This is a genomic window from Blastococcus haudaquaticus (genome assembly GCF_900230285.1).
In the GTDB taxonomy this organism is placed as follows: Bacteria; Actinomycetota; Actinomycetes; order Mycobacteriales; family Geodermatophilaceae; genus Blastococcus_B; species Blastococcus_B haudaquaticus.
In genome coordinates, this window is the sequence record NZ_OCNK01000006.1 from 1 (window position 1) to 56,574 (window position 56,574).

At 72.6% G+C, this 56,574-nt stretch carries 55 protein-coding genes and 4 tRNA genes (1 of these 59 only partly in view); 41 read left to right on the forward strand and 18 right to left on the reverse strand.

What is annotated here, in order from left to right:
* Positions 1-268: 268 nt before the first annotated feature.
* Genes CRP30_RS19520 through CRP30_RS19535 form a run of 4 tightly spaced genes read right to left on the reverse strand, consistent with a single transcriptional unit; the run spans position 269 to position 4,402 of the window.
* The gene (locus tag CRP30_RS19520; RefSeq protein WP_097185700.1) at positions 269-1,126 is read right to left on the reverse strand and encodes an ABC transporter ATP-binding protein; all 858 of its coding nucleotides are present in this window, start codon (positions 1,124-1,126) and stop codon (positions 269-271) included.
* Positions 1,123-2,178 carry an ABC transporter ATP-binding protein gene (locus CRP30_RS19525; RefSeq protein ID WP_097185701.1) on the reverse strand — a complete coding sequence of 352 codons (1,056 nt, stop codon included), beginning with the start codon at positions 2,176-2,178 and terminating at the stop codon, positions 1,123-1,125. The genes CRP30_RS19520 and CRP30_RS19525 overlap by 4 nt, the downstream gene beginning before the upstream one ends.
* Positions 2,168-3,166, reverse strand: coding sequence for a branched-chain amino acid ABC transporter permease (locus CRP30_RS19530; protein WP_097185702.1), 999 nt, complete (start codon positions 3,164-3,166; stop codon positions 2,168-2,170). The genes CRP30_RS19525 and CRP30_RS19530 overlap by 11 nt, the downstream gene beginning before the upstream one ends.
* 3 nt (positions 3,167-3,169) lie before the next feature.
* The gene (locus CRP30_RS19535; RefSeq protein ID WP_235003565.1) at positions 3,170-4,402 is read right to left on the reverse strand and encodes a branched-chain amino acid ABC transporter permease; all 1,233 of its coding nucleotides are present in this window, start codon (positions 4,400-4,402) and stop codon (positions 3,170-3,172) included.
* Positions 4,403-4,716: 314 nt separating this feature from the next.
* Here CRP30_RS19535 and CRP30_RS19540 point away from each other — a divergent pair, with 314 nt between their 5' ends.
* The gene (locus CRP30_RS19540; protein WP_159961815.1) at positions 4,717-5,340 is read left to right on the forward strand and encodes a GNAT family N-acetyltransferase; all 624 of its coding nucleotides are present in this window, start codon (positions 4,717-4,719) and stop codon (positions 5,338-5,340) included.
* Between the two features lie 21 nt (positions 5,341-5,361).
* Here the strand turns inward: CRP30_RS19540 and CRP30_RS19545 are convergent, their stop codons facing one another.
* Positions 5,362-5,763: a PaaI family thioesterase gene (locus CRP30_RS19545; protein ID WP_097185705.1), complete on the reverse strand. Its 402-nt coding sequence runs from the start codon at positions 5,761-5,763 to the stop codon at positions 5,362-5,364.
* Positions 5,764-5,809: 46 nt separating this feature from the next.
* Between CRP30_RS19545 and polA the strand changes: the two genes are divergently transcribed.
* Entirely contained in the window at positions 5,810-8,560 is a 2,751-nt protein-coding gene (polA, locus tag CRP30_RS19550) for a DNA polymerase I (protein ID WP_097185706.1), read from the forward strand.
* Positions 8,561-8,640: 80 nt separating this feature from the next.
* Here polA and CRP30_RS19555 read toward each other — a convergent pair whose 3' ends face one another.
* Entirely contained in the window at positions 8,641-8,895 is a 255-nt protein-coding gene (locus CRP30_RS19555; protein WP_143278507.1) for a hypothetical protein, read from the reverse strand.
* Between the two features lie 102 nt (positions 8,896-8,997).
* On the opposite strand from CRP30_RS19555, the gene CRP30_RS22360 reads away from it, so the two are divergent.
* Positions 8,998-10,503, forward strand: coding sequence for a toll/interleukin-1 receptor domain-containing protein (locus tag CRP30_RS22360; RefSeq protein ID WP_097185855.1), 1,506 nt, complete (start codon positions 8,998-9,000; stop codon positions 10,501-10,503).
* A 55-nt stretch (positions 10,504-10,558) separates the two neighbouring features.
* On the opposite strand, the gene CRP30_RS19565 is transcribed toward CRP30_RS22360, so the two are convergent.
* Positions 10,559-11,401, reverse strand: a complete 843-nt coding sequence (locus tag CRP30_RS19565) for a class I SAM-dependent methyltransferase (protein ID WP_097185708.1) — start codon at positions 11,399-11,401, stop codon at positions 10,559-10,561.
* Between the two features lie 218 nt (positions 11,402-11,619).
* Between CRP30_RS19565 and rpsA the strand changes: the two genes are divergently transcribed.
* Entirely contained in the window at positions 11,620-13,089 is a 1,470-nt protein-coding gene (gene rpsA, locus CRP30_RS19570) for a 30S ribosomal protein S1 (protein WP_097185709.1), read from the forward strand.
* Positions 13,090-13,251: 162 nt separating this feature from the next.
* On the opposite strand, the gene CRP30_RS19575 is transcribed toward rpsA, so the two are convergent.
* Positions 13,252-13,524: a hypothetical protein gene (locus CRP30_RS19575; RefSeq protein ID WP_097185710.1), complete on the reverse strand. Its 273-nt coding sequence runs from the start codon at positions 13,522-13,524 to the stop codon at positions 13,252-13,254.
* Positions 13,525-13,685: 161 nt separating this feature from the next.
* On the opposite strand from CRP30_RS19575, the gene coaE reads away from it, so the two are divergent.
* Together coaE and CRP30_RS19585 are read left to right on the forward strand one after the other, a co-directional pair.
* Entirely contained in the window at positions 13,686-14,282 is a 597-nt protein-coding gene (gene coaE / locus CRP30_RS19580; protein WP_097185711.1) for a dephospho-CoA kinase, read from the forward strand.
* Positions 14,279-14,485 carry a hypothetical protein gene (locus tag CRP30_RS19585; RefSeq protein WP_097185712.1) on the forward strand — a complete coding sequence of 69 codons (207 nt, stop codon included), beginning with the start codon at positions 14,279-14,281 and terminating at the stop codon, positions 14,483-14,485. Before coaE ends, CRP30_RS19585 begins: the two co-directional genes overlap by 4 nt.
* Positions 14,486-14,545: 60 nt before the next feature.
* Here the strand turns inward: CRP30_RS19585 and CRP30_RS19590 are convergent.
* The 4 genes from CRP30_RS19590 to CRP30_RS19605 all read right to left on the reverse strand — a co-directional run bounded on the left by CRP30_RS19590 (position 14,546) and on the right by CRP30_RS19605 (position 15,421).
* Positions 14,546-14,620: transfer RNA gene (locus CRP30_RS19590), tRNA-Val, on the reverse strand.
* A gap of 54 nt (positions 14,621-14,674) precedes the next feature.
* Positions 14,675-14,745: transfer RNA gene (locus CRP30_RS19595), tRNA-Cys, on the reverse strand.
* A gap of 41 nt (positions 14,746-14,786) precedes the next feature.
* A tRNA-Gly gene (locus CRP30_RS19600) sits at positions 14,787-14,858 on the reverse strand.
* 95 nt (positions 14,859-14,953) lie between these two features.
* A complete protein-coding gene (locus CRP30_RS19605; RefSeq protein ID WP_097185713.1) occupies positions 14,954-15,421 on the reverse strand; it encodes an SsgA family sporulation/cell division regulator in 468 nt (155 codons plus the stop codon).
* 193 nt (positions 15,422-15,614) lie between these two features.
* Between CRP30_RS19605 and CRP30_RS19610 the strand changes: the two genes are divergently transcribed.
* From CRP30_RS19610 to CRP30_RS19625, 4 genes are all read left to right on the forward strand, one after another.
* Positions 15,615-16,256: a sigma-70 family RNA polymerase sigma factor gene (locus tag CRP30_RS19610; RefSeq protein WP_235003566.1), complete on the forward strand. Its 642-nt coding sequence runs from the start codon at positions 15,615-15,617 to the stop codon at positions 16,254-16,256.
* A complete protein-coding gene (locus tag CRP30_RS19615; RefSeq protein WP_097185715.1) occupies positions 16,253-17,029 on the forward strand; it encodes an anti-sigma factor in 777 nt (258 codons plus the stop codon). Before CRP30_RS19610 ends, CRP30_RS19615 begins: the two co-directional genes overlap by 4 nt.
* A 104-nt stretch (positions 17,030-17,133) precedes the next feature.
* Positions 17,134-17,511 (forward strand): TIGR02611 family protein, encoded by a 378-nt coding sequence (locus tag CRP30_RS19620; RefSeq protein ID WP_097185716.1) that lies wholly within the window; start codon positions 17,134-17,136, stop codon positions 17,509-17,511.
* 32 nt (positions 17,512-17,543) lie between these two features.
* A tRNA-Val gene (locus CRP30_RS19625) sits at positions 17,544-17,615 on the forward strand.
* 70 nt (positions 17,616-17,685) lie between these two features.
* Here the strand turns inward: CRP30_RS19625 and CRP30_RS19630 are convergent.
* On the reverse strand, positions 17,686-19,095 hold the full coding sequence (locus CRP30_RS19630; protein WP_097185717.1) for a multicopper oxidase family protein: 1,410 nt from the start codon (positions 19,093-19,095) through the stop codon (positions 17,686-17,688).
* A gap of 13 nt (positions 19,096-19,108) precedes the next feature.
* Positions 19,109-19,939, reverse strand: a complete 831-nt coding sequence (locus CRP30_RS19635; protein ID WP_143278508.1) for a hypothetical protein — start codon at positions 19,937-19,939, stop codon at positions 19,109-19,111.
* Positions 19,940-20,142: 203 nt separating this feature from the next.
* Here CRP30_RS19635 and CRP30_RS19640 point away from each other — a divergent pair, with 203 nt between their 5' ends.
* The 19 genes from CRP30_RS19640 to CRP30_RS19730 all read left to right on the forward strand — a co-directional run bounded on the left by CRP30_RS19640 (position 20,143) and on the right by CRP30_RS19730 (position 39,245).
* Positions 20,143-20,706 carry an MOSC N-terminal beta barrel domain-containing protein gene (locus CRP30_RS19640; RefSeq protein WP_235003567.1) on the forward strand — a complete coding sequence of 188 codons (564 nt, stop codon included), beginning with the start codon at positions 20,143-20,145 and terminating at the stop codon, positions 20,704-20,706.
* 40 nt (positions 20,707-20,746) lie between these two features.
* Positions 20,747-22,792, forward strand: a complete 2,046-nt coding sequence (gene thrS, locus CRP30_RS19645) for a threonine--tRNA ligase (RefSeq protein ID WP_097185720.1) — start codon at positions 20,747-20,749, stop codon at positions 22,790-22,792.
* Positions 22,789-23,382 carry an HIT family protein gene (locus CRP30_RS19650; RefSeq protein ID WP_304528908.1) on the forward strand — a complete coding sequence of 198 codons (594 nt, stop codon included), beginning with the start codon at positions 22,789-22,791 and terminating at the stop codon, positions 23,380-23,382. Before thrS ends, CRP30_RS19650 begins: the two co-directional genes overlap by 4 nt.
* Positions 23,383-24,021 carry a phosphatidylinositol phosphate synthase gene (gene pgsA / locus CRP30_RS19655; protein ID WP_097185721.1) on the forward strand — a complete coding sequence of 213 codons (639 nt, stop codon included), beginning with the start codon at positions 23,383-23,385 and terminating at the stop codon, positions 24,019-24,021. It abuts the gene before it with no gap.
* Complete coding sequence (locus tag CRP30_RS19660) at positions 24,018-24,983, forward strand: phosphatidylinositol mannoside acyltransferase (protein WP_097185722.1); 966 nt, start codon at positions 24,018-24,020, stop codon at positions 24,981-24,983. Before pgsA ends, CRP30_RS19660 begins: the two co-directional genes overlap by 4 nt.
* On the forward strand, positions 24,983-26,191 hold the full coding sequence (locus CRP30_RS19665; RefSeq protein ID WP_097185723.1) for a glycosyltransferase family 4 protein: 1,209 nt from the start codon (positions 24,983-24,985) through the stop codon (positions 26,189-26,191). Before CRP30_RS19660 ends, CRP30_RS19665 begins: the two co-directional genes overlap by 1 nt.
* An 11-nt stretch (positions 26,192-26,202) precedes the next feature.
* On the forward strand, positions 26,203-26,739 hold the full coding sequence (locus CRP30_RS19670) for a LemA family protein (protein WP_097185724.1): 537 nt from the start codon (positions 26,203-26,205) through the stop codon (positions 26,737-26,739).
* A 54-nt stretch (positions 26,740-26,793) separates the two neighbouring features.
* Positions 26,794-27,690 carry a pyridoxal 5'-phosphate synthase lyase subunit PdxS gene (gene pdxS, locus CRP30_RS19675; RefSeq protein WP_097185725.1) on the forward strand — a complete coding sequence of 299 codons (897 nt, stop codon included), beginning with the start codon at positions 26,794-26,796 and terminating at the stop codon, positions 27,688-27,690.
* On the forward strand, positions 27,687-28,787 hold the full coding sequence (locus CRP30_RS19680) for a heparan-alpha-glucosaminide N-acetyltransferase domain-containing protein (protein WP_097185726.1): 1,101 nt from the start codon (positions 27,687-27,689) through the stop codon (positions 28,785-28,787). The genes pdxS and CRP30_RS19680 overlap by 4 nt, the downstream gene beginning before the upstream one ends.
* 11 nt (positions 28,788-28,798) lie before the next feature.
* Positions 28,799-29,458 (forward strand): pyridoxal 5'-phosphate synthase glutaminase subunit PdxT, encoded by a 660-nt coding sequence (gene pdxT / locus CRP30_RS19685; protein ID WP_097185727.1) that lies wholly within the window; start codon positions 28,799-28,801, stop codon positions 29,456-29,458.
* Positions 29,455-30,204 carry a YebC/PmpR family DNA-binding transcriptional regulator gene (locus tag CRP30_RS19690; RefSeq protein ID WP_097185728.1) on the forward strand — a complete coding sequence of 250 codons (750 nt, stop codon included), beginning with the start codon at positions 29,455-29,457 and terminating at the stop codon, positions 30,202-30,204. The genes pdxT and CRP30_RS19690 overlap by 4 nt, the downstream gene beginning before the upstream one ends.
* Before the next feature lie 78 nt (positions 30,205-30,282).
* Positions 30,283-30,849 carry a crossover junction endodeoxyribonuclease RuvC gene (gene ruvC, locus CRP30_RS19695; protein WP_097185729.1) on the forward strand — a complete coding sequence of 189 codons (567 nt, stop codon included), beginning with the start codon at positions 30,283-30,285 and terminating at the stop codon, positions 30,847-30,849.
* The gene (gene ruvA / locus CRP30_RS19700) at positions 30,846-31,478 is read left to right on the forward strand and encodes a Holliday junction branch migration protein RuvA (RefSeq protein ID WP_097185730.1); all 633 of its coding nucleotides are present in this window, start codon (positions 30,846-30,848) and stop codon (positions 31,476-31,478) included. The genes ruvC and ruvA overlap by 4 nt, the downstream gene beginning before the upstream one ends.
* Positions 31,475-32,620, forward strand: a complete 1,146-nt coding sequence (gene ruvB, locus CRP30_RS19705; RefSeq protein ID WP_097185731.1) for a Holliday junction branch migration DNA helicase RuvB — start codon at positions 31,475-31,477, stop codon at positions 32,618-32,620. Before ruvA ends, ruvB begins: the two co-directional genes overlap by 4 nt.
* Before the next feature lie 155 nt (positions 32,621-32,775).
* Complete coding sequence (gene yajC, locus CRP30_RS19710) at positions 32,776-33,126, forward strand: preprotein translocase subunit YajC (protein ID WP_235003568.1); 351 nt, start codon at positions 32,776-32,778, stop codon at positions 33,124-33,126.
* 14 nt (positions 33,127-33,140) lie between these two features.
* Positions 33,141-34,781, forward strand: coding sequence for a protein translocase subunit SecD (gene secD / locus CRP30_RS19715; RefSeq protein WP_097185732.1), 1,641 nt, complete (start codon positions 33,141-33,143; stop codon positions 34,779-34,781).
* On the forward strand, positions 34,778-36,118 hold the full coding sequence (gene secF, locus CRP30_RS19720) for a protein translocase subunit SecF (protein ID WP_097185733.1): 1,341 nt from the start codon (positions 34,778-34,780) through the stop codon (positions 36,116-36,118). The genes secD and secF overlap by 4 nt, the downstream gene beginning before the upstream one ends.
* Positions 36,115-36,705: an adenine phosphoribosyltransferase gene (locus CRP30_RS19725; RefSeq protein ID WP_097185734.1), complete on the forward strand. Its 591-nt coding sequence runs from the start codon at positions 36,115-36,117 to the stop codon at positions 36,703-36,705. The genes secF and CRP30_RS19725 overlap by 4 nt, the downstream gene beginning before the upstream one ends.
* Before the next feature lie 104 nt (positions 36,706-36,809).
* A complete protein-coding gene (locus CRP30_RS19730) occupies positions 36,810-39,245 on the forward strand; it encodes a RelA/SpoT family protein (protein WP_097185735.1) in 2,436 nt (811 codons plus the stop codon).
* A 177-nt stretch (positions 39,246-39,422) separates the two neighbouring features.
* Here the strand turns inward: CRP30_RS19730 and CRP30_RS22590 are convergent, their stop codons facing one another.
* Both CRP30_RS22590 and CRP30_RS19735 read right to left on the reverse strand, forming a co-directional pair.
* A complete protein-coding gene (locus tag CRP30_RS22590) occupies positions 39,423-39,575 on the reverse strand; it encodes a hypothetical protein (protein WP_159961817.1) in 153 nt (50 codons plus the stop codon).
* A gap of 95 nt (positions 39,576-39,670) precedes the next feature.
* Entirely contained in the window at positions 39,671-40,573 is a 903-nt protein-coding gene (locus CRP30_RS19735) for a peptidylprolyl isomerase (protein ID WP_235003569.1), read from the reverse strand.
* Positions 40,574-40,666: 93 nt separating this feature from the next.
* Between CRP30_RS19735 and CRP30_RS19740 the strand changes: the two genes are divergently transcribed.
* From CRP30_RS19740 to CRP30_RS19760, 5 genes are read left to right on the forward strand one after another with little or no spacing between them, the layout of a single operon-like run.
* Complete coding sequence (locus tag CRP30_RS19740; RefSeq protein WP_097185736.1) at positions 40,667-41,350, forward strand: MBL fold metallo-hydrolase; 684 nt, start codon at positions 40,667-40,669, stop codon at positions 41,348-41,350.
* Positions 41,347-42,609 (forward strand): histidine--tRNA ligase, encoded by a 1,263-nt coding sequence (gene hisS / locus CRP30_RS19745; protein ID WP_097185737.1) that lies wholly within the window; start codon positions 41,347-41,349, stop codon positions 42,607-42,609. Before CRP30_RS19740 ends, hisS begins: the two co-directional genes overlap by 4 nt.
* Positions 42,610-42,611: 2 nt before the next feature.
* The gene (locus CRP30_RS19750; protein WP_097185738.1) at positions 42,612-43,595 is read left to right on the forward strand and encodes an aldo/keto reductase; all 984 of its coding nucleotides are present in this window, start codon (positions 42,612-42,614) and stop codon (positions 43,593-43,595) included.
* A gap of 26 nt (positions 43,596-43,621) precedes the next feature.
* Positions 43,622-45,412 carry an aspartate--tRNA ligase gene (gene aspS, locus CRP30_RS19755; protein ID WP_097185739.1) on the forward strand — a complete coding sequence of 597 codons (1,791 nt, stop codon included), beginning with the start codon at positions 43,622-43,624 and terminating at the stop codon, positions 45,410-45,412.
* A gap of 9 nt (positions 45,413-45,421) precedes the next feature.
* Positions 45,422-46,510, forward strand: a complete 1,089-nt coding sequence (locus tag CRP30_RS19760; protein WP_097185740.1) for a pyridoxal-phosphate-dependent aminotransferase family protein — start codon at positions 45,422-45,424, stop codon at positions 46,508-46,510.
* Between the two features lie 84 nt (positions 46,511-46,594).
* Here the strand turns inward: CRP30_RS19760 and CRP30_RS19765 are convergent, their stop codons facing one another.
* Both CRP30_RS19765 and CRP30_RS19770 read right to left on the reverse strand, forming a co-directional pair.
* Positions 46,595-47,464 (reverse strand): hypothetical protein, encoded by an 870-nt coding sequence (locus CRP30_RS19765; RefSeq protein WP_097185741.1) that lies wholly within the window; start codon positions 47,462-47,464, stop codon positions 46,595-46,597.
* A 171-nt stretch (positions 47,465-47,635) separates the two neighbouring features.
* Positions 47,636-48,505, reverse strand: coding sequence for an aldo/keto reductase (locus CRP30_RS19770; protein ID WP_097185742.1), 870 nt, complete (start codon positions 48,503-48,505; stop codon positions 47,636-47,638).
* 35 nt (positions 48,506-48,540) lie between these two features.
* Here CRP30_RS19770 and CRP30_RS19775 point away from each other — a divergent pair, with 35 nt between their 5' ends.
* The 7 genes from CRP30_RS19775 to CRP30_RS19805 all read left to right on the forward strand — a co-directional run.
* Complete coding sequence (locus CRP30_RS19775) at positions 48,541-49,878, forward strand: replication-associated recombination protein A (RefSeq protein WP_097185743.1); 1,338 nt, start codon at positions 48,541-48,543, stop codon at positions 49,876-49,878.
* Positions 49,879-49,990: 112 nt separating this feature from the next.
* Entirely contained in the window at positions 49,991-50,416 is a 426-nt protein-coding gene (locus CRP30_RS19780; protein WP_097185744.1) for a DUF948 domain-containing protein, read from the forward strand.
* Positions 50,416-50,703, forward strand: a complete 288-nt coding sequence (locus CRP30_RS19785) for a hypothetical protein (RefSeq protein ID WP_097185745.1) — start codon at positions 50,416-50,418, stop codon at positions 50,701-50,703. The genes CRP30_RS19780 and CRP30_RS19785 overlap by 1 nt, the downstream gene beginning before the upstream one ends.
* Positions 50,704-50,761: 58 nt before the next feature.
* The gene (gene alaS / locus CRP30_RS19790) at positions 50,762-53,440 is read left to right on the forward strand and encodes an alanine--tRNA ligase (protein ID WP_097185746.1); all 2,679 of its coding nucleotides are present in this window, start codon (positions 50,762-50,764) and stop codon (positions 53,438-53,440) included.
* Positions 53,441-53,445: 5 nt separating this feature from the next.
* On the forward strand, positions 53,446-54,117 hold the full coding sequence (ruvX, locus tag CRP30_RS19795) for a Holliday junction resolvase RuvX (RefSeq protein WP_097185858.1): 672 nt from the start codon (positions 53,446-53,448) through the stop codon (positions 54,115-54,117).
* Positions 54,114-55,940: an endolytic transglycosylase MltG gene (gene mltG, locus CRP30_RS19800; protein WP_235003570.1), complete on the forward strand. Its 1,827-nt coding sequence runs from the start codon at positions 54,114-54,116 to the stop codon at positions 55,938-55,940. The genes ruvX and mltG overlap by 4 nt, the downstream gene beginning before the upstream one ends.
* Positions 55,937-56,574 carry the 5' portion of a shikimate dehydrogenase gene (locus CRP30_RS19805; RefSeq protein ID WP_097185747.1) on the forward strand. The gene runs 166 nt beyond the window's last position, so 638 of the gene's 804 nt are visible here — the first part of the coding sequence; the start codon lies at positions 55,937-55,939; the stop codon falls past the right edge of the window. The genes mltG and CRP30_RS19805 overlap by 4 nt, the downstream gene beginning before the upstream one ends.

Here is a 56,574-nt window from a genome sequence, read left to right on the forward strand (position 1 = left end):
CTCCCCGACGGCGGCCTGCAATGGACCACCCCCACCGGCGACCGCGTCACCACCCACCCACCCCGCTACGGCACCGACGACGACCTCCCCCCACCGCCCCAACCCCGGCCCACCCGCACCAAGGTCCCCGGCCACCCCACCCCACCCCGCGAGGAACCAGCCCCCTTCTGACGGAGCCGGCGGAGATTGCTGGGCCGACCCGGAACGCCGCGACGCCGGCACCCCCTCGCGGGGATGCCGGCGTCGCGTGCGTCGGGCCGAGCAGGGACTACTGGGCCTTCGCCAGGGTTCCCAGATAGAGCTCGATGACCTTGGGGTCGTGCATGAGCGACTCACCGGTGTCGGTGTAGGCGTTCCGGCCCTGGTCGAGGACGTATCCGCGGTCGCAGATCTGCAGGCACCGGCGCGCGTTCTGCTCGACCATGATGATCGAGACGCCGGTCGCGTTGATCCGGCGACAACGGATGAAGACCTCGTCCTGGTAGGCGGGGGAGAGGCCGGCCGACGGCTCGTCCAGCAGGAGCACCGACGGGTCCATCATCAGCGCCCGGCCCATCGCGACCATCTGCCGCTCGCCACCCGAGAGGGTGCCGGCCTTGGCCTTGCGCCGCTCACCGAGCAGCGGGAACAGGTCGACGACGTAGTCGAAGCGGTCCTTGAAGATCTTCGGGCGCAGGAAGACGCCCATCTGCATGTTCTCCTCCAGCGTCAGGGAGGGGAACACGTTGTTGTTCTGGGGCACGTAACCGACCCCCAGCGACACCAGTCGGTGCGCCGGCGCGGAGGTGATGTCCTCCCCGCGCAGCGTCACGCTGCCCGACCGCACGGGGATCAGCCCGAACAGCGCCTTCAGCAGCGTCGACTTGCCGGCACCGTTCGGGCCGATGATGCCGACGAGTTCGCCGTCCTGCAGGTAGAAGTCGCACCCGCGCAGGATGTTGACGCCCGGCACGTACCCGGCCACCAGGTCGTCGGCACGGACGAGGGCACCCTCGGCGAGCCGGACGTGCTCCTCGCGCGTGGCCGCCTTCTCGGCAGGGGAGAGCTCGGCAGCCGCGGTGGCGACGGTGTCGGCGCGGGTGAGGTCCTCGCCGGACTCGTCGACCTCGAACAACGGGTCGCTCATCGGTCGGTCCTCTCCGGCCCGCGCTCGGAGCTCAGGACGTCGCCGTCCGAGCCCTCCTCGCGGGCGATCGTCTGCTCGGCCTGGGCGAGGACCTGGTCCTCCTCCTCGACCGTGAGCGGGGCGTCGTGGTGGGCACCGAGGTAGGCGTCGACCACGGCCTGGTTCTGGCTGATGGACTCCGGCGGCCCCTCGGCGATGATCCGGCCCGCAGCCATGACCACCACCCAGTCGCTGATGTCCCGGACGACGTCCATGTCGTGCTCGACGAAGATCACGGTCATGCCCTGCTCGCGCAGGTCCTTCACGTGGCCGAGCAGGCTCTGCGTCAGCGCGGGGTTCACCCCGGCCATCGGCTCGTCGAGCATGACGACCTGCGGGTCGCTCATGAGCGCCCGCGCCATCTCCAGCAGCTTGCGCTGACCACCGGACAGGGTGCCGGCGAAGTCGTCCTTCTTGGCGTCCAGCTTGAACCGCCGCAGCAGGTCCATCGCCTTCTCGGTGTTCTCCTTCTCCTGCGCCCGCCAGATGCCCGGCACGAGCGCGCGGAAGAAGCTCTCGCCCCGCTGGCCCTGGGCACCGAGCAGCATGTTCTGGAGCACCGTGAGGCGCGAGAGCGCCTTGGTGAGCTGGAACGTGCGCACGACTCCCAGACGCGCCACCTGGTGCGGCGACATCTTGCCCAGCGACTGACCGTTGAACGACCAGGTGCCCGTGTCCGGCTGGTCGAACCCGGTGAGCAGGTTGAACAGCGTGGTCTTGCCGGCACCGTTGGGCCCGATCAGGCCGGTGATGCCACCGCGCTGCACCTCGAGGTGGTCGACGGCGACCGCGGTCAGACCACCGAACGTGCGGGTGACGCCGTCGACGACCACGGCCGGGTCCGGCTTGGCGACCCCGACCTCCCAGGGGAGGTCGCGGAGCGCGACCTGAGCGAGCCGCTGGGGGGCGTCGCCGCTCGTCCAGCCACCCGTGCGCTCCGGGTGGTAACCGGACCCACCGGCGGCACCGGTCCCGGACGCGGTCGCACCGTGCGGAGTGGGGTCAGCGGGCATCGAGCATCACCTCTCGTCGATCACCGAAGATCCCCTGCGGGCGGAAGATCAGCAGCAGCATCAGTCCCACACCGACCAGGATGAACCGGATCTGCGCCACGTCGGTGGAGGACAGCAGGTCGTCGGGGATCACCCCGTTGTCGATCAGCAGGCGGAGCCCGGTGTCGGCGAACTGCAGGATGAACAGCAGGATCATGGCGCCGATCACGGGCCCCAGCACCCGCGCCGCACCACCGAGGATCAGGGCGGCGTAGGCGAGGAACGTGTTGGCGTTCTGGTACTGGTCCGGAACGGCGGACCCGGTGCCCACCGCGTAGACCATGCCGCCGAGCGCACCGAAGACACCGCCCAGGACCAGCGCCTGCATCTTGTAGACGTAGACGTTCTTGCCGAGCGAGCGGACGGCGTCCTCGTCCTCGCGGATGGACTTCAGCACCCGGCCCCAGGGGCTGCGCATGAGAGCGAAGACCAGGAGGCTGCCGAGGATGACCAGCAGCCAGCCGACGAGGGCCACCCACAGCTCGCCGCCGGACCAGCTGGTGCCGAGGATCGAGTACCGCTGCGAGGTGTTCCACGGGGCGAGCGCGATGAAGTCGCCGTTGAAGCCGGAGAGGCCGCGCGTGCCGTTCGTGACCGGCGTCGCCGACACCGACCGGAAGAGCAGTCGCAGCCCTTCCGCCGTGGCGATCGTCGCGATCGCGAGGTAGTCGGCCCGCAGCCGCAGCGTGGGCAGACCCAGCAGCAGCGCCAGCACGACCGCTGCTGCGAGGCCGACGAGGACGCCGGCCCAGAACGGAATGCCCCACTTGCTGACCGAGATCGCGATGCCGAACCCGCCGAGCATGGCGAAGGCGATCTGACCGAAGTTCAGCAGCCCCGCGTAGCCGAACTGCACGTTGATGCCGATGGCCAGCAGCGCGAAGAAGATCGCCTGGAACCCGAGGGCGGACTTGCCCGCGACGGCCAGGGCGTTGAGGAGGTCTGCCATGGCTCAGCCGACCCGGACTCGGCTGCCCAGGATTCCCTGGGGCCGGATGACGAGGATGACGATCAAGAGCAGCAGGCCTCCGACGTACTTCACGTCATTCGGGATGACGAGTGTCGACATCTGCACGAACACGCCCACGATGAGGCTTCCCACGAGCGCCCCGTACGCCGTCCCGAGGCCGCCCAGCGTGACGCCGGCGAACATCAGGAGGAGCAGCCGGAAGCCCATGTCCCACTGGACCTGGTCCGACAGGCCCAGCAGCACGCCGCCGAGAGCGGCCAGCGCGCCACCCATCATCCAGACCACGAGGATCACGCGATTGACGTCGATGCCCGACGAGGCCGCCAGGTCCCGGTTGTCCGAGACGGCGCGCATCGCCTTCCCGATCTTCGTCCGCTGGAGCATGAGCGCTACCAGGACCAGGACGATCACCGAGATGATCACCGACGCGAGGTCGGCGTTCGTCATGGTGAACACGCCGTAGTCGACGGCGCGACCGCCCTGGAAGCCCTGGTACGGGCTGGACCGGCCGCCGTAGACGACCTGGATCAGGTAGCGCAGCAGCAGCGAGAGGCCGATCGAGACGACCAGCGCCGCGATCAGGCCGGTGCCGCGCCGGCGCAGCGGACGCCACAGGGCCAGCTCGTTCAGCGCGCCCACCGCGGCGCCCACCACCATCGCCAGGACCGTGGCGACGACGAGGTTCACGCCGCCGGAGACGTTGATGTACCAGGCGGCGACGGCGCCGATGGTGACGAGCTCACCGTGGGCGAAGTTCGTCAGCCCCGTCGTCCCGAAGATCAGGGACAGGCCGACGGCGGCCATGGCGATCAGCAGACCGAACCGGATGCCGTCGACCAGCAGCTGGATGGCGCGCACGCCGCCACCACCGGCACCGCGACTGCCGTCCTCGAGACCGATGATGACCGCCTGCCGGCGTCCCTCGTCGACGGTGACGGTGCGGCTGTTCGCGCCGGCGAGCTCGACGCCGTCGGGCAGGTCGCCCTCGTCCAGGGTGACGGTGTACTCGCCCGGGCCGGGGAGGTCGACCGACCAGCGGCCCTCGTCGTCGGTCTCGACGCTCTCGATCTCGGCGCCGTCAGCCCCGGCGACCTCGATCTGCACGTCCTCGATCGGGCCGCTCCGACTGGTCTGCACCGTCCCGGTCAGCTGCTCGCCCTCCGCCTGGGCGAGGCCCGGCGTGAACGCCGCGATGCCCAGCCCGAAGGTCAGCACCAGCAGCAACCTGACGACGACGCGTCGCCTGCCCGATGGTCGACTGCGACCCCCGGGTCGCTGCAGGGACCCGTGCGGGTCCGTTCGTCGACCGTGCCGGCGGGCACGGTTTCCCGCGTGCGTCACGCGACCTCCCAGAGCGGATGAGTGAGCACGGACCCTAACCCGGTTGTGTTGCCCGGCTGTCTCTTCGGGCTGACCTGTGACCTTTCCGCGACACGCCGTTGTGGTAACGGTGTGTGTTCGTGCGGCGCGTCGTCGTGATCACGGCTGCTCAGCGGTGCACTCTTCCCCCACCTTCAGGGGAGGATTCCGTGTCAGGAACCGGTTCGCGGTCCCGCGTGGTCTCGCGTACGGCGCGTGCGGCCGACCTACCCGCCGTCCTCGCGCTCGTCCGTCAGCACCGCGCCGACGCGCATGCCGGGGACGTCCTCACCGGTCACGTCTCGCTGAACGCCGCGGCCTCCGGTTTCCGCCGGCTGCTCGAGGACCCGGGGCACCGGGTCGTGCTCGCCGTGCTGCCCGGGCCCCACGCGGCCGTGGGCGGAGCGACCGGGGAGGCCGTCGTCGGTCTGGCGGTCCTCGGGCTCGACCCGCTGTCGCTGGTGCTGGGCAACCCGCAGGTCACCGTGGACACGTTCGTCGTCCACCGCGAGCACCGCCGCCGCGGCGTGGGCGCCGTCCTGCTGGCGGCGGCCGCGGCGTACGCGCAGGAGAACGGCGCCGCCCACGTCGTCGCGGTGGCCGGGGGGCACGAGGCGGAGCGGCAGCGATTCCTCGCGCGCATGGGGTTCGCCCCGCTGGCCACCCGGCGGATCGTCTCGGTGGAGTCGCTCACCCGGTCGCTCGCCACCTGGCAGCGCGGCGGGGTCCCGATCCCGGCGCCGCGCCGGGCCGCGGCCCGCCGTCGACCGGTGACGCGCGGCCTCACCGCCTAGGCCCCCTCCAGGGGTCCGTGCTCAGTCCTTGGTGAGGCAGGTCAGCCGACCGGTCGCCGTCGGGCGGCCGTCCTCGTCGGTGATCTCGATCAGGAACGTCGACAGCGTGCGTCCGCGACGAACCGGCGTGCACACCGCGGTCACGACACCGGACGTCGCTCCGCGCAGGTAGCTCGCGTTCAGCTCGATGCCCACCACCTGCTTGTCCGGGCCGGCGTGCAGTGCACCCGCCCAGGAGCCGATCGTCTCCATCAGCGCGCAGCTCGCACCGCCGTGCAGGAGGCCGAAGGGCTGTTCGTTGCCGGCGACCGGCATCGTCGCGACCATGCGATCCGGGTCGTAGTCGGTGATCCGGATGCCCAGCTTGTCGTCCAGCGGGCTGAGCTTGTCGGCCGGGAGCCAGGACGGGGGAGGAGTGCTCACGCGGGCACGGTATCGACGTCGGTACCCGCACATAGGATCGGACCCGATGTCCGCACCGGTCTCCACCACAGCGCCCGCCGTCCCGACGACCTCCGGGGCGCGCCCGCGCCTGCTGCTCCTGGACGGGCACTCGCTCGCCTACCGCGCGTTCTTCGCGCTCCCCGTCGAGAACTTCTCCACCACGACCGGGCAGCCGACGAACGCGGTCTACGGCTTCACGTCGATGCTGATCAACATCCTCCGGGACGAGAAGCCGACCCATCTCGCGGTCGCCTTCGACGTCGGCCGGAAGACGTTCCGCAGCGAGATCTTCGCCGAGTACAAGGCGAACCGGTCGGAGAGCCCGACGGACTTCCGCGGGCAGGTGAGCCTCGTACAGGAGGTGCTCGCCGCGCTGCACGTCCCGGTCATCACCGCGGAGAACTACGAGGCCGACGACGTCATCGCCACCCTCACCGTCCAGGCGGTCGAGGAGGGCATGGACGTCCTCATCGCCACCGGTGACCGCGACGCCCTCCAGCTGGTCAACGACCACGTCACGGTCCTCTACCCGCGCAAGGGCGTCTCGGACATGACGCGCTTCACGCCGGAGGAGGTCGAGACCAAGTACGGGCTCACGCCGGCGCAGTACCCGGACTTCGCGGCGCTCCGGGGCGACCCCAGCGACAACCTGCCCAGCATCCCGAGCGTGGGGGAGAAGACCGCCGCCAAGTGGGTGCGGGAGTACGGCTCCCTCGACGCTCTGGTCGACCAGGTCGACACCGTGAAGGGCAAGGTCGGCGAGAAGCTGCGCGAGCACCTCTCCTCGGTGCTCCAGAACCGCCGGCTGACCGAGCTCGACCGTTCGGTGCCGCTCGACCTGCGCCCCGTCGACCTGGGCGTCCAGCCGTGGGACCGCAACGAGGTGCACACGCTCTTCGACAACCTCCAGTTCCGGGTGCTCCGCGACCGGCTGTTCTCCACGCTGACCAGCGCCGAGCCGGAGGTCGAGGGCGGCTTCGACGTCGCCGAGGACGAACTCGCCCCCGGCGGGCTCGGGGCCTGGCTGGACGCCAACGCGCGCACCGGCCGGACCGGGCTCATCTTCCGCGGCACCTGGGGGCGGGGTACCGGTGAGCTGACCGGTCTGGGGCTCGCCGCGGGCAACGACCGTGCCACCTTCGTCGACCTCGGACCCGACCTCGACGCCGCCGACGAACAGGCGCTGGCCGCCTGGCTCGCCGACCCGTCGGCGCCCAAGGTGGCGCACGAGGTCAAGGGCCCGCTGCTGGCGATCTGGTCCCGCGGCTGGGAGGTCGAGGGCCTCGTCAGCGACACGGCGCTCGCCGCCTACCTGGCCAATCCTGGTCAGCGGTCCTTCGACCTCGGTGACCTCGCGGTCCGGTACCTCAAGCGCGAGCTCAGGGATGCCGCCGAGCCGGAGGGGCAGCTCACGCTCGACGGTCTCGGTCCCAGCGAGGACGACGTCGCCCGGGAGGCCGCGCACGCCGACGTCCTCAAGGCGGTCGCCGTCAACGACCTGTCCGACGCGCTGGAGAGCGTGCTCGGCCAGCGGGGCGGCGACGCGCTGCTCGGTGGCATCGAGCTGCCGTTGACCCGGGTGCTGGCGGCGATGGAGTACCGCGGGATCGCCGCCGACCTCGACTTCCTGCACGAGCTGCAGAAGGAGTTCGCCGACGGCGTCGCCGCGGCGGCCGCCGAGTGCTACGCCGTCATCGGACGCGAGGTGAACCTCGGATCGCCCAAGCAGCTGCAGACGGTGCTCTTCGACGAGCTGGCCCTGCCGAAGACGAAGAAGAACAAGACCGGGTACACGACCGACGCCGAGGCGCTCACCAGCCTGCTCGCGACGACGGGCCACCCGTTCCTCGAGCACCTGCTCCGCCACCGCGACGTCACGCGCCTGCGGACCGTCATCGACGGCCTGATCCCGATGGTCGACGACGCCGGGCGCATCCACACCACGTACCAGCAGACGATCGCGGCGACCGGCCGCCTCTCCTCGACCGACCCCAACCTGCAGAACATCCCGATCCGCACCGCGGAGGGCCGCCGCATCCGGCAGGCCTTCGTGGTCGGCCAGGGCCATGGCCAAGACTTTGAGTCGCTGATGACGGCGGACTACAGCCAGATCGAGATGCGGATCATGGCGCACCTCTCCGGCGACGAAGGCCTCATCGAGGCGTTCACCTCGGGGGAGGACCTGCACTCCTTCGTCGCCTCCCGGGCGTTCGGCATCCCCATCGAGGAGGTCGACCCCGAGATGCGCCGCCGGATCAAGGCGATGAGCTACGGCCTGGCGTACGGGCTCTCCGCCTACGGCCTGGCGCAGCAGCTGCACATCACGCCCGAGGAGGCGCGAGGGCAGATGCACGCCTACTTCGAGCGCTTCGGCGGCATCCGCGACTACCTCGACGGCGTGGTCGACGAGGCGCGGATGACCGGCTACACCGAGACCACCCTGGGCCGGCGTCGCTACCTCCCCGACCTCACCAGCGACAACCGCCAGCGGCGCGAGATGGCCGAGCGGATGGCGCTCAACGCCCCGATCCAGGGGTCCGCGGCCGACGTCATCAAGGTGGCGATGCTCAACGTGGAGAAGGCGATCGCCGCGGAGGGCCTGTCCTCGCGGATGCTGCTCCAGGTGCACGACGAGCTCGTGCTCGAGGTCGCGCCGGGGGAGCGGGAGCGGCTCGAGGAGCTCGTGCGCCGCGAGATGGCCGGCGCCGCCGACCTGTCCGTGGCGCTGGAGGTGTCCGTCGGCTTCGGCCGGACCTGGGACGAGGCCGCCCACTGAGGTGCTCAAAGCGCTCCTACCCGATGTGCAGCGCGTCCTCGCCGGGTGGGTGGGGCGCGGGCGGCTCGAAGTCCGGAGCCTCAGCGCCCCGTCGGTCCATGCCCCACGTAGACCACCTTGCTCCCGGCCGAGTAGCGACCCAGGACTTCCTCCCTCCGGGTCGCAGGGCGAAGGACACCGCCGTCTCGCCCACGTACTTCGGGGCTTAGGTGGAGACCGATGATCTCGATGGCGCCGTCGGCCAGGTGCCGCGTCTCCAGCTCGCCGTTCTGCGCGCTGCTCACGTGGCGATGGCGGTCGCCGTCGGGGGTGTGAACGTCGATCACGGTGCTCATGGCCGGGGAGTGTGTCAGCCCGAGCGCTGAAGGCCGAGACCAGATGCGAGCGCCACGTGCGATGCCGGCGGCGCGTCGGAGGCCGTCTCTATCGTGGCGACCATGGCGGACGCGGACGGCAAGCACGTGTTCATCTCGTATGTGCGCGAGGACTCGGAGGGGGTCGACGCGCTGTGTGCTGTCCTGGAGGCGGCACAGATCCCGTACTGGCGGGACAGGTCGGCCCTGGGCCCGGGGGACGCCTGGAAGGTGAAGATTCGGGAGGCGATCCGGAAGGGGGCGCTGGTCTTCCTGGCGTGCTTCTCGGATAGCTCCCGGGGCAAAGACAGGTCCTACATGAACGAGGAGCTGACCCTGGCCGCCGAGGAGTTCCGAATGATGCCGCCAGGCCGCACGTGGCTCATCCCGATCCGTTTCGACGATGGCGACGTACCGCCGTGGGACCTCGGCGCGGGGCGCATGCTGAGCGACCTGAACTACTCCGACCTCTTTGGTCCTACCTACACCGCGAACGCGACCCGGCTCGTTACGACGATTCTGCGGCTGACGGGTGAGAAGCGGCCCGACTCGGCCACGGCCCTGGCCGCGGTGGAGCAGGCCACGCACGCGGGACGGGCGGACCTGCTCAAGCGGCTGACCAAGGAAATGTTGTTGGACCCCGCCCGCCGCATCGAACTGGACGACCTCGTGTCCCACGAGGTCCAACGGGTGATGGCGGCGTTGAGTGATGCTGACCGCGTGGCCGGCCCCTTCGGGGGGTCGAACGATGAGCGGGTCGTCCAGGTCGCGCAGGAGGCCCAAGACTTGTGGTCCCTTGCGCAACCGTTCTGCGCGTCCTTACAGGTTGCAGCCCGCTGGGGCACCGCCGACCTGATTGCACCCTGGGCGAACGGCTTGCGTTCCTTCGTCGCGGCCGCGAACAAGATCCAGAGCGGCGTTCAGCCGCTGCTGGAGGTACGGCACCTGCCAGGCATGGTCGGCATTGTGACGGCGACCCTGGCTGCCGCGTCCAGCCGCAAGTGGGACAACGTCAAGACCCTCGTCGTCGACCCGACTGTCCGCGACCGGTACGAACAAAAACCGCTACCCATCCTGGATGTCACCGACCCATACAAGCCGTTCGCGACAGATGAGGTCAGCAATACGCTGGCACGCGCTGCCATATCGGGGCGGGACCCCGAGGACGCGCTGAAGGACTTCACTGAACGTCGGCACGGCAAGTACCACACTCCGGTGGCCGAGTGGCTCCACCACATCGTGCGCCCGCTCTTTTTGGATCAGTGGCCGGATCAGGACACCTACGACGCCGAGTTCGACCGAGCAGAGGTCATCTTGGGCGTCCTAGCGCAGGATGTCGTCAACGTGCGCGCGGCGGCGGATCCGAGTGGTCACCATTGGGGCCGGTCCCATTGGTACGGGCGTTCGACATGGCGTTTCAGCCATCACCACGGCAATCCGGTGGAGGAACTCACGCTCGAGCTTTCCACCCACGGCAAGCAATGGGATCCGCTGCAGGCGAACCTCTTCGGGGGAGACGAGGGGCGCGCACAGAAGGCCTTGAGCATGTACGGCGAGAGTTTCCTCCAGATAGCCCGGCACCGGTGGTAGCTCTGGTGAACGGAAAGCTCGGCAGCCCGAGACAGGCAGCTGGCCGGCGGGGAGATCAGCCCGACTTCGCCGTCACCAGGATCAGCGTGCCCGGGACGAGCGCGCCGCGTTCGGGGGACCACTGACCCCAGTTCTGCTTGCGGCCCGGGGTCCACTCCGGCTCGACGAGGTCCTCCAGCACCAGCCCCACTCCGACGACCGCCCGCACCCAGTCGCCGACGGTGCGGTGGTGCTCGACGTACACCGTCCGCCCGTCGCCGTCGGTCTCCACGTAGGGCGTGCGGTCGAAGTAGGAGGAGACGACGCGCAGGTCCTCCGGGTCCGGGGAGTCGGGGAACGGCCAGCGCAGCGGGTGGTTCACCGACGCCACGAAGAGGCCACCAGGGCGGAGGACCCGGGCCACCTCGGCCAGGACCGCGCCGGGGTCGGCCACGAACGGCAGGCCGCCGAAGGCGGAGCACGCCAGATCCATGGTCGCGTCGCCGAGGGGGAGGGCCGACGCATCGGCCTGCAGCAACGGGACGCGGATCCCGGTGGACCTGTTCAGCTCGGCCGCACGGGCCAGCATCCCGCCGGACAGGTCCATGGCGACGACGTCGGCGCCCGCCGTCCGCAGCCACCGCGCGCAGGGTGCCGACCCGCAGCCGATCTCCAGCACCCGCCGCCCGGCGACGTCCCCGAGCAGGTGCGCGTCGGCCTCGCGCAGCCCCTCCGGGCACCACAGGAAGTCGGCGTCGCCGAGGTCGGAGCCGTGCTCGGCGAGGTAGGCCGGAGCGGCCGCGTCCCACCAGCGGCGGTTCGCCCTCGCCGACTCCTCGGCGCCTGCCGGCCGGCGGGCGACGCCGCCGGCCGCGGGGTACCCGTCGTCGGCGAGGGGGAGGTTCGCGGAGGAGTCCATGACCCGCCGATCGTGACACGCCGGGGGAGCGGTTCCGGGGTCCCCACCCAGGTGGACCCCAGCCTCCGCGCGTCCGTACGATGGGGAATGCGCCAGAGGTCTGTCGTGGTTTTCCTCACGGAACGCCAGAACCGGCTCTCCGCTGATCATCCCTCGTGGTCTCCCGGCCGCGGGGTCGCCCTGTCCCTACGCATAAACCGTCCGGAGCAACCAACCACATGACCTCCACTCAGGTCCGTCCTTCCAGCACCCCCCAGGTCGCCATCAACGACATCGGTAGCGCCGAGGACTTCCTCGCCGCCATCGACCAGACGATCAAGTACTTCAACGATGGCGACATCGTCGAGGGCGTCATCGTCAAGGTGGACCGGGACGAGGTGCTGCTGGACATCGGCTACAAGACCGAGGGCGTCATCCCCTCGCGCGAGCTCTCCATCAAGCACGACGTCGACCCCAACGAGGTCGTCAGCGTCGGCGACGAGGTGGAAGCCCTCGTCCTCCAGAAGGAGGACAAGGAAGGCCGGCTGATCCTCTCCAAGAAGCGCGCACAGTACGAGCGCGCCTGGGGCACGATCGAGGCCAAGAAGGAAGCCGACGAGGTCGTCACCGGCACCGTCATCGAGGTCGTCAAGGGCGGCCTCATCCTCGACATCGGCCTGCGCGGGTTCCTCCCGGCGTCGCTGGTCGAGATGCGCCGCGTCCGCGACCTGCAGCCCTACGTGGGCCGCGAGCTCGAGGCGAAGATCATCGAGCTCGACAAGAACCGCAACAACGTCGTGCTCTCCCGGCGTCAGTGGCTGGAGCAGACCCAGTCCGAGGTGCGCAGCGAGTTCCTCAACAAGCTCGCCAAGGGCCAGGTCCGCACGGGCGTCGTCTCCTCGATCGTCAACTTCGGTGCGTTCGTGGACCTCGGCGGCGTCGACGGCCTGGTGCACGTCTCCGAGCTGTCCTGGAAGCACATCGACCACCCGTCCGAGGTCGTCGAGGTGGGCCAGGAGGTCACCGTCGAGGTCCTCGACGTCGACCTCGACCGCGAGCGCGTCTCCCTGTCGCTGAAGGCGACGCAGGAGGACCCGTGGCGTCAGTTCGCCCGGACCCACCAGATCGGGCAGGTCGTCCCCGGCAAGGTCACCAAGCTCGTCCCGTTCGGTGCGTTCGTGCGCGTCGACGAGGGCATCGAGGGCCTGGTGCACATCTCCGAGCTGGCCGAGCGCCACGTCGAGATCCCGGAGCAGGTCGTCCAGGTCGGCGACGAGATCCTCGTCAAGGTCATCGACATCGATCTCGACCGTCGTCGCATCTCGCTGTCCCTCAAGCAGGCCAACGAGGGCGTCGTGGGTGACGAGGAGCAGTTCGACCCGTCCGCCTACGGCATGGCGGCGTCCTACGACGCCGAGGGCAACTACCTCTACCCCGAGGGCTTCGACGCCGACACCGGCGAATGGCGCGAGGGCTTCGACGCCCAGCGCGAGGAGTGGGAGAAGGCCTACGCCGAGGCGCAGGCCCGCTTCGAGGCGCACCGCAAGCAGATCGCGGCCGCCAAGGAGGCCGACGCGGAGGCAGCTGCGGGTGGCAGCTACTCCAGCGACGACGCTGCCGGTCCGGACGCCCCGGCCAGCACCGGCGGGACGCTGGCCAGCGACGAGGCCCTGGCCGCACTGCGGGCCAAGCTCGCCGGCGGTGAGTGAGCAGTAGTTCCGGTCCAGAGGCCCGGCATCCCTTCGGGGGTGCCGGGCCTCTGGCGTCCCCGGGCACGGAAAAGGGCCCGTGGACGCGGGTCCACGGGCCCTCGGGTCCGGTCCAGGTCCCGCCCCGAGCGTGCGGGGGCGGGGACCGGCGGGGTGCTCCCGCTACAGGCTGAGGATGATCGCGAACGCCGTGCGGGGACGACCGCCGGATCCGGCGAGGGAGCTCCAGGTGTGGCGGCCGGCCGGCGGGGCCTGGAACAGCCACTGGAGGAACGTGTTCCGGCGCGCGGGCGCCGCACGCTGGAACTGCATCCGCTCGCGCACGGCGGGGATGTCGGCGCAGCGGACACCGGTGGCCGCGCCGAGCCGGTGACGGCCGGCGCCACGGCGGGCCGCGCGCGTCGCGGCGGATGCGTCAGCGGTGGTACGGGACATGTCGGGGTCCTGCCTCTCTCGGCGGGGGAAGATCGCCGAGGCGGACGTTATGCGTGGGACGCGTGTGACTGGTGCGACGCGCCGGACGAGTCGGACGGGTGTTACCCGGCCGTGACCTGCGCCCTCAGGAGTCGGGTCCGGAGATGGCTAGTGTCCGGGACGTGCTGCGCATCGGACTGACCGGCGGGATCGGATCGGGGAAGAGCACGGTCTCCGCCCTGCTGGCCGCCCGGGGTGCGGTGATCGTCGACGCCGACCGGATCGCCCGCGAGGTGGTGGAGCCCGGTACGCCGGGCCTGGCCGCGGTCGTCGACGCCTTCGGTGCCGACGTGCTGGCCGCGGACGGCTCCCTCGACCGGGCCGCGCTCGCCGCCGTCGTCTTCGCCGACGCGGACGCCCGGCGGCGGCTGGACGGGATCGTGCACCCCCTCGTCCGTGCGCGGGCGACCGAGCTGGCCGGTGCGGCCCCGCCCGACGCCGTCGTGGTGCACGACGTACCGCTGCTGGTGGAGACCGGACAGGCGTCCTCCTACGACCTCGTGCTGGTCGTCCAGGCCGAGGAGGGGATCCGCGTCGCCCGGCTCGTCCAGCGCGGGCTCACGGCGGAGGACGCCCGTGCGCGGATGGGGGCGCAGGCTTCTGACGAGGACCGCCGGGCGGTCGCCGACGTCGTCCTGGACAACAGCGGGACGCACGAGGAGCTGGCCGCGCAGGTGGATCGGTTCTGGGCCGATCGTGTGGCCCCGGTGCTGGGATGACGCGGCCGACCGCCGCGTCCGCGGACGTCCGTCGCGGACGCGTGTGGACCTGGATCGCACTCGTCATGACCTCCGTCGGCGTGGCCGTGGGCTCCTCGCTCGACCCGGATGCCCACCCGGCCGTGCCCGGGTTCTTCGCGGCCGCGGCGGCGCTGCAGATGATGCTGGCCGGCTACTGGTGGCGGAGCCGCTACCGGCGCTGAGCCGGAACGACGAGAGCCCCGGAACGACGAGAGCCCCAGGTCATCGACCTGGGGCTCTGCTGGTGGGCGATACTGGGATCGAACCAGTGACCTCTTCCGTGTCAGGGAAGCGCGCTACCGCTGCGCCAATCGCCCGTCCCGGCCTCGCGGCCGGACCCTCCTCCGCGCTCGTGCTCCGCGGAGGAGACGAGGTGGAGACGGGATTTGAACCCGTGTAGACGGCTTTGCAGGCCGTTGCCTCGCCTCTCGGCCACTCCACCGCACGCGGGCGCCAGTCTCTCGACCAGCGCCCGAGGTTCCGAGCGGATGACGGGATTCGAACCCGCGACCCTCACCTTGGCAAGGTGATGCTCTACCACTGAGCCACATCCGCGTTGTGTTCAGAACTCTAACCGACGGGTTCAAGAGCCCCGAGCAGGGGGGTCCCCCGCGCCTCCGGAGAGCCGCAGGGGACCACGAAAGTGCAGGTCAGCGTCCTGAGGGGTCCGCTCCACCGTTCGACAGCAGCACGTGCAGCTCGTCGTCGAGGTCGAGCAGTTCGCTCTCCGCGCCGGAGGGGACGAGGGTCTCCGTCTGCCGCAGGAAGGCCGCGACCGTCGCTCGCGACAGCTCGAAGAGCGCCTCGCCCGACGGGGCGCGCAGGTGGAGGAACAGGACGTCGGTCGCCGCGTGCGCGGGCCACAACCGGACGTCGCCGTCGCCGGCCGGGCGCTCGAGCCCCGCCTGCAGCAGCTCGCGGCTCAGCAGCCAGGCGATGCCGCCCTCCTCGAGGTCGACGACGCCGTTCTCGTCGCCCACGTCGCCGAAGGCGATCCGGACGGCGAACGGGTCGGCCGCGTCGTAGCAGAGCATCGCCGGCACCTCGGTCCACGACTGCGGACCGACCAGCTGGAGCGTGATGGGGGACGAGTACCCGGGGGTCCAACCGCTGCGCATGTCAGGTCAACGACCGTCGGTGCTCGAAGTGACGTCGCATTGCACTTCCTTCACATCCGCCACACCCGTCACACGGGTACGGCAGTGGGCGTCGCTGTCGCCCTCTGCCATGCCCCCCGCGGGCGCGGGTGAACCGTCGGGACACGCAGGAATGAACCACTGGGGCAGGAGTGGACGAATGAGGCGTGTGATCATGCGATCCGTGACCTCACCCCCGCGGCGGGCCGACGACGCCGAGGGGGATGCCGACGTCATCCGCCGCATCCGGGCGGGTGACCGGGGCGCGATCGATGACCTCTACGAGCGGTTCCGCCGGCCGGCGTTCGCCCTCGCCCGCCGAATCCTGGGCGACGACGCCCTGGCCGAGGACGTGCTGCAGGAGGTGTTCCTCAGCGTCTGGCGCGATCCGGCCGCGTTCGACCGGGGGCGGGGGAGCCTCTCCTCCTGGTTGCTGGCCGTCGTCCACCACAAGGCCGTCGATGCCGTGCGGCGCGAGGAGTCGCAGCGCAGACGGCAGGCGCAGGCCGAGGACGCCCTGGTCCTCGACGCCCCGACGGCCACGCGCGACGTAGAGGACGACGCCTGGACGCGACTGGTCGGGGAACAGGTGCGGACCGCCATGGGCGTCCTCTCCCCGGCCCAGCGCGAGGCGCTGACGCTCGCCTACTACGGCGGCTACACCCAGCGGGAGGTCGCCACGCTCACCGGCGCCCCGCTCGGCACCGTCAAGACCCGCATGCTGTCCGGGATGCGCCGCCTCAAGCAGGAGCTCGGCGGCGCGGCCGGGAGCGGTGCCCTGGACAGCGCGCCGTCCACCGAGGAGTTCCCCAGATGACCGCCGACCACCAGCACTACGACGAGCTGGCCGTGGGGTGGGCGCTGCACGCCCTGGAGCCCGAGGACGAGGCGACCTTCAACCGGCACCTGCCGGGTTGCGCCCGGTGCGCGGAGACCGTCGCGCAGACGACGGACGTCATGGGCGCCCTCGCCACCGACCTGGCGCCCGCCGAGCCGTCGCCGGCGCTGCGGGCCCGGCTGCGCGCCGCGGTCGAGGCGACCGAGCAGGTCCACCGGCCCGCCGTCGTCCCACCGCCGGCGGACGCGGCCGTGCCGGCCCCCCGGACCGCCCGCAGGCGCGCGCTCCCGCTGGCGCTCGTCGCCGCGGCGGTGGCGGCAGTGCTCGGGCTCGGGTTCTGGAACATCGGTCTGCGCTCCGACCGCGCGGAGCTGAGCTCGACCGTCGCCGACCAGCGGGACGTCCTCGACGCGCTGCTGAGCCCGGAGCGGGTCGTGCTCGAGCCGCTCGGCGCGGACGGGCGGCCGGTCGCCACGGTGGTGCCGCGCGGCGACGACATCGAGGTGCTCACCCACGGCCTGTCGGTCAACGACGCCGCGACCACCACCTACGTCGTCTGGGGCGTGGGCGACGACGGGGCCGAACCGCTGGGAACCTTCGACGTGGAGCGGTCACAGATCGAGCTGAGAACCGTAGGCTCCGGGCTGACCGGCCTCGACGACTACCCGCAGTTCGCCATCAGCCTCGAGCCCGGTCAGGAGGCTCCGTCGGAACCGACGGAGGTCGTCGCGACCGGGCAGGTGACCAGCTGAGCGAACACGGAACAGCGGCTCCACCGGAGCACGCCCACCGGGAGACGTCGGACCAGCGGCGGGCCCGCTACGACGCCGACGAGGTCCACAGCCTGCGCGAGCGGGTGGCCGGGACGAAGTGGCGCCGGCGGCTCGCCGCGCGCCGCACGCTGAACCACTCCTACCGGGTCGGCGTGGGAATCGTGGGCGGCCTCATCGTGGCGTTCGGACTCGTGACCATCCCCTTCCCCGGACCGGGCTGGCTCACCGTGATCGCCGGTCTCTTCGTCCTGGCCAGCGAGTTCACCTGGGCCGAGCGGCTGCTCGAGTTCACGAAGAAGCACGTCAAGCGCTGGACCGACTGGCTGACGGCGCAGCCGGTGTGGGTGCGGTTGCTCCTCGCGGCCGCCACGGCGGCCTTCGTCTACGGCGTCCTCGTCGTCACGCTCCACGTGATGGGGGTCCCCGACTGGGTGCCGGGGTGGGTGCCGCTCTGGCGGTGAGCTTCTGGCACAATCGTCGGCGCAGGACGCGGGGGCGATTGGCTCAGCGGTAGAGCGCTTCGTTCACACCGAAGAGGTCACTGGTTCGATCCCAGTATCGCCCACTCCTGCGGAGGGCCAGGTCAGCCGGACGACGGCGACCTGGCCCTTCGTCGTGTGGCCCTTCGTCGTTCCTCAGGCCGGCGGCTCGTACTCGACCAGCCGCAGCATGCCGTCCTCCATGTGGTGGTGGTTGTGGCAGTGGAACAACCACCGTCCCGGGTTGGTGGCGAGGAAGTCGAAGGTCACCTCACCGCCGCGCGAGGGGACGGTGACGGTGTCCTTCACCGGCCCCCGCCCCGACGCCGTCAGCACCTGGAAGTGGTGCCCGTGCAGGTGCATGGGGTGCCACTTCGCGCTGGTGTTCCGCATCGTGAACCGCACCCAGTCCCCGTCGGAGACCACCAGCGGGTCGGCGTCCGGATAGCTCTGGCCCCCGATCTGCGTCCCCGAGAGCGTGAGGTCGTACGAACGGTCCGGTGCGCCCGCGGGCAGCGGCAACGGCTCCCGCGCCACCAGTTGCTCGTAGCTGACCAGGCGGCCGTCCAGCTCGGCCGGTCGCTCGGCCACCGCGGGGGCCGTCGATGCCTCGCTGCCCGTGTACCGGAGCAGTGCCCGGCCCCAGCCGCCCCGGCCCTCGGGCTGCACGCCCACCTGCCAGACGCCGCCGGGCTGCGCGGCGTCGACCAGGACGTCGTAGCGCTCGCCCATCCCCAGCCGCAGGGCATCGACTGTCACCGGCTCCACCGGCATGCCGTCGGCGTGGGTGACGGTCAGGCGGTGGCCGGCGACGGCGAAGCGGAAGCCGGTGTCGGCGGCGATGTTCATGACCCGCAGCCGCAGCCGGTCACCCGGTCGCGCCGTCAGCACCGGCGCGTCCTCCGGCGGGCGCCCGTTGACCAACAGCAGGGGGTAGGAGCGGCCGCCGAAGGAGACGGCGTCGACCGGGTCGGGGTCGTCCCCGGCCCTGTCCTCCGCCCCGTGTCCGGCCGAGCTCTCCGCCCCGTGCCCGGCGTGGTCGTCCAGTCCGTCGCGCCAGTCGTCGAGCATCAGCGTGTACTCGGAGTCGTAGGCCAGCTCCTCGGTGCGCGGCTCGACGACCAGCGGCCCGTAGAGGCCCCGGTCCAGCTGCATGCCGACGTGCGCGTGGTACATGAACGACCCGGCGACGGGCGTCTCGAACTCGTAGGAGAACCCTTCGCCGGGGGCGACCGGGTCCTGGGTGATGCCCGGTACCCCGTCCATCCCGTTCGGCGGGGTGAGTCCGTGCCAGTGCACGGTGGTGTCCTCGGGCAGCTCGTTCGCCAGCTGCACGCGCAGGGTCTCCCCGGCCCGGAGGCGGATCTCCGGGCCCGGAACGGTGCCGTAGCCCCAGGTGGGCACCGCGTGACCGGCCAGGTCGACGCGCATCGGCGCGGCCGTCAGCCGCAGGGCCCCCGCTGTAGAGGGGCCTGCGGCCGACGGCCCGCGTCCGGAGCAGCCGGTGAGGAGGGAGAGTCCGGCGGCGGCCGTCAGCCCCAGGAACTGGCGTCGCGTCGCCGGCATCCGCGTCTCCCCGTCACTCAGCGGTGAACTCGGCGAACATGCCCAGGGTGAAGTGCGGCGGCCCGGCGCCCTCGGTGTCGTGCGTGGTCCCCTGGGGGACGAAGCAGGCGGCTCCGTACCGGCCCGGCTCCATGCGCAGGAACGTCGTCTCCGACTCTCCCGGGCCGGCGAAGACGACCCCGGCGAGCTGGATCATCGAAAAGACCTGCTCCTCCGGCTGGGCCAGCACCTCCTCGACGGGCATCGTGACGTCGTCGTTGATCCGGGCGAGGCCGATCTCGTGCATCTCCTCGCCCTCGTTGGTGAAGGTCATCGCCACCACGCCGCCCGGGACGGTGTCCGGCAGGCCCTCGTACTCGTAGTCGACGCCGGTGGCCTCGACGTGCTCGTAGCCGCACTCGGCGAGCATGTACTCGTCGATGTCGTCGTCGGCCTGCTGGAACTCCGGGCTCTCCATGACGGACGGGTCCCCGGCGAGGGCTTCGCGGACGAGTCCGGTGGCCTCGGTCACCGTCTCGGAGATCTCCTCGGGCGCGGCGTCCTCGACGTCGCCCAGGAGCGGCTCGACCGTGGCGCCGAACTCCTCCATGGCGGCCTGCTGCTCCTCCGGCGGCGCGGCCTCGTCGACCGGCGGGCCCATCGCGAAGGCCGCCTCGAGGTCGACGGACGCCTCGCAGAACGCGGCGGGGTCGGCATCGCTCTCGGACGTGCTCGTCTCCGCGGCCGCGGTGTCGTCGCCGCCCGGGTCGTCGGACCCGCAGGCCACCATCGTGGCGGCGAGCGCGAGGGTGGCGCCCCCGAGGACCCAGCGGCGCACCCCCCGGATACCTGTCGTGGTCTGCATGTTCTCCAACCTCTCTGCGGGGGGCGGCGGTTGCCGGCCGTGTCGACGGTGCAGGGTTGCGAGGTGGAGGGGCGTGTGGTGCGGCCGGATACACGGGTGGCTCACCGGGGCGCCGGGCGGCCTGCGATCCGTCACCGCTCGTTGCAGGAAGGGCTCGCTGAGTAGTACGACTCCGTACCGTTCCCGCCGGTACGGTCCGAGGGGTGACGACGGGACGACCGGTGGGCCGGGTCCAGGAGATCCGGGTCTTCCCGGTGCGGTCGCTGGCGGGGACCGCCGTGCCCACCGCCGCGATCGGTCCCGACGGTCTCGCGGGTGACCGGACGTGGACGGTCGTCGACGCGGACGGGCGGCCGGTGCGGGCCAAGGAGGCGCCGGGTATCGCCGGACTGGACGGCGCCGGAGTGGACGAGGAGCAGCTGTCCGCCGCCGCCGGCCGGCCCGTGCACCTGGCCGCACTCCCGCCGCAGCCCGGGGTCGCGCCCGTCCACCTCGTCTCCGAGCAGGCGATCGACCGGGCCGCACGGGGCGAGGTGCCGGAGGGCTGCTCGGCGGACGACCCCCGCGCGAACCTGCTGGTCTCCCTCGACGAGGGCGGCGACGAACGGGCCTGGGTCGGGCAGGAGGTGCGGATCGGCGACGCCGTGCTGCGGGTCACGAGGACGCCGAAGCACTGCCTCGGCGTCTACGCCGACGTCGTCACGCCGGGGACGGCGCAGGCGGGCGACGCCGTATTGCTGATCGGGAACCCCGGACCTTCGCACTAGGCTCGGGAGGCCGAATCCCTCCGAACCACCAGGAGTTCCTGTGTCGACCCCGCCCTCGCCGACCGCCACCACCCCGATCCGGGTGCCGGCCGGGACGACGGCGCAGCAGGCGCTCAAGGACGCCGGGATCCCGCTCAAGGGGCCCGACGGCGCGGTCGTGGTCCGGGACGTCGCCACCGGTGACCTCAGGGATCTCGCCTGGACCGCGGACGCCGACACCGAGGTCGAGCCGGTCGCCGCCTCGAGCCCCGACGGTCGCGCGGTCATCCGGCACTCCGCGGCCCACGTGCTGGCCCAGGCCGTGCAGGAACTGTTCCCCGGCACGAAGCTGGGCATCGGCCCGCCGGTCGAGAACGGCTTCTACTACGACTTCGACCCCGAGCGGCCGTTCACCCCCGAGGACCTCACCGCCCTCGAGAAGAAGATGACCGAGATCGTCCGCGCCGGGCAGAACTTCTCCCGCCGGGAGATCAGCGACGCCGAGGCCCGGGCCGAGCTCGCCCACGAGCCCTACAAGCTGGAGCTCATCGGCCTCAAGGGCGGCGCCGCCGAGGCGGCGGAGGGTGCCGACGTGGAGGTCGGCGGTGCCCAGCTGACCATGTACGACAACCTGGACCCGCGCACCGGCGAGCGGATCTGGACCGACCTGTGCCGCGGCCCCCACCTGCCGCGCACCAACGCCATCCCCGCGTTCAGCCTCACCCGGAGTGCCGCGGCCTACTGGCGCGGCAGCGAGAAGAACCCGCAGCTCCAGCGCGTCTACGGCACCGCCTGGGAGAGCAAGGACGCCCACAAGGCGTACCTCGAGCACCTGGCCGAGGCCGAACGGCGTGACCACCGCCGCCTGGGGGTGGAGCTCGACCTGTTCAGCTTCCCGGACGAGATCGGGTCCGGGCTCGCGGTCTTCCACCCCAAGGGCGGGGTGATCAAGCGCGAGATGGAGGACTACGTCCGCGCGCGGCACATCGAGGAGGGCTTCGACTACGTCGGCACCCCGCACATCACCAAGCGGGGTGTCTTCGAGACCTCGGGCCACCTGCCGTACTACGCCGACACCATGTTCCCGCCCATGGAGCTGGAGAACAGCGAGTACTACCTCAAGGCGATGAACTGCCCGATGCACAACCTGATCTTCAGGTCGCGCGGGCGGTCCTACCGCGAGCTGCCGCTGCGCTTCTTCGAGTTCGGCTCGGTCTACCGCTACGAGAAGTCCGGTGTCGTGCACGGCCTGACCCGCGTGCGCGGGCTCACCCAGGACGACTCGCACAGCTACGTCACCCCGGAGCAGGCGCCCGGGGAGATCCGGCACCTGCTGGCCTTCGTGCTCGGGCTGCTGAACGACTTCGGTCTCGACGACTACTACCTCGAGCTGTCCACCCGCGGCGACGACCCGGCGAAGCAGGGGAAGTTCATCGGGACCGACGAGGAGTGGGCCGTGGCCACCCGGGTGCTGGAGGACGCGGCGACGGAGACCGGCCTGGAACTGGTCCCCGACCCCGGCGGTGCCGCCTTCTACGGCCCGAAGATCTCCGTGCAGGCGCGCGACGCCATCGGCCGCACCTGGCAGATGTCGACCATCCAGTACGACTTCAACCAGCCGGCCCGCTTCGGCCTCGAGTACAGCGCCTCCGACGGGAGCCGCCAGCAACCGGTGATGATCCACTCGGCGAAGTTCGGATCCATCGAGCGGTTCTTCGGCGTCCTCACCGAGCACTACGCCGGTGCGTTCCCGGCCTGGCTGGCGCCGGTGCAGGTCGTCGGCATCCCGGTCACCGACGAGCAGGTGCCCTACCTGACCGACGTCGCGGTGAAGCTGCGGGCCCGCGGGCTCCGGGTGGAGATCGACGACTCCGACGACCGGATGCAGAAGAAGATCCGGACCGCGAGCAAGCAGAAGGTGCCGTTCGTGCTGATCGCCGGCGCCACCGACGCCGAGGCCGGCGCGGTGTCCTTCCGCTACCGCGACGGCTCGCAGAAGAACGGCGTCCCGGTCGACGAGGCGGTGGAGCAGGTCGCCGCGTGGGTGGCGTCGCGGTCCAACGTGGACCCGGTGGCCGCAGATCCGACGGACGTGCCCGCCGGATGACCGACGACGGACCCGGCAGGGCCTTCGAGCACCTCTGGACGCCCTACCGGATGGCCTACATCCGGGGCGAGGGCAAGCCGACCGGTGCCCACGACTGCCCGTTCTGCGTCATCCCGACCATGAGCGACGAGGACGGGCTGATCGTCGCGCGCGGCACGACGGTGTTCGCCGTCCTCAACCTGTACCCCTACAACGCCGGTCACCTGATGCTGGTCCCGTACCGGCACGTGCCGGACTACACCGACCTCACGTCCGAGGAGGTGGCGGAACTGGGCGCCTTCACGCAGACGGCCATGCGCACCGTCCGGACGGTCAGCGGCGCCCACGGGTTCAACATCGGCATGAACCAGGGTTCGGTCGCGGGCGCCGGCATCGCCGACCACCTGCACCAGCACGCCGTCCCGCGCTGGGGCGGGGACACCAACTTCATGCCCGTCATCGGCCTGACCCGCGTGCTCCCTCAGGTGCTCACCGAGACTCGTGCCCTCCTCGCCACCGCGTGGACCGAGCAGGCCCTCCCGGCCGCGTCGTCCGCCCGCCCCTCCACCTCCGCGTCCTCCACCCGCCCCTCCACCCCGACGGAGGCCTGAGTGCTCGGCAGCAACGCGCGCCCGGCCGTGGCCCGTTTCTGGGCGCCGGTCGTCGCCCGGCTGGGCCGGGCGGGCGTCACGCCCGACATGGTGACGATCATCGGCACCCTCGGCGCCGTCGCCTCCGCGGTCTTCCTGATCGGCAACGGCTTCCTGTTCTGGGGGTCGGCGGCGGTCACCGTCTTCGTCCTGCTGGACATGCTCGACGGGGCGCTCGCACGCGCCCGCGGTGGGGGATCGGTGTGGGGCGCCGTCCTCGACTCCACCGGCGACCGGGCCGCCGACGCGGCGATCTTCGGGGCGCTGGTCTGGTGGTACTCCGGCGAGGGCGACAACCGCCTCCTCGTGCTGCTGGCGCTCGTCTGCCTGGTGCTGGGGATCCTGACCTCCTACATCAAGGCGCGCGCCGAGGGCGTCGGGCTGTCGGCCGACGTCGGGATCGTCGAGCGCACGGAGCGGCTGATCCTGGTGCTCGTCGGTACCGGCTTCACCGGGCTCGGCATCCCCTACGCCGTCCACGTGGCCCTGTGGGTGCTCCTCGTCGGCAGCGCCGTGACCGTCGCGCAGCGCTTCCTCGCCGTCCGCCGGGCCGCCGCCGACCGCCCGCTGCCCGTGCCGCCGTCCCCGCCGGCGCCGTGAGCGGGACCCTCGTCGACCGGACGACCGCCCGGCTGACCGACGCCGGGTTCGCCGCCGGATGGCACGCGGTGCGGCTGCTGCCGGAGCCGGCGGCGCGGGCGGCCTTCGACCGGGCCGGGCGCTGGGCCGCCGGGCGCGACGGCAAGGGCACCCGCCAGCTGCGGGCCAACCTGCGCGTGGTGACCGGCGGCCGGCTGACCGAGACCGAGCTCGGCGACCTCACCACCCGGGCGGTCCGTTCCTACGCGCGCTACTGGCAGGAGGCCTTCCGGCTCCCGGCGATGAGCAGCGAGCGGATCGTCACCGGCACCGAGGTCGTCGGTCTCGAGCACCTGGAGAAGGGCCGCGCCGGCGGCCGGCCGGTCATCATGGCGTTGCCGCACAGCGGCAACTGGGACGCCGCCGGGGTGTGGTTCATCGACTGGCTCGGCGGGCCGTTCATGACCGTCGCGGAGCGGCTGAAGCCGGAATCGCTCTACGAGCGCTTCGTCGCCTTCCGGGAGTCGCTCGGCTTCCGGGTCGTCCCGCTGACCGGCGGGGAACGGCCCAGCACCGAGGTGCTGCGGAACTGGCTCGCGGACGGCGGCGCGACCTGCCTGCTCGTCGACCGCAACCTCGGCAGCGGGGGAGTGCCGGTCGACTTCTTCGGCCGGCCCGCGACGCTGCCCGGCGGCGCGGCCCTGCTCGCCGCGCAGACGGGCGCGGCCCTCATCCCGACGGTCTGCCAGTTCACCGGGCACGGGTGGCGCCTCGTCTTCTCGCCCGAGGTGCCGGTCGCCGGCCCCGGGCGGCTCAAGGACCGCGTGGGCGCCGCCATGCAGACCGTCGCGGACGCGTTCGCCGCCTCGATCGCCGACCGGCCGGAGGACTGGCACATGCTCGGCCGGATCTGGGCCGACGTGCCGCCGGACCCGCCCGCCGGGGCGGCGGAGAGCTCCTCCCCGAGCACGGCCGCCCCCTGATGCGCATCGGCCTGGTCTGCCCGTACCGCTGGGACGTCCCCGGCGGGGTGCAGTACCACGTGCGGGACCTGGCCGAGACGCTCCGCGGCCTCGGGCACCACGTGGAGATCCTCAGCCCGGCCGAGCGCGAGGAGTCCCTGCCGCCGCACGCGACCTTCGCCGGCCGGACCGTGCCGGTGCCCTACAACGGCTCCATGGCCAGCATGCAGTTCGGTCCGGTGTCGGCCTCCCGGGTGCGCCGCTGGCTGCGCGACGGGCACTTCGACGTCGTCCACGTGCACGAGCCGGCGTCGCCGTCGGTGTCCCTGCTCGTCTGCATGATCGCCAAGGGGCCGGTCGTGGCCACCTTCCACGCCGCGACCACACGGTCGAAGTGGCTCGCCGTCGTCGGTCCCTGGGCGACGCCGTGGCTGGAGCGGATCAGCGGCCGGATCGCCGTGTCGGACTTCGCCCGTCGCGTGCAGGTCGAGCACCTGGGCGGCGACGCGGTGATCATCCCGAACGGCGTGCACACCGGGTTCTTCGCCGAGGGGCCCACCCTGCCCGGATTCCGCCGGGGCGTCGACGGCCCGACCATCGGCTTCATCGGCCGCTACCTCGAGCCGCGCAAGGGTCTGCCCGTGCTGCTCGAGGCCCTGCGGACCGTCGTCCAGGAGCACCCGGGCGCCCGCCTGGTCATCGCCGGCCGCGGGGACGCCGAGGAGCTGTGGCCGCTGGTCGGGGAGGACCTCCGCCCGCACGTCACCCTGCTCGGTGAGGTCTCCGAGGCCGACAAGGCGGCGTTCCTGCGCTCGGTCGACGTGTACTGCGCGCCGAACCTGCTCGGGGAGTCCTTCGGCGTGATCCTCATCGAGGCGATGGCCGCCGGCGCGCCGATCGTCGCCAGCGATCTGGACGCCTTCGCCCGCGTGCTCGAGGACGGGAAGGCGGGGGTGCTCGTCCGGCGCGACGACGCAGCGGCGCTGGCCGGCGCGCTCGGCGAACTGCTGGGCGACCCGGCGCGACGGGCCGAGCTGTCCGCCCGCGGCCAGCAGGCCGCCGCGTCGTACGACTGGCAGCTGCTCGCCCGCCGGATCCTGGCCGTGTACGAGACGGTCGTGCCGCCCGGCGGCGGCGGGGTCGTCGCCGAGGACGACGCCGACTACCCGGGGGTGCCTCCGTGGCGGCGCAAGGCCCGCACGTCCCCAAACGGCTCGAGGCCCCGCTAGCCTGACGCCCCGTGACGCCCGACGCCTGGTTCCTCGTCGTCGGCGCGCTCCTGCTGGTCCTGGTCGCGTGGGTGACGTGGACGCTGACCCGGCTGAGCCGCCTGGAGGACCGCGTCGATCGTGCCTGGCTCGCCCTCGACACGCAGCTGCAGCGCCGTGCCGGCGTGGCGGAGCAGCTCGCCCGGGAGTACCCGGCGGCGGTGGGGGAGGACCGGGCCGAGTACCTCGCCGCGTTCGCGGCGGACGCCCGCCGCCCCGTCGACGGGGACCGGGAGCTGGCCGAGAACGCTCTGGGACGGGAGCTGCGGGAGCTGCCGGGGGACCTGCGCGGCGTGCCGGCCTCGCTGCGGACCGACCTGGAGGGCACCGTGATCCGGGTGGCCCTGGCCCGGCGCTTCTACAACGACGCCGTGCGGGACACCCAGGCCCTGCGCCGGTCGCGGCTGGCGCGGGTGCTGCGACTGCACGGCCGGCGCCCACTGCCCCGGTACTTCGACATCGACGACCGCCACGAGCAGGCGGCCGGTGCCGGGCGGCCGGCGACCTGACCCGCCGTACGATCGGTCCTCCGAAGAACGTCCGCCCGTCCCGAAGGCCACGCCGTGTCAGCGCAGACCCCCTCCACCGGAACCGATCGCGTCAAGCGCGGGATGGCCGAGCAGCTCAAGGGCGGCGTCATCATGGACGTCGTCACGCCCGAGCAGGCGAAGATCGCCGAGGACGCCGGCGCGGTGGCCGTGATGGCCCTGGAGCGCGTGCCCGCCGACATCCGCGCCGAGGGCGGGATCTCCCGGATGAGCGACCCCGACATGATCGAGGGCATCATCGGCGCCGTCTCCATCCCGGTGATGGCCAAGGCCCGCATCGGGCACTTCGTCGAGGCGCAGGTGCTCCAGGCGCTCGGGGTCGACTACATCGACGAGTCCGAGGTGCTCACCCCGGCCGACGAGGCCCACCACATCGCCAAGAGCGCGTTCACGGTGCCGTTCGTGTGCGGCGCGACGGACCTCGGCGAGGCGCTGCGGCGCATCTCCGAGGGCGCGGCGATGATCCGGTCCAAGGGCGAGGCAGGGACCGGCAACGTCGTGGAGGCCACCCGGCACATGCGGTCCATCCGCGCCGGCATCAAGGCGCTGGGCACGCTCGACGAGACCGAGCTGTTCGTGGCCGCGAAGGAGCTGCGCGCGCCCTACGACCTCGTGGTCGAGGTCGCCCGGCTGGGGAAGCTGCCCGTCGTCCTGTTCACCGCCGGCGGCATCGCCACCCCCGCGGACGCGGCGATGATGATGCAGCTCGGTGCCGAGGGTGTCTTCGTGGGCTCGGGGATCTTCAAGTCCGGTGACCCCGCCCAGCGCGCCGCCGCGATCGTGCAGGCGACGACCTTCCACGACGACCCCGATGTCATCGCCAAGGTGTCCCGCGGCCTGGGCGAGCCGATGGTCGGGATCAACGTCGCCACCCTGCCCGAGAGCGAGCGGTTCGCCACCCGGGGCTGGTGACCGACCCCGCCGTCGCGGACCGCATCGGGGGACTCGACCTCGCGCGCGGTCTGGCCGTGCTGGGGATGTTCGGTGCTCACCTGGACATCGGCACGGAGCTGACGAGGCACCCGTCCACCTGGGCGGCGGTCGTCGACGGCCGCTCGTCGATCCTGTTCGCCACCCTGGCAGGGGTCTCGATCGCGCTCCTCTCCGGCCGCACCAGGCCGGCCGACGGCGTCGACCTGGTCCGTGCCCGGTTGCGGATCACCGTGCGCGCCGCGTGGGTGTTCGCCATCGGCGCGGTGCTGGAGTGGCTGGACACCTTCGTCGCGATCATCCTCGGCGTCTACGCGGTGCTGTTCGTGCTGGCGCTGCCGTTCCTGCGCTGGCCGCCGCGGCGGCTGTTCCTCGCCGCGGGAGCCGTCGCGGTGGCCGGCCCGCCGCTGAACGTCCTCCTCGGGCAGGGCCTGTCGGTCGCCGACGCGGAGTCGCACTACGTCGCGGAACTGCTGGTCACCGGCAGCTACCCGGCCATGCTGTGGCTCGCGTTCCTCCTGGTCGGGCTGGCCGTGGGTCGCCTCGATCTCACCTCCGCCGGTGTGCGGGCGCGGCTGGCCGGGGCCGGGGCGGGCGCCGCCGTGCTGGGGTACGCGGGTGGCTGGACGAGCAACCGCGCCGTCGCGGACGGTGCCCCGTCCGGTGGGCCGTCGGCAGGTTTCGCCTCGCCCCTCGGGTCGTGGGAGGCCGCATGGCTGACCGGTGCCGAGCCGCACAGCGGCACGACGTCCGAGCTGGTCGGGTCCGGCGGGTTCGCCGTCCTCGTGATCGCCGGGTGCCTGGTGCTGGCGGACAGGCTGCCGCTGCTGACGGCACCCCTGCGCGCGGTCGGGGCGCTCGCGCTGTCGGTCTACACCGCGCAGATCGTCGTCCTGTGGGCGCTGCTCGCCGTCGAGCCGGACCGTCCGCGCGGCGTCGCCGTCTGGCTGGTCTTCACCGTCTCGGCGCTCGCCGGCGCCGCGGTGTGGCGGTGGAAGCTCGGGCGGGGGCCGCTGGAACGGCTGCTGACCTGGAGCTCCAGCCGGGCGGCCGCCGTCCCGCCGTCGGTGCGGCCGTAACCTTTCCCGTCGTGCCCGCCGTCCCCGCCCGCCCCGTCATCGGGGTGCTCGCGCTCCAGGGCGATGTCCGGGAGCACCTGGCCGCGCTCGCCGAGCAGGGCGCCGAGGCCGTTCCCGTCCGGCGGGCCGCCGAGCTGTCCGCCGTGGACGGCATCGTGCTGCCGGGTGGGGAGTCGACCACCATCGTGAAACTGGCCGTCCGGTCCGGCCTGCTCGACCTGCTGCGGGCAGCGGTGCGCGCGGGGCTGCCCGCCTACGGGTCGTGTGCCGGGATGATCCTGCTCGCCGACCGCATCCTCGATGCGCCGCCGGACCAGGAGACGGTGGGCGGGCTGGACGTGACGGTCCGCCGCAACGCCTTCGGCCGGCAGGTGGACTCCTTCGAGTCCGAGGTCGAGCTGGGGCTCGAGGGCGGGCCGCTGCACGCGGTCTTCATCCGCGCGCCGTGGGTGGAGGAGGCCGGCGAGGGCGTCGAGGTACTCGGGCGGGTCGTCGGCGGAGCGGCCGACGGTAGGATCGTCGCGGTCCGCCAGGGGAACCTGGTGGCCACGAGCTTCCACCCCGAGCTGACCGGGGACCGCCGGGTGCACGCGCTGTTCGTCGAAGTCGTGCGCCGTCACCTGGCCGAGCAGGCCGGCGCGGAGGCCGGGAACGAGAGGGGCACCCCATGAGCGGCCATTCCAAGTGGGCGACGACCAAGCACAAGAAGGCGGGGATCGACGCCAAGCGCGGCAAGCTCTTCGCCAAGCTGATCAAGAACATCGAGGTCGCCGCCCGCACCGGTGGCGGGGACCTCTCCGGTAACCCGACGCTGTTCGACGCCGTCCAGAAGGCGAAGAAGAGCTCGGTCCCCAACGACAACATCGACCGCGCGGTCAAGCGCGGAGCCGGCCTCGAGGCCGGTGGCGTCGACTACCAGTCGATCACCTACGAGGGCTATGCCGCGGCCGGCGTCGCCGTGCTCATCGAGTGCCTCACCGACAACAAGAACCGCTCGGCCATGGAGGTGCGGACGGCGATGACCCGCAACGGCGGGAACATGGCCGACCCGGGCTCGGTGTCCTACCTGTTCTCCCGCAAGGGCGTCATCGTCGTGCCCGCGACGGGCACCACCGAGGACGACGTGCTGATGGCCGTCCTGGACGCCGGCGCCGAGGAGGTCCGCGACCTCGGCGACACCTTCGAGATCGTGTGCGAGCCGGGCGACATCGTGGCCGTCCGCACCGCGCTGCAGGAGGCGGGCATCGAGTACGACTCGGCCGACATGGGCTTCGTGCCCAGCGTCCAGGTCGAGCTGGACGCCGACGGCGCCGCCAAGGTGTTCAAGCTGATCGACGCGCTCGAGGACCTGGACGACGTGCAGAACGTCTACGCGAACTACGACGTGTCCGACGACGTCCTGGAGACGATCGGCTAGCGGTGTGTCGGGGCCCGGCGTTCGCGCCGCACGGCTAGCCTCGGTCGAACAGGCGTTCGGCTGACCAGGGGGCTCCACATGCGCGTGCTCGGCATCGACCCGGGTCTCACCCGGTGCGGGTGGGGGGTCGTCGACGGCCGTCCCGGTTCCCGGCCCACGGCGATCGGGGTCGGGGTGCTGCGCACCATGGCCGAGCTCGACCTGGAGCTCCGGCTGCTGGAGCTGCACACCGCCGTGACGGCGCTGCTGCGCGAGCACCGGCCCGATGTGGTCGCGATCGAGCGGGTCTTCACGCAGAACAACAAGGGCACCGCGATGGGGACGGCGCAGGCCGCCGGCGTGGCCGCGCTCGCCGCCGCCCAGGCCGACCGTCCGGTCGCGTGGCACACGCCGAGCGAGGTCAAGGCCGCCATCTCCGGCAACGGCCGCGCGGACAAGGAGCAGGTCACCATGATGGTCACCCGGGTCCTGGGGCTGGCCAGTCCGCCCAAGCCGGCCGACGCCGCGGACGCGCTCGCACTGGCCGTCTGCCACGCCTGGCGCGGGCCGGCGCAGCAGCGGCTGCGGGTCGCCGCCCTGGCCGGTGGCATCGGCGCCCCCGTCGTGCAGCGCACGCTGCCCCGCTGGACGGGGATCGCCAAGTGATCGCGTCGGTCTCCGGCCGGGTGGCTGCGGTGTCTCCCGACGGTGCGGTCGTCGAGGTCGGTGGCATCGGCCTCGCCGTCCAGTGCACGCCGGGCACCATTGCCCGGCTCACCGTGGGGGAGGCCGCCCGCCTGTCGACCAGCCTGATCGTGCGCGAGGACTCGCTCACGCTCTACGGCTTCGCCGACGACGACGAGCGCCAGTTGTTCGAGCTGCTGCAGACCGCCAACGGCGTCGGGCCCCGGCTCGCCCAGGCGGTGCTCGCCATCCACCCGCCGCGCGAGGTCCGCCGCGCCGTCTCGACGGCCGACGTCAAGGCGCTCATGCAGGTGCCCGGCATCGGCAAGAAGGGCGCCGAGCGGCTCATCCTGGAGCTGCGCGACCGGCTCGGTTCGATCACCACCGACACGTCGCTGGACGCGCCGTCCGGGCTGCCGTCGGTGACGCCGGTGGCGCCGTGGCGCGATCAGCTCACCGCAGCCCTGATGAGCCTCGGCTGGAGCATCAAGGAGGCCGAGGGCGCGGTGCTGCAGCTCGCGCCCGTGGCCGACGAGCAGATCGTGGCGAACGGGTCGGTGGAGGTGGCGGTGCTGCTCAGGCAGGCCCTGCAGCTGCTGGGTAGGTCATGAGTTCGCCCTTCGACCGGCCGCTGGCCGGCTCCATCGCCGACGAGCTGGGGAAGGACACCTCGGTGTCGCCGCAGGCCGGGGACGAGGAGCGCGTGGTCGAGTCCGCGCTGCGCCCGCACTCGCTGCACGACTTCATCGGCCAGCCCAAGGTCGCCCGCCAGCTCGCTCTGGTCCTCGAGGGCGCCAAGCGGCGGGGCCGGCCGCCGGACCACGTGCTGCTCTCCGGGCCGCCCGGCCTGGGCAAGACCAGCCTCGCGCTGATCATCGGGTCCGAGCTGGGCACCTCGGTGAAGATCACCAGCGGCCCGGCGATCGAACGCTCGGGCGATCTCGCCGCGATGCTCTCCAACCTCTCGCCCGGCGACGTGCTGTTCATCGACGAGATCCACCGGATCGCCCGCCCCGCCGAGGAACTGCTGTACATGGCGATGGAGGACTTCCGCGTCGACGTCGTCGTCGGCAAGGGGCCGGGCGCCACGGCGATCCCGCTGGAGATCAGCCCGTTCACGCTCGTCGGCGCCACCACGCGGGCAGGCCTGCTGACGGGGCCGCTGCGCGACCGCTTCGGCTTCGTCGGGCAGATGGAGTTCTACGAGCCCGCCGAGCTGCAGCTGGTGCTGCGGCGGAGCGCCGACCTGCTGGGGGTGGAGCTCACCGACGACGGGTCCGCGGAGATCGCCGGCCGCTCGCGCGGGACCCCGCGCATCGCCAACCGGCTGCTGCGCCGCGTGCGCGACTACGCCGAGGTCGAGGCCGACGGCCGGGTGACCCGCGAGGTCGCGCAGGCCGCGCTGGCGCTCTACGACGTCGACGTGCTCGGTCTGGACCGGCTCGACCGCGCCGTGCTGGAGGCGCTCGTCGTCCGGTTCGGGGGCGGACCGGTCGGCGTCGCCACGCTCGCCGTGGCCGTGGGGGAGGAGTCCAACACCGTCGAGGAGGTGTGCGAGCCCTTCCTCGTGCGCGCCGGGCTGCTGGCGCGGACGCCCCGGGGGCGGGTGGCCACCGAGGCGGCATGGCACCACCTCGGGCACCCGCTGCCCCGCGGCGGAGCGCTGATCAGCGGTGCCGGTGGGTCCTTCGGCGGGGGGACCGGCGCACCGACGACCCCGGGTGCGTCGTCAGAGCCCCTGTTCGGCGCATAGACTCCCGCTCGCTGGCGCGCAACTCGTCCGGCCGTGGCCGCGCGCGTCCCGTCCGGTCGCCTGCGCGCCGCAGCTGACCGACGCATTCGAGCGGTCCCCGTCCCGGGGCCGCACCCACCGCGGAGCAGGCCGCGCGGTAGAGAGGCACATCTGTCGTGGAGCAGTACTTCCCGATCATCATCCTGGGCCTGCTGGCCGTCATGCTCTTCGTCCTGCCGGCCCGGCAGCGCAAGCGCATGCAGGCGCAGGCGCAGGAGATGCAGGACTCCCTGACCGTCGGCACCCCGGTCATGACGACCAGCGGCCTGCACGGCACGGTCGCGGCCCTGGCCGAGAAGACGGTCGACCTGGAGATCGCTCCGGGCATCGTCGTCACCTTCGCCCGGCCGGCGATCCTGGAGATCCGCAAGCCGCTCGGGGACCCCGGGCACGCGGCGACCGACGAGGGCACCGACAGCGGTACCCCCGGCGCGACCGGCGGACGGCCCGCCGACGGCACCCTCTGACCCGGGGAACCACCGTGGCCAACCGCTCCCTGCCGGCAGGCCGGTACTTCGCTGCCTTCCTGCTGATCGTCGCCATCCTGTACGGGCTCATCTACTTCACCGGCAGCGTCCGCACGCCCCAGCTCGGCCTCGACCTGCGTGGCGGGACGACGGTCACCCTCGCCGCCCGCACGCCGGACGGTCAGGCGCCCGCACCGGAGGACCTGGAGCTGGCCCGCCAGATCATCGAACAGCGGGTCAACGGCCTCGGGGTTGCCGAGGCCGAGGTGGTCACCGAGGGCGACTCGAACATCGTCATCTCGGTCCCGGGTGACAACGGCGACCAGGCGCGGGAGCTGGGCCAGACGGCGCAGCTGCGCTTCCGGCCGGTCATCTCCGGCCCCGAGCCGGCCACGCCGGCGACGCCGGAGAGCTCGGCCCCCAGCGACGACGCCGCCGCGACGGACCCGGCGGCCGCCACCGACGGGGCGGAGCCCACCGCCGCGGGGTCCACCGACCCCGCCGAGCCCACCGGCACCGCCGCGCCGTCCGGGGATGCGGTCGAGGACCCCGAGGCCGACACCTCCCGGCCCCCCGTCACCCAGGAGGAGGCCGCCGCCGAGTTCGCCACCCTCACCTGCGAGAACGAGGCGCCGGGCACCGTGGACCGGCCCGACGACTTCGTCGCCTCCTGCAGCGAGGACGGAACGGCCAAGTACCTGCTCGGCCAGGCGGTCGTCGAGGGCACCGACGTCACCGATGCCACGGCCGGGACCCGGGCCGGCACGGGTGAGTGGATCGTCCAGCTCGACTTCAACTCCCAGGGGTCGGCGGCCTGGGCCGCCTTCACCGGGGCCAACGTGGGCAGCTCGGTCGGCATCACGCTCGACGGCCGGGTCATCTCGGCGCCGACGATCAACCAGGCCATCGCGGGCGGCACGGAGATCTCCGGCAGCTTCACGCAGGAGTCGGCCACCGACCTGGCCAACCAGCTCAAGTACGGCGCGCTGCCGTTGAGCTTCACGCAGGCCACCGCGCAGTCGATCTCGACCGAGCTCGGTGAGGAGCAGCTCCGGGCGGGCCTGCTCGCCGGAGCCCTCGGCATCGCGCTCGTCTTCCTGTACTCCCTGGTCTACTACCGGCTGCTCGGCCTGGTGATGATCGCCAGCCTGGTCCTGTCCGGAATCGTGGTCTACGCCTGCCTGGTGCTGCTGGGCCGGCAGATCGGCTTCACGCTGAGCCTGGCCGGCATCGCCGGCTTCATCGTCGCCCTCGGCATCACCGCGGACTCCTTCGTCGTCTACTTCGAGCGGATCAAGGACGAGATCCGGGAGGGCCGCAGCTTCCGTTCGGCGGTTCCCCGCGCGTGGGTCCGCGCCCGCCGCACCATCCTGTCGGCCGACGCGGTCAGCTTCCTGGCGGCCGCGATCCTGTACTGGCTGGCGATCGGTGACGTGAAGGGTTTCGCCTTCACCCTGGGCATGTCGACGGTCCTGGACCTGATCGTGGTCTTCCTCTTCACCCACCCGCTGATGTCGGTGCTGTCCCGGTTCCGGTGGTTCGGCAGCAGCCGCATCTCCGGTCTCGGCCGGGTGGAGCACACCCGCCGTCCTGCCCACAGCCCGGCGGCCGACCGCGACCTGGTCGGCGCCGGCGCAGACAGGAGCACCTCATGACCCGCACCCCCGACGACGGGACCGAGACCGGGACCGTCGAGCAGGTCTCCGACGAGCGGACGCTGGCCGACGCCGGCCTCCCGCAGGAGGACGGCCCCGCGGCGCCGGCGTCCCGCACCGGTCGCGGCTTCCGCGGCCTGGGTCACCGGCTCTACAACGGCGAGGCGGGGCTGGACGTCGTCGGCAACAGCCGGCTGATCTACCGGATCACCGCCGTCGTCGTCGCGCTCTGCCTGCTGTCGATGGTCTTCCGCGGCTTCAACTTCGGCATCGACTTCGCGGGCGGAAACAGCTTCCGGCTGCCCGGCAGCGAGCAGCAGCTCGAGGAGGTGCGGACGGCGGCCGAGGAGGCCGGCGCCGAGGTGGCCACGGCCCAGATCGTGGGCGGCGACACCGTCCTCCTGCGCACCGGCGCCCTGGACAACGACGCCGAGCGGACGGTCGTGGCAGCGATCGCCGAGGCCGCCGGGGTGGAGCCGGGCGACGTGAGTCCCGAGGCGGTGAGCGCCGACTGGGGACGCGACATCACCGACCAGGCGCTGATCGCCCTGGTGGTGTTCCTCGTCGCGGTGGTGCTGTTCCTGGCGCTCCGCTTCCAACCGAAGATGGCCATCGGCGCGATGGCCGCCCTGGTGCACGACATCGTCGTGACGGCGGGCGTCTATGCGCTGATCGGGTTCGAGGTCACGCCGTCCACGGTGATCGGCTTCCTGACGATCCTGGGCTTCTCGCTGTACGACACCGTGGTCGTCTTCGACAAGGTCGACGAGAACGTCAAGGACCTCGAGCGCAGCGCCCGCATGACGTGGAGCGAGGCGGCCAACCTGGCGGTCAACCAGACGCTGATGCGCTCGATCAACACCTCGGTGATCGCGCTGCTCCCGGTGGCCGGGCTGCTGTTCGTCGGCGCCGGGCTGCTGGGCGTGGGCACCCTCAAGGACCTCGCCCTGGTGCTGTTCGTCGGGCTCGCGGCCGGCACGTACTCCTCGATCGTGCTGGCCACTCCCATCGTGGCCGACCTCAAGGAGCGCGAGCCGGAGGTGCAGGCCCTGCGCCGGCGCGTCCAGGCCCGCCGGTCGTCGGCAGCCCGCCAGGCCGGGAGCCGAGGCCCGGTCCCCACCGGTCCGGTCGCCAGCGCCCGCCGCGCCCGGCCGGCCCGCGGCGGGGTCGCGGTCGCCGAGCTCCCGGACTCCGTCGAGGCCGACGTCGTCATCGAGTCGCCGTCCACCGTGCGCCGTGAGGGCGGCGGCAGCGGCTCCACCGTGGCGCCCCGGCCCGGAACCCGTCCGCATCGACCCGGGGCGAAGGGCCGCCCGCCCGCGAAGAAGCGCCGGTGACGCAGACAGTCGCGCCCGGCGAGCAGCCGCTCGACGAGCTGATCGCCTCCCTCACGGTCGACATCCCCGACCACCCCGAGCCGGGCGTCCTCTTCCGTGACCTGACGCCCGTCTTCGCCGACGGGCCCGCGTTCGGCCGCATGGTCAGGGGACTGGCCGCGCCGGCAGTCTCCGATCCGCGGGTGGCAGCCGTGGCGGGCGGCGCCGACGATCCCGGGTACGACGTCGTCGTGGGCGTCGAGGCGCGCGGCTTCCTGCTCGCGGCGGCCGTCGCCTACCACCGGGGCGTCGGGGTGGTCCCCGTCCGCAAGGCCGGCAAGCTGCCGCGCGAGCGGATCGCCGCCGACTACTCCCTCGAGTACGGGACGGCGACGCTGGAGCTGCACGCCGACTCGATCCGGCCCGGCGCCCGTGTCCTCGTCGTCGACGACGTGCTGGCCACGGGCGGCACGCTCGGCGCGACCGTCGGGCTGGTCGAGCAGCTCGGCGGCGTCGTCACCGCCGTGTCGGTCGTCGTGGAACTGGTGGCGCTGGCCGGCCGGGAACGGCTGTCCCCGCACACCGTGCACGCCCTCTGGACCGCCTGACCGAGGGGGACGTCACCCCCGTTCGGGTCCCGCCGGTCCATGCGACGGGCGCGGCCCCGCTAGCATGGAACGGGTCATCCCTCCTCAGTAGGGCAGGAGCAGCCGTGGCCTCGGACGTAGCCGCTGACGCGGCTCCCGCGCGCCCGGGGGACCCCGCCGCCGAGGGGCCGGCACCCGCCGCCGCACCCGCCAGGCCGCCGCTGCCCGACCGCCCCGCGGTCCGCCGTCCGGATGACGTCGGGTCCGAGCCGGGGGACGCCGACACCCCGCGCCGCCGGGTCCGCGACCGGCTGGCCCGCCGCATCGTGGCCAGCCCCCGCACGCCGGTCATCCGGCCCGTCCTCGAGCCGCTGGCGTCGCTGCACCGGCAGAGCCACCCCAAGGCCGATCTCGCGCTGCTGCAGCGTGCCTACGACGTGGCCGAGGCCGCGCACGCCGCCCAGAAGCGCAAGAGCGGCGACCCCTACATCACCCACCCGCTGGCCGTGGCGACGATCCTCGCCGGCCTGGGCATGGACACCACGACGCTGGTGGCCGCCCTGCTGCACGACACGGTGGAGGACACCGGCGTCACGCTGGAGTCGATCACCGCCGACTTCGGATCGGAGGTCACCCACCTCGTCGACGGCGTCACCAAGATCGACAAGGTGAAGCTGGGGGACGCCGCCCAGGCCGAGACCATCCGCAAGATGATCGTGGCCATGGCCCGCGACCCACGGGTCCTGGTGATCAAGCTGGCCGACCGGCTGCACAACATGCGCACGCTGCGCTTCCTCCCGCCCGAGAAGCAGGAGAAGAAGGCCCGCGAGACCCTGGAGATCCTCGCGCCGCTGGCCCACCGCCTCGGCATGAACACGATCAAGTGGGAGCTCGAGGACCTCGCGTTCGCCACGCTGTACCCGAAGCGGTACGACGAGATCGTCCGGCTGGTGGCCGAGCGGGCTCCGTCGCGCGACACCTACCTGGCCGAGGTGACCTCGCAGGTCAGCGAGCAGCTCAAGGCCGCGAAGATCGAGGCCGTCGTCACCGGCCGGCCCAAGCACTACTACTCGATCTACCAGAAGATGATCGTCCGCGGCCGGGACTTCACCGACATCTGGGACCTGGTGGGCATCCGGATCCTGGTCGACTCGGTGCGCGACTGCTACGCGGCCCTCGGCATCATGCACGCGCACTGGCAGCCACTGCCCGGCCGCTTCAAGGACTTCGTCGCGATGCCGAAGTTCAACATGTACCAGTCGCTGCACACGACGGTGATCGGTCCGCACGGCAAGCCGGTCGAGCTGCAGATCCGCACGCACGACATGCACCGGACGGCGGACTTCGGCATCGCCGCGCACTGGAAGTACAAGGAGCGCGCCCGGGCCGGCGGCAAGCCGAGCGCCGGTGAGTTCGGGGCGCCCCCCAAGGTCGGCTCGCCCGACGACATGCTGTGGCTGCGACAGCTGCTGGACTGGCAGCGCGAGGCCCAGGAGCCCGGCGAGTTCCTGGAGACCCTGCGCTACGACCTGGGTCCGCAGGAGGTCTTCGTCTTCACGCCCAAGGGCGACGTGATCAGCCTCCCCGGCGACTCGACCCCCGTCGACTTCGCCTTCGCCGTGCACACCGAGGTCGGATACCGCACGATCGGCGCCCGGGTGAATGGCTCCCTGGTCTCGCTGGACAGCAAGTTGTCCAACGGCGACGTCGTCGAGGTGTTCACGTCGCGCTCGCCGACGGCAGGACCGTCGCAGGACTGGCTGCAGTTCGTCGGGTCCTCGCGGGCGCGCACCAAGATCCGGCAGTGGTTCACCAAGGAGCGCCGCGAGGACGCCGTCGAGGCCGGCAAGGAGGCCCTCACCCGCGCCATGCGCAAGGCGGGGCTCCCGCTGCAGCGGCTGCTCGGCGGCGAGGCCCTCAGCACGCTGGCCAAGGACCTCCGCTACGCCGACGTCACCGCGCTGTACGCCGCCGTGGGGGAGAACCAGATCTCCGCGGCGTCGGTCGTCGAGAAGCTGATCACCGCCCTGGGCGGCACCGAGGGCGCCGTCGAGGACATCGCCGAGACCGCCATCCCCACCCGCCGGTCGGCGCCTCGGCGCAGCGCCGGTGGCGACCCGGGCGTGGTCGTCCACGGCATGTCCGACGTCTGGGCCAAGCTCGCCAAGTGCTGCACCCCGGTGCCCGGCGACGACATCCTCGGCTTCGTCACCCGCGGTGGCGGGGTCAGCGTGCACCGCACGGACTGCACGAACGCCGCAGACCTGCAGCGCAAGCCGGAGCGGCTGGTCGAGGTCGAGTGGGCCTCGCAGCCCGGATCGGTGTTCCTCGTCGCGATCCAGGTCGAGGCGCTGGACCGGCACCGGCTGCTCTCCGACGTCACCAAGGCGCTGGCCGACGAGCGGGTCAACATCCTCTCGGCGTCGGTGCAGACCAGCCGCGACCGCGTGGCCGTCAGCCGGTTCACCTTCGAGCTCGCCGACCCCGCGCACCTGGGTGCGGTCCTGCAGACCGTCCGCAACGTCGACGGCGTCTTCGACGTGGAGCGCGTCACCGCCTGACGACAGCCTCGGGAGCATCGCAGCGAGCGCCAGCGAGCGAGGAGCGGACCGAGGCGCGGAGTCAGGCCAACGTCACCGCCTGAGCAAGGACACCGCTGCACCCACGCCTCGCGCGCTCGGCGCGGGCCCCTGCAGCGGCGCCGCTCCAGCCTGTCGCGTGAGGCGGCGACGCGACCGTCACACGTTGCTGTCGCGGTCCTCGGGCTTCTTGGAGGTCTCGATCTCCGTCTCGGTGAGCGGGACGCCGGTCGCCTCCTCCATGCCGCCGCGCTCGACGCCGGCGCCCTTCTCCTCGCCCTGCCCGCTGCCTTCGGCCGACTGCTCGCTCATGTGCTGCTCCGCCCCATCACGGGCGGCGCCCGGTGCACCGCCCCTCCCGGGGAGTGCGCCGGACGCCGGCACGGCAAACCGCGGGCAGCCGGTTCTCAGGCGACGACGGACAGCGACTCGATGCTGACCGGGATGGCCGGCGCCCCGTCGCCCTCGGCGCCGACGTCCTTGATCCCCCCGGCGGCGACGGTCTCCAGGACGCCGAGCCCGGCCTCGTCGATCGTGCCGACGACCGTGTACTCCGGCGGCAGCTGGGTGTCGACGAAGCAGAGGAAGAACTGGCTGCCCGTCGTGCCCGGCGCGCTCGTCTTCGCCATCGCGATGGTGCCGCGCGGGTAGGTGGTCTCGGGCGTGACCTCCTCGGCGTACTTGTAGCTGGGGCCGCCGGAACCGGTGCCGGTCGGGTCACCGCACTGCAGCACGCCGAAGGACGGCTGGTTCACCAGCCGGTGGCAGGTGCTGCCGTCGAAGAACGACTGCTGGGCCAGGAAGGTGAAGCTCGCCGCCGCGCAGGGTGCCTTGGCACGGTCGAGGGTCAGCGTGAGGTCGCCCTGGTCGGTGCTCATCAGCAGCGTGCTGGTGCCCTGCGCCGGCGTCGCCTCGGGGGTGGGCGGCGTGCCGACGTCGGTCAGGTTCGGGTTGCCGGAGGCGTCGGGCGCGTAGGTGCAGCTGACGGTGCCGTCGGCGTTCGTGGTGGGCGCGGCTGCGCTGGTGGGGGCCGCGGTGTCGGAGACGGTCGGGTCGTCGGAGGCCGTCGCGTCGTCGTCGCCCTTGAAGACGCCGGTGATGAGCAGGGCGGCCCCGACCACCACGAGGACGGCGATGGCGCTGGCCAGGATGCCGAGGTTGCGGCGGCGCTTCTTGGCCAGTTCGGCACGGCGCTCCAGCTGGCGCTGCAGGTGACGCTGCGCGGCCTGGCGCCGCTGCTTGTTCGTGGGCACGGTGCAGTACTCCTCGGGCGGGTGCTGGTGCTGGGCGGACGCGGTACCCGCGGACACTTCGGCCGCTGCTCGGCCGCGAGTCTAGGGGGCGGTCCTGGGCGTCCCCTGGCAGCGCCCGGGCAGCGAACATGCCCCGCGTAACCTGCACGGGTGCTCATCCGCTCCTTCCCCGCCGGCGCGTTCGGCACCAACTGCTACGCCGTGGCCCCGGGTGCCGGGCAGGAGTGCGTCGTCGTCGATCCCGGCATGGACGCCGTCGAGCCCCTGGCCCGCATGCTCGCCGAGGACGGCCTGAAGCCCGTCGCCGTCGTCCTCACCCACGGCCACCTGGACCACACCTTCTCGGTGCTGCCGGTGTGCGACGGCTACGACATCCCCGCCTACCTGCACCCCGCCGACAACGGGATGCTGTCGGACCCTGCCCGGTGGCACGGCCCGCAGCTGGCCCCGCTGATCACCGGCGTCCGGCTGCCCGATCCGTCGGAGGTCCGCGCCCTCGACGACGGCGCCGTGCTGTCGCTGGCCGGCGTCGAGCTGACGGTCCGCCACGCGCCGGGGCACACGCAGGGCTCGGTCATGTTCTCCGTCGACCTCGGGGAGTCACCGGGTCTGCTCTCCGGTGACGTCCTGTTCGCCGGCTCCGTGGGCCGGGTCGACCTCCCGGGTGGGTCGTGGGACTCGATGCTGACCTCGCTGCGCGACGTCGTCCTGCCGCTGGACGACGAGACGGTGGTGCTGCCGGGTCACGGCCCGGCGACGACGATCGGGCGGGAACGGGCCACGAACCCCTATCTGGCCGAGGCCGCCAGCGCGCCGTCGGGGCGTGGACTGTGAGCGGGCTGACGGCGCCGAAGGGCACGTTCGACACCCTGCCGCCCGAATCGGCCCGGTTCCTGGCCGTGCGGGAGACGCTCACGGCGCCGCTGCGGCGGGCGGGCTACGGCTACGTCGAGACGCCGGTCTTCGAGGAGACCGCCGTCTTCTCCCGCGGGGTGGGCGAGTCGACCGACGTGGTGACGAAGGAGATGTACACCTTCGACGACCGCGGCGGCCGCTCGCTGACGCTCCGTCCGGAGCTCACGGCCGGCCTGATGCGTGCCTTCATCGAGCACCGGCTCTACGACGGTGCGCTGCCGGTGAAGCTCTGGACGGCCGGCTCGGCGTTCCGCTACGAGCGGCCGCAGGCCGGGCGCTACCGGCACTTCACCCAGGTCGACATGGAGGCACTCGGCGTCGACGACCCGGCGCTCGACGCCGAGGTGGTCGCGCTCGGGGTGCAGGGCTTCCGCGACCTGGGGCTCACCGACTACGAGCTGCTGCTCACCTCGCTCGGCGACGAGACGTGCCGCCCGCAGTACCGCGAGCTGCTGGTGGAGTTCCTCGCGAAGCTGGACCTCGACGAGGAGACCCGACGGCGCGCCGAGATCAACCCCCTGCGGGTGCTCGACGACAAGCGACCCGAGGTTCAGGCGCAGCTCGGCGAGGCCCCGCTGATGGTCGACCACCTCTCGGACTCCACCCGGGCGCACTACGACGCCGTCCGGCAGCACCTCACCGACCTCGGGGTGACCTGGACCGAGGCCCCGAGGCTGGTGCGCGGCCTGGACTACTACACGAAGACGACCTTCGAGTTCGTGCACGGCGGTCTCGGCGCCCAGTCGGCGATCGGAGGAGGCGGCCGGTACGACGGCCTGTCCGCCGCGCTCGGCGGGCCCGACGTGTCGGGCATCGGGTACGCGGTCGGCGTCGACCGGACGCTGCTCGCGGTGCAGGCGGAGGGGCTCGACATCGGCGTCACCGCCGGCGTGCAGGCGTTCGTCGTCCCGCTGGGCGCGGAGGCCAAGCAGCTGGCCGTGCGGCTCGTCGGGCAGCTGCGGCAGGCGGGGATCTCCGCGGACACCGTTTACGGCGACCGCGGGCTCAAGGGCTCGATGAAGGCAGCCGACCGTTCCGGCGCCACCCACGTCGTCGTCGTCGGTGACCGGGACCTCGCCGAGGGCGTGGGTCAGCTCAAGGACATGCGCACCGGGGAGCAGCGCCCGGTCCCCGTGGGAGAGCTGTTCGAGACGCTGCGTGCGAGTGTGGAGGGGTGAGCATGGAGCAGCGACCCCTCGGGAAGACAGGGGCCGACGTCAGCGTCGTCGGCCTGGGCACCTGGCAGCTGGGCGGTGACTGGGGCGACGTCGACGACGACTCGGCCGCCGAGGTCCTCGACGCCGCGCTCGACGCGGGCGTCACGCTCCTCGACACCGCCGACGTCTACGGCGACGGGCGCTCGGAGGAGCGGATCCGCAAGGCGCTGGTCACCCGCTCCGACCGCCCGTTCGTCGCCACCAAGGCCGGCCGGCGCGCTGACCCGTTCGAGGCCGGGCAGTACACGCCGGAGAACCTGCGGGCGTGGATCGACCGGTCCCGCCGCAACCTCGGCGTCGACACCCTCGACCTCGTCCAGCTGCACTGCCCGCCCCCGGCGGTCTACTCCGACCAGCGCGTCTACGACACCCTCGACGCCCTGGTGCAGGAGCAGGCGATCGCGGCCTACGGCGTCTCGGTGGAGACCGTCGAGGAGGGGCTCACCGCCCTGCAGCACCCGGGGGTGGCCACCATCCAGGTCATCCTCAACATCTTCCGGCGCAAGCCGCTGGAGGAGCTGCTGCCGGCGGCCCGCCGTGCCGACGTCGGCATCCTGGCCCGGGTTCCCCTGGCCAGCGGGCTGCTGACCGGCAAGTACGACGAGTCGACGACCTTCCCGGCCGACGACCACCGGAACTTCAACCGCAACGGTGAGGCGTTCGACGTGGGCGAGACCTTCGCCGGCGTGCCGTTCGAGATCGGTGTCGCCGCGGCCCGCGAGGTCGCCGAGATCGCCGGCGACTCGGTCCCGACCGCCGCCTTCGCCCTCCGCTGGGTCATCGACCAGCCGGGCGTCACCACCGTCATCCCCGGTGCCCGCAACGTCACCCAGGTGCGTGGCAACGTGGCGGCGGCCTCGCTGGCGCCCCTGTCCGACTCCCAGCTGTCCGACCTCGAGCGGGTGTACGACGAGCGCATCCGCGCCCACGTGCACGACCGCTGGTAGACCGCCCTCCCCGAAAGGCTCTCCCTGTGCTTCGCACCCACGACGCCGGAACGCTGCGCGCGTCCGACGCCGGCACCACCGTCACCCTCGCCGGCTGGGTGGCCCGACGCCGTGACCACGGTGGCGTGGTCTTCCTCGACCTGCGCGACGCGTCGGGCTACGTGCAGGTCGTCGTCCGCGAGGAGGAGGCCCACCACCTCCGCAACGAGTACTGCGTGCTCGTGACCGGGGAGGTGCGGCGGCGTCCCGAGGGGAACGAGAACGCGGAGCTCCCGACCGGGGAGATCGAGGTGGCGACGACGACGCTGCAGGTCCTGTCGGCCGCGGCTCCGCTGCCGTTCCCGATCGAGAGCGACCAGGCCGCCTCCGACGACGTCCGGTACAAGTACCGCTACCTCGACCTGCGCCGGCAGGGCCCGGCGCGGGCGATGCGTGTCCGCTCCGAGATCAGCCGGGTCGCGCGCGAGGTGATGCACCGCCACGGCTTCGCCGAGGTGGAGACGCCGAACCTCACCCGCTCCACCCCGGAGGGTGCGCGCGACTTCGTCGTCCCGGTCCGGCTGCAGCCGGGCAAGTGGTACGCCCTGCCGCAGTCGCCGCAGCTGTTCAAGCAGCTGCTGATGATCGGCGGGCTCGAGCGCTACTACCAGATCGCCCGCTGCTTCCGGGACGAGGACTTCCGCGCCGACCGGCAGCCGGAGTTCACCCAGCTGGACTTCGAGATGAGCTTCGTCGACCGCGACGACGTGCTCGCGGTCGCCGAGGACGTGGTCCGCGCGCTGTGGCGCGAGCTGGCCGGCTACGACGTCCCGGAGATCCCGCGGATGACCTACCGCGAGGCGATGGACCGCTTCGGATCGGACAAGCCCGACCTCAGGTTCGGCATCGAGCTGACCGAGCTGACGTCGTACTTCGCCGACACCCCGTTCCGGGTCTTCCAGGCGCCCTACGTCGGGGCCGTCGTCATGCCCGGCGGCGGTTCCCAGCCGCGGCGCGCGTTCGACGCGTGGCAGGACTGGGCGAAGTCGCGGGGCTCCCGCGGCCTGGCCTACGTGACCATCGCCGAGGACGGCACGCTGGGCGGCCCGGTCGCCAAGAATCTCTCCGAGGAGGAGCGGGCCGGGCTTGTCGCGGCCGTCGGCGCGCAGCCGGGGGACTGCGTGTTCTTCGCCGCGGGCGCCCGTCGCACGTCGCAGGAGCTGCTCGGTGCCGCGCGCAACGAGATCGCCAAGCGGCTGGAGCTGATCGAGCCCGGCTCGTGGTCGTTCCTCTTCGTCGTCGACTTCCCGATGTTCGAGGAGACCGAGGACGGCTCCTGGACCTTCATGCACCACCCCTTCACCTCGCCCACGCCGGAGTGGCGCGAGACGTTCGCCGAGGACAAGGGCGCGGCGCTGTCCGACGCCTACGACATGGTGATCAACGGCAACGAGGTGATGAGCGGCTCGGTCCGTATCCACGACGCCGACCTGCAGGAGCGGGTGTTCGAGACCCTCGGCATGTCGCGCGAGGAGGCCCGCGAGCGCTTCGGCTTCTTCCTCGAGGCCTTCGCCTACGGCCCGCCGCCGCACGCCGGTGCCGCGCTCGGCTGGGACCGGCTGTCGGCGCTGCTCACCGGGGTTGACTCGATCCGCGAGGTCATCGCCTTCCCGAAGACCGGTGCCGGGTTCGACCCGCTGACCGGTGCGCCGACGCCCGTCACCGACGCCCAGCGCAAGGAAGCGGGCATCGACGCGAAGCCGGAGGACCCGGCCCTGCCCGGGCAGCCCGGGGCGCCTGGTCCCTCGAACCCGGCGAACGCGCAGGCCGACTCGTAGGGTGCGGGCATGCCGTTGCGTGCCCGCACCCTCCTCGGACCCGGACCCTCCAACCCCTACGCGGAGGCGACGGTCGCCCTCGGGCAACCGCTGCTCGGGCACCTGGACCCGGTCTTCCTCGGCATCCTGGACGAGACGTCCGACCGGCTGCGGCAGGTCTTCGGGACGGCGAACCGGCGCACGCTGCCGCTGTCGGCCACCGGATCGGCGGGCATGGAGGCGGCGTTCGTCAACACCGTCGGCCCCGGGGACGTCGTCGTCGTCGCCGTCAACGGGCTCTTCGGGCAGCGCATGGTCGAGGTGGCCTCGCGATGCGGGGCCGAGGTGATCGCCGTCGAGCACGAGTGGGGGCAACCGGTCGACGCGGAACGCGTGCTCGCCGCGCATCCGTCGCCGAAGCTCATCGCCGCGGTCCACGCGGAGACCTCGACCGGCGTGCGGTCCGACCTCGAGCCGCTCGCCGCGGGCAAGGGCGACGCCCTGCTGCTGGCGGACTGCGTGACCTCGCTGGGCGGCATCCCGGTCCGGCTCGACGACTGGGGGGTGGACCTCGCCTACTCCGGATCCCAGAAGTGTCTCGGCGTGGCCCCTGGCCTGGCGCCGTTCACGATCAGCGACCGGGCGTGGGAACGGCGGATCGAGCGGCCGCAGAGCTGGTACCTCGACCTCGGGCTGCTCGGCGGCTATGCGGGCGAGGCCGCGGGCTCCGGCCGCACGTACCACCACACGGCGCCGACCGGCATGGTCGTGTCGCTGCACGCCGGGCTCGGCCGGATCCTCGAGGAAGGGCTCGACGCCGTGCACGCGCGGCACGAGGAGGCCGGGCGGCTGCTCCACGAGGGCCTGTCGGAGCTGGGGCTGGAGCTGTTCGCCGCCGAGGGGCACCGCCTGCCCGAGCTGACCACGGTGCGGGTGCCGGACGGCGTGGACGCGGCCGCCGTCCGCAAGGAGCTCCTGGAGCGCTTCGACCTCGAGATCGGCGGGGGAGTGGGCGCCTACGCGGCCACCGTATGGCGCATCGGGCTCATGGGGCCCAACGCGGCACCGGACAAGGTCGCCCTCGTCCTCGCCGCCCTGAAGCAGACCCTGGCCCGCTGACCGCGCTGGGGCCGAGTGAGCACTTGTGGTCGCTCGCGCCGGCGCGTCCGCGCGTGTCGGCGGCAACAACTGCACAGTCGGCGGTCACCAGTGCGCGCCGCGGCTCCGGAGGGCGGCTGCTGCCCGGTCCACCACGGTGTCCAGGCGCCCGAGATGGCGTCCGGCGAATCGCAGGACCAGCCAGCCCCCGGCGCCCATGAGCGAGTAGCGATCGACGTCCCGCCCGAACTGACGGGCTTCGGCGTGCTGTCGCCCCTCGTACTCGAGCGCCACCTTCCACCGTTCCCACCCGAGGTCGGCGTGCGCCACCTCGTTGCCCCAGCGGTCCTGGATCGGGATCTGCACCTCCGGTTCGGGCAGACCGCCGGCGACCAGGGCGTGGCGCACGAGGCTCTCCGGCCGGGATGCTGCGAGAGGGCTGAGCAGCGGCGCCAGCTCCCGCGCCACGACGATGCCGCGGACGCCGCCGGCTCGTCGAAGTCGCGCCGAGAGACCCATCCCGTCGAGGTGCCCCGCGCGGAGCAATGCATCGCCCACAGCCACGAGCTCGCCGGCGGGCAACAGGGCGGCCAGGTCCAGCCACGTCTGGGCGCCGCTGGTGACCGGAAGGTCGCCGTGCCGGACGACGTCGTCATCGGTGAGCCGCCGGACGTGCGTGCGCAGCCGCACCCGCCGGGGCCGGTAAACGTCCGGCGGGACGCTCAGGTGCAGCGGCCAGCGGTGCTCGACCGGGGCTCGGAGCAGTGCCGCGGCCGTGAGGTGCGAGAACGCCGATCCAGGTGGCAGCACCGGCAGGGTGGCGAGGCATGCGGCACGGACGTCCAGTGGCACGGCGCGTGACACGTAGAGCCCCCGGCTGATGCGCCGGCCGTCGTCCCTCAGCTGTGCTCGGGTGAGCCCGGCAGCCAGTGCCTGGTCGCGGGTGCAGGTCGGTGCGAGCTCGTGGTCGGCCACGGATCGACGGTGGGGCGCCGCGGACGATGCCAGCCGGTGAGTCGGCCATCGGTGGAGGGCGCCCCGCCTTGTGGACGGGCGAGTGAGCCGTTGCGGTCGCCTGCGGCGGCGTGTCCGCGCGTGTCGGCGACCGCAACTGCTCAGTCGGCGGGGGGTGCGGAAGGAGAGGGGTCAGGCGGCGTCCAGGCGGGTGAGCTGGTCGTCGGTCAGCGTCACATGGGTGGCGGCCGCGGAGTCCTGGATGGACCCCGGCCGGGACGCCCCCGGGATGGCGACGACGACGTCGGACTGCGCCAGGTGCCAGGCCAGCGTGGCCTGATGGACCGACACCCCGAGCTCGTCGGCCACCTCGGCGAACACCGGCGCCGCGGAGTCCAGCGAACCCGCCGCGGAGACCCCGCCGAACGGGCTCCACGGCAGCCAGGCCAGCCCGTGCTCGGCGCAGTGCGCCAGTTCGACGGCCGAGGACCGGTAACCGGGCGAGAACTGGTTCTGCACGCTCACCAGCGCCTCGCCCAGGACGGCGCGGGCGGTGTCGATCTGCGGGATCGAGGCGTTGCTGATCCCGACCATGCGGACCAGCCCGTCGTCGAAGAGCTCGCGCAGCGCACCCATCGACACCTCCCAGGGCGTCGCGGGGTCGGGCCGGTGGAACTGGTACAGCCCGATGGCCTCCACCCCGAGCCGCTTCAGCGACCCCTCGCACGCCCGGCGGAGGTAGGACGGCGACCCGTCCAGATCCCAGTCGGTGCCGCGCCGGGTGTGCCCGCCCTTGGTGGCCACGAGGACGTCGGAGGCGGACGCCGACGCCAGCGCCTCGGCCACGAGGACCTCGTTGTGCCCGAACTCGCTCTCGTCCCTCGAGTAGGCGTCCGCCGTGTCGATCAGGGTCACCCCGGCGTCGAGGGCGGCGTGGACGACGGCGACCGCCTCCTCCCGCGAGGGGCGGGGGTCCTTGGTGGACAGGGGCATGGCGCCCAGGCCCACCGCCCCCACGCTGACCCGGCCGACGATGTCGTTCCCGATGCTCCGCTGCTGCACGGAGGTGTCGTGCCCCGCGGGTAGCGTCGGGAACCGTGACGAGCCTCTTCGACGACCCCGTGGAGACGGCGGCCGCGGCGGCCGTCGACGCGGGCGCGCCTCTGGCGGTCCGCATGCGCCCGCGCGCGCTCGACGAGGTGGTCGGGCAGCAGCACCTGCTGGGCGACCGGGCCCCGCTGCGCCGGCTGGTCGAGTCCGACGAGCCGATGTCGCTGGTGCTCTACGGCCCGCCGGGCACCGGCAAGACCACGCTCGCGCATGTCATCTCGCTGGCCACCAAGCGCCAGTTCGTCCAGCTGTCCGCGCTCGACTCCGGCGTCAAGGAGGTCCGGGCGGTCATCACCGCCGCCAAGCGCGAGCTCACCTACGCCGGCCGCCGGACCGTCCTCTTCATCGACGAGGTCCACCGGTTCTCCAAGACCCAGCAGGACTCGCTGCTCAGCGCGGTCGAGGACCGGATCGTCAGCCTGATCGCCGCCACCACCGAGAACCCGTTCTTCTCCGTGGTCAGCCCGCTGCTCTCCCGGTCCCTGGTCCTCGCGCTGCAGCCGCTCAGCGACGACGACGTCCGCGCCGTCCTCCGCCGGGCCCTCACCAGCGACCGCGGGCTCGACGGCGCGGTCACGCTCACCGAGGAGGCGGAGACCCACCTGCTGCGGGTCGCCGGCGGCGACGCGCGCAAGGCGCTGACGGCCCTGGAGTCCGGCGCCGGTGCCGCGAAGGCCGCGGGCACCGACGTGCTGGACCTCGCCACGCTGGAGACGGCGGTCGCGCAGGCCGCGGTCCGCTACGACCGGCAGGGCGACCAGCACTACGACGTCGCCAGCGCCCTGATCAAGAGCATCCGGGGCAGCGACGTCGACGCCGCGATGCACTACCTGGCCCGGATGGTCGAGGCGGGGGAGGACCCGCGCTTCATCGCCCGCCGGCTGGTCATCAGCGCCAGCGAGGACATCGGCATGGCCGACCCGACCGCCCTGCTCACCGCCGTCGCCGCCGCCGACGCGGTCGCCTTCATCGGCATGCCCGAGGGTCACTTCGCCCTGGCGCAGGCCGTCGTCCACCTGGCCACGGCGCCGAAGTCGAACGCGGTCACCGTGGCGATGGGGGAGTCGGTCGCCGACGTGCGGGCCGGCCTCGCCGGTCCCGTGCCCGCGGGTCTGCGCGACGCCCACTACGGCGGCGCGAAGAAGCTCGGGCACGGCTCGACCTACGTCTATCCGCACGCCCATCCCGACGGCGTCGTCCCGCAGCAGTACCCGCCGGACGCGCTGGTCGGGAAGGACTACTACCGGCCGACCGGTCGCGGTGCCGAGGCGCGCCTGGGGGAGCGGCTGGCGAAACTGCGCGCGATCCTGCGGCGCACTCGCTGACGGGCTGCCGATACAGCTCCGGGCGGGACGGCGGTCGCGGCTACTGTGACCACGCCAGGCCGCACCTCTCACGGGCGAGCCGGCCGACGAATCACCGAGAACGGGAGTGCGCGTGTCCGTAGGAGAGATCGCCGGGCTGATCGCAGCCGGCGCCCTGGTGCTGCTGGTGGTGCTGGTCGCCGTCCCGCTGCTCAAGCTCGGGCGCACGCTCGACGAGACCACGCTGACGATCCGCCAGGTGCGCGAGCAGAGCGCACCGATCCTCAGCCAGGCCAGCACGACGGTGACCCACGTCAACAGCAACCTCGAGCGCGTGGACGACATCACCGGCAACGCCGCCAACGTCTCCAGCAACGTGGCCGCGCTGACCAGCGTGGTGGCCGCCACCCTGGGCAGCCCGCTGATCAAGGTGGCCGCGTTCAGCTACGGCGTGCGCAGCGCGACCCGCAAGAAGCGTGAGGGCCAGGCGCTTGCCGACGCCGCCGCCCGCGACAAGGAAGCGCGCCGCGCCCGCCGCGCCGCCCGGCGGGCCGCCTGATGCGCCGGCTGTTCTGGCTCGCCATGGGCATCACCATCGGCGCCCTCGTCGTCCGCAAGCTGAGCCGCGCCGCCGAGAAGATGACCCCGGCCGGCATCGGCGGCTCCATCGCCGAGGGCCTGCGCGACCTGGCCGAGGCGATCGGCGACTTCGGTGCCGACATCCGGGACGCGATGGCCGAGCGCGAGCAGGAGCTCCGCGCCGGCACGGGTCTCGACGCGCCGCTGCCCAGTGGCGACCAGGTGCAGCTCCCCGGCCGTCACGGCGCCCACAGCGCGGACAGCTGACGCCCGTCGCGGGCGCCCGACACCCGGCACCCGATCCGCTGAACCGAGTAGGACCCTGATGCAGACCGCCGAGATCCGCCGCCGCTTCCTCGAGCACTTCGCCCAGCGCGACCACACCGTCGTCCCCAGCGCCTCGCTGATCTCGCCGGACCCCTCGCTGCTGTTCACCGTGGCCGGCATGGTGCCGTTCATCCCGTACCTGACCGGCCGGGAGCCCGCGCCGTTCCCGCGAGCCACCAGCGTGCAGAAGTGCGTCCGCACCCTCGACATCGAGGAGGTGGGCAAGACCACCCGGCACGGCACGTTCTTCCAGATGAACGGCAACTTCTCCTTCGGTGACTACTTCAAGGAGGGGGCGATCCAGTACGCCTGGGAGCTGATCACCGGGAAGATCGAGGACGGCGGGCTGGGCTTCGACCCCGACACCATCTGGGCCACGGTCTACCTGGACGACGACGAGGGCGCCGACGCGTGGCACCGCATCGCCGGACTGCCCAAGGAGCGGATCCAGCGCCTGGGCAAGAAGGACAACTACTGGCACACCGGCGCCCCCGGCCCCGGCGGCCCCTGCTCGGAGATCTACGTCGACCGCGGCGCGCAGTTCGGCCCCGACGGCGGCCCGGCCGTGGACCTGGCGGGCGACCGGTTCCTGGAGATCTGGAACCTCGTCTTCATGCAGTACGAGCTCGACGAGGTCCGCAGCAAGGAGGAGTTCCGGGTCCTCGGCGAGCTGCCGAAGAAGAACATCGACACCGGCATGGGCCTCGAGCGCGTGGCCTACCTGCTGCAGGGCGTCGAGAACATGTACGAGATCGACGAGGTCTCGCCGGTGCTGCGCCGCGCGGCGGAGCTGGCCGGGGTCACCTACGGCCGCGACCACGAGTCCGACGTCCGGCTGCGCGTGGTCGCCGACCACGTGCGCAGCGGGCTGATGCTCATCGGCGACGGCGTCACGCCGGGCAACGAGGGCGGCGGCTACATCCTCCGCCGGCTGCTCCGCCGCGCCGTCCGCTCGATGAAGCTGCTCGGCATCGACGAGGCGACGCTGCCGGAGCTCCTGCCCGTCTCCCGTGACGCGATGAGCGCGAGCTATCCGGAGCTGGCCACCGACTTCGACCGGATCTCCGCCGTCGCCTACGCCGAGGAGGAGGCGTTCCGCCGCACCCTCTCCGCCGGGACGACGCTGTTCGACACCGCCGTCACGCAGGCCAAGGCGGCCGGGACGCCGGCGCTCTCGGGCGACCAGGCGTTCTCGCTGCACGACACCTACGGCTTCCCGATCGACGTCACCCTCGAGATGGCCGCCGAGCAGGGCGTGACCGTCGACGAGGAGGGCTTCCGCGCACTTATGAAGGAGCAGCGCGAGCGGGCCCGGGCCGATGCCCGTGCCAAGCGCACCGGCTCCGTCGACGTGCTGGCCTACCGGCGGCTGCTCGCCGAGCACGGTCCGACGGACTGGCAGGCGTACGACACCCTGCGGACCGACTCCCGGGTCCTCGCCGTCGTCGCCGAGGAGGAGGGCGCGCCGGTCGCAGGGCCGGGGGAGATCGTCCGCGTCGTCCTGGACCGGACGCCGTTCTACGCCGAGTCCGGCGGCCAGGTCGCCGACGCCGGCGTCCTCACCTGGGACGGCGGCCGCGCCGAGGTCATCGACGTCCAGCGGCCGGTCAAGGGCCTGGTGGCCCACCAGGTCCGGGTGCTCGAGGGCGAGCTGCGCGACGGCGTCGAGCTGACCGCCGAGGTCGACTACGAGTGGCGGCTGTCCGCCTGCCAGGCGCACTCCGGGACCCACGTGGTCCACGCCGCCCTGCGGCAGGTGCTCGGCCCGCAGGCCCTCCAGTCGGGCTCCTACAACCGCCCGGGCTACCTGCGGCTGGACTTCGCCTGGCAGGGCGCGCTCTCACCCGCTCAGCGCACCGACATCGAGGACGTCGCCAATGCGGCGGTCCGCGCCGACCACCGCGTCACGGCGTCCTACATGACGCTGCCCGAGGCGCAGGCCTTCGGCGCGATCGCGCTGTTCGGCGAGACCTACGGCGAGCAGGTCCGCGTCGTGGAGATCGGCGGCCCCTGGTCGCGTGAGCTGTGCGGTGGCACCCACGTGCGGGGGAGCGCGCAGATCGGCACGCTCGCCCTGACCGGTGAGTCGTCGGTCGGCTCGGGAGCCCGGCGCGTGGAGGCCGTCGTGGGTCTCGAGGGCTTCCGCTACCTCGCCCGCGAGCGCGACCTCGTCCGCCAGCTGGCCGAGCTGCTGAAGTCCCCGCAGGACGGGCTGGTGGAGCGGGTCAGCGGTATGGTCGCCCGGCTGCGGGACGCCGACAAGGAGCTCGCCGACCTGCGGTCGCAGCAGTCGGTGGCCGCCGCCGGTCAGCTGGCGGCCGCCGCCACCGACGTGGGTGGCGTCTCGCTGGTCACCGGATCGCCGGCCGGTCTCGGCGGCGGCGATCTGCGCACGCTGGCGCTGGACATCCGCGGCAGGTTGCCGGGCGACAGGCCGTCGGTCGTCCTGCTCGCGTCGGAATCCGGTGGCAAGGTGGCACTGGTGGCCGCGCTCAACCCGGCGGCCCTCGAGCGAGGGCTGTCGGCCAACGACGTGCTGCGGGCCGCTGCGGCGCCCGTGGGTGGCCGCGGCGGAGGCAAGGCGGACGTCGCCCAGGGCGGCGGCACCGATCCCGCGGGTATCCCCGCGGCACTGCAGGCCGGCGAGCAGGCGGTCGTGACCGCCACGGGAAGGTGACCGACGTGTCGGACAGCGAGTACAACCCCGAGGACACCGGACCGGTCGGCGGACGGCGGCGCGAGCTGCCGGCCGTGCCGCCGGCGCGGCCCCGTACGACGTCGTCGCAGCCGCAGCACCACCCGACGACCGAGCTGGATCTCAGCCGCGGCTTTCCGCCGGTCACCAACGAGACCAGCGAGATCGACCTCAGCGGTGGCTGGCCCGAGCACCTCAAGGTGCCGCCGCGGCGCTCCTCGGCGCAGCCGTCGGCCGGGCGGGTGATGGGCGTCGACGTCGGTACGGTGCGCGTCGGCCTGGCCCTCTCCGACCCCACCGGGACGCTCGCCAGCCCGCTCGACACGCTCCGCCGGGCGAAGAGCAAGGCCGATCTGGACCGCCTCGCCGCGCTCGTCGTGGAACACGAGGTGACGGAGGTGGTGGTGGGGGAGCCGGTGCACCTGTCGGGTGCGTCGGGCGCTTCCGCGCAGGATGCTGCCGATTACGCTCAGGAACTAGCCGACCGCATTCCGGATGTGCCGGTGATCCTGATCGACGAAAGGCTCTCCACCGTGACCGCAGCCAGTCATCTGCGCGACAGCGGCATCGACAGCCGCAAGCAGCGCCCGGTGATCGACCAGGCAGCCGCCGTGGTGATCCTGCAACAGTTCCTCGACAGCCGGCGGCCCCGAACGTGAGCGACGTCGGCGGGCGGCACTCCACTCCGGAGGGCTCGTTCCCGCCCCCGGGCGATCTCGGCTTCGGTGTGCCGCGGTACGAGCCGTCCCGGTACCAGGTCCAGCCCTACGTGACGGGCGGCCTGCCGCCGGTCGGCCGCGAGACCGGGAGCCCCGCTCGCCGGAACCACGGCCTGCTGGACCGCCGGACCGACCACGGGGCCGACCACACCGGCCCGCTGGTCGAGCCGGAGTGGTGGTCCTACGGTTCCAGCGACCACCCCGGCCATCCCCTGAGCGCCCGGCACAGCAGCGACGAGCCGGACGCCGGCGGATGGGGTCCGGGTGCGGACGACCTGCCCTCCGCTCATCCCTCCGCTCCGCTCCCGCCCCGGCCCCCGGGCGTGTGGGACCGGTTGCAGCCCCGGCAGGACGCGCCGGGTGACGAGGCCCAGACCGTCGCCCAGCCCCTGATGCCCGGCGCCCCCCTCGACAGGCGCGGCCGGCACGGGCAGGCTCCTGACCCCATGGGCGGGCACCGTTCCTCCGACGAGGACGCCACCGACGCGCACGTCCTCGACCCCGACGGGCCCGGCTGGGACGACCAGACCGGTGGCCTGGAGGTCATCGGCGCCCACGTGGAGGAGGAGGCGCCCCGTCGCGGGCGCCGCGGACGCCGCGACGGCTCGGCGCGGGGCCACCGGCACGACGGGTCCGACCGGCACGCGGGCACCCTGCTCCACGACGAGGCGTTCGGCGAGGACATCCCGCTGAAGCCCTACGACAAGCGGACCGGCCGAGCCCGTCGGCGTCGCAGCCCGTTCGCCGTGATCGCGTCCCTGCTCGTGCTCGCCGGCCTGGTCGTCGGCATCGTGCTGGGCGGCCAGAAGCTGATCGAGCTCATCGATCCCACGGCGCAGGACTACACCGGGCAGGGCACCGGAGAGGTGCCGATCCGGGTCCAGGACGGCGACACGCTCAGCGACATCGGCCGCTCCCTGGTCGACGCCGACGTGATCGCCTCCGTGAGCCCGTTCGTCGAGGCCGCCGAGGCCAACGCCGCGTCCGTGGGCATCCAGCCGGGCGTCTACAACATGCGGTCGCAGATGAGCGGTCAGGCGGCGCTGGACCTGCTGCTGGACCCCGTCTCCCGGCTGATGACGCGGGTGACGCTGCCGGAGGGACTGACGGTCGAGCGGACGCTCGTCCGGATCGCCGAGGAGACCGGGCGCCCCGTCGAGGAGTTCCAGGCCGCCGCGGCCGACCCGGCCGCGCTCGGACTGCCCGCCTACGCCAACGGCCAGCTCGAGGGCTTCCTGTTCCCGGCGACCTACGACGTCGAGCCCGACACCGCGCCGGCCGACCTGCTGCGGCAGATGGTCGCGCGGGGGACCGAGGTCCTCACCTCGCTGGGCATCCCCGAGGCCGACCGCCTCGCGGTGGTCACCAAGGCGAGCATGGTCCAGGCGGAGGCGGGATCGGTCGAGGACATGGGCAAGGTCGCCCGCGTCCTGGAGAACCGGCTGGCCGACGGAATGGCGCTGCAGCTGGACACCACGGTCAACTACGCCAACGGCAAGGGCGGTCTGACCACCACGGTCGACGACCGGGCCAACCCGTCGCCGTACAACACCTACCTGTACCCGGGCCTGCCGCCGGGCGCCATCAACAATCCCGGCGAGGACGCGATGCGTGCGGTGCTCAACCCGACCCCGGGTGACTGGCGCTTCTTCGTCGTCGTCGACCCGGACACCGGCGACACCCGCTTCGCGGCCACCAAGGACGAGCACGACGCGAACGTGGAGATCTTCCGGCAGTGGCTGCGCGCGAATCCCGAGGGATGAGGGCGGCGGTCCTCGGACGGCCGGTGGGCCACTCGCTGTCCCCGGTCCTCCACCGGGCGGCGTACGAGGCCCTGGGCCTCACCGACTGGACCTACGACGCGCTGGACGTCGGCGCCGAGGACCTGCCCGTGCTGCTCGCCGGTCTCGGTGAGGAGTGGCGGGGTTTCTCGGTGACCATGCCCTGCAAGCAGGCGGCCGTGGACGTCGCCGACGTGGTGGAGCCGCTGCCCCGGTTGCTGCACGCCGCGAACACCCTGGTGCGCACCGAGGCGGGCTGGCGGGCGGAGAACACCGACGTCGCCGGGATCGGCATGGCGCTGCAGCTGGCCGGGGTGGAGCAGGTCGGATCGGCGGCGATCATCGGTGCCGGCGGGACGGCGGTCGCCGCCGCGGTCGCCGTCGCCTCCCTGGGCGCGGAGCACGTCGACGTCGTCGTCCGGGACCCGTTGCGCACCGGCGACGTGACCCGGGTCCTCCGGACCCTCGGGGTGCCGTCGACGGTGGTGCCGCTCGATGGCGGCGTCCTCGACGCACCGCTGATCGTCAGCACCGTGCCCGTCGGTGCCCAGGCGGGGATCCTCGACCTGCCGTGGCGGGCCGAGCACACGCTCCTCGACGTCCTCTACGACCCGTG

Coding starts and splice junctions, on each gene's coding strand:
- polA (WP_097185706.1), top strand. CDS start 5,810: ATGTCCGCACCGGTCTCCACCACAGCGCCCGCCGTCCCGACGACCTCC.
- CRP30_RS19630 (WP_097185717.1), bottom strand. CDS start 19,095: ATGCCGGCGACGCGACGCCAGTTCCTGGGGCTGACGGCCGCCGCCGGA.
- CRP30_RS19615 (WP_097185715.1), top strand. CDS start 16,253: ATGACCGCCGACCACCAGCACTACGACGAGCTGGCCGTGGGGTGGGCG.
- CRP30_RS19610 (WP_235003566.1), top strand. CDS start 15,615: ATGCGATCCGTGACCTCACCCCCGCGGCGGGCCGACGACGCCGAGGGG.
- CRP30_RS19530 (WP_097185702.1), bottom strand. CDS start 3,166: ATGGCAGACCTCCTCAACGCCCTGGCCGTCGCGGGCAAGTCCGCCCTC.
- CRP30_RS19785 (WP_097185745.1), top strand. CDS start 50,416: ATGCGCCGGCTGTTCTGGCTCGCCATGGGCATCACCATCGGCGCCCTC.
- CRP30_RS19575 (WP_097185710.1), bottom strand. CDS start 13,524: ATGTCCCGTACCACCGCTGACGCATCCGCCGCGACGCGCGCGGCCCGC.
- CRP30_RS22360 (WP_097185855.1), top strand. CDS start 8,998: ATGGCGGACGCGGACGGCAAGCACGTGTTCATCTCGTATGTGCGCGAG.
- CRP30_RS19690 (WP_097185728.1), top strand. CDS start 29,455: ATGAGCGGCCATTCCAAGTGGGCGACGACCAAGCACAAGAAGGCGGGG.
- CRP30_RS19635 (WP_143278508.1), bottom strand. CDS start 19,939: ATGCAGACCACGACAGGTATCCGGGGGGTGCGCCGCTGGGTCCTCGGG.
- secF (WP_097185733.1), top strand. CDS start 34,778: ATGACCCGCACCCCCGACGACGGGACCGAGACCGGGACCGTCGAGCAG.
- CRP30_RS19750 (WP_097185738.1), top strand. CDS start 42,612: ATGGAGCAGCGACCCCTCGGGAAGACAGGGGCCGACGTCAGCGTCGTC.
- rpsA (WP_097185709.1), top strand. CDS start 11,620: ATGACCTCCACTCAGGTCCGTCCTTCCAGCACCCCCCAGGTCGCCATC.
- CRP30_RS19605 (WP_097185713.1), bottom strand. CDS start 15,421: ATGCGCAGCGGTTGGACCCCCGGGTACTCGTCCCCCATCACGCTCCAG.
- alaS (WP_097185746.1), top strand. CDS start 50,762: ATGCAGACCGCCGAGATCCGCCGCCGCTTCCTCGAGCACTTCGCCCAG.
- CRP30_RS19525 (WP_097185701.1), bottom strand. CDS start 2,178: ATGCCCGCTGACCCCACTCCGCACGGTGCGACCGCGTCCGGGACCGGT.
- ruvC (WP_097185729.1), top strand. CDS start 30,283: ATGCGCGTGCTCGGCATCGACCCGGGTCTCACCCGGTGCGGGTGGGGG.
- CRP30_RS19585 (WP_097185712.1), top strand. CDS start 14,279: ATGACGCGGCCGACCGCCGCGTCCGCGGACGTCCGTCGCGGACGCGTG.
- CRP30_RS19565 (WP_097185708.1), bottom strand. CDS start 11,401: ATGGACTCCTCCGCGAACCTCCCCCTCGCCGACGACGGGTACCCCGCG.
- ruvB (WP_097185731.1), top strand. CDS start 31,475: ATGAGTTCGCCCTTCGACCGGCCGCTGGCCGGCTCCATCGCCGACGAG.
- CRP30_RS19665 (WP_097185723.1), top strand. CDS start 24,983: ATGCGCATCGGCCTGGTCTGCCCGTACCGCTGGGACGTCCCCGGCGGG.
- CRP30_RS19650 (WP_304528908.1), top strand. CDS start 22,789: ATGACCGACGACGGACCCGGCAGGGCCTTCGAGCACCTCTGGACGCCC.
- CRP30_RS19520 (WP_097185700.1), bottom strand. CDS start 1,126: ATGAGCGACCCGTTGTTCGAGGTCGACGAGTCCGGCGAGGACCTCACC.
- CRP30_RS19760 (WP_097185740.1), top strand. CDS start 45,422: ATGCCGTTGCGTGCCCGCACCCTCCTCGGACCCGGACCCTCCAACCCC.
- CRP30_RS19555 (WP_143278507.1), bottom strand. CDS start 8,895: ATGAGCACCGTGATCGACGTTCACACCCCCGACGGCGACCGCCATCGC.
- CRP30_RS22590 (WP_159961817.1), bottom strand. CDS start 39,575: ATGAGCGAGCAGTCGGCCGAAGGCAGCGGGCAGGGCGAGGAGAAGGGC.